We start from the raw sequence: 56,129 nt of genomic DNA, 5'->3' as shown, positions 1-56,129 counted from the left end.
CAAGTCCTAGAGGATGACCATCCGAACTGGACAAGGTCGCTTCTGCCCACAGCACGTCAACGCGTCCCGGACCGCCGAGCAAGCCCCGATGCCCGGCAATCTCCTCCGTATTCGCTGCCAGCTGCGCTGAATAGAAGATGCCGCGTCTCAAATAATCTTCAGCAAAGGTGGATGCCGACCACGCATTTTGCAGATTATGGTTGTGCGCATCGGCAAGCGGTGGGATCATATACTGCCCCTGCAAATTCACTCGCACATCAATTCTCGGCGGACGTTTGCGCGTGAGCTTTCCGTCGACGCTATACCAGCTGTCCTCGACAAAACGCTGGCCGTCGAACCACCTCCCTCCTTCAAGCGAAAGGGTGGGTTTGGGCAGAGTGACGGCAATACGGGGGCCGCCGGTAATTTCTCCCTCTTCGGCGGCAAGTGGGGCGGACGCAAGCAACATGGCAAGGGCCGGAACAATAAAGCGCAACATGACCACTCCTTCGTGAGTTGCCCGGCGCTAGGCTCTCTGCTGCTCCCTGCCAGCTTCCGCGACGTGAGATGGGGCGCAGGCGACGCGAACCGGTCAGCGTGCGCAGAGCGCTTCTTCCAGGGCGCCTCGAAAAGATCGGCTGAAGCGAACTCGCTTGCCGCCAACCAGTTCGAGTTCCCCATCGCCATTACGCTTCGTTTCCATCGCGGTGACGAGGTTGGCGCGAACAACGACAGAGCGATGGACGCGTACGAAGCCCGGCCCAAGCCGTGCAAGGAGTGTAGCGATCGATTCACGGATAAGGTGCACTTCGCCAGCGGCGTGAACGCACTGGTAATGGCCGGCACTCTCTACCGCCGCGATCAGTTCGGTTGCGATGAAGCGCGTGGAAGACCCGTCGCGAATTTCGATCGGCGCGGGCGCTGAGCCATGCCGGGCCTGGCGCACACGACCCAAGGCCCGGGCAAGATCGGAGGCTACAATGGGCTTGAGCAGATAATCGAACGCGCCTTGCCGGAAGGCTTCTACCGCCGCTCCCGGATCGGCCGTGATATAGACCAGCGCGGGGGCTTGCACGTGTGCGCTCAGCTCGCTGCCAAGTTGCGTCCCCGCACCATCAGGGAGGCAAACATCGAGGAAGACCAGGTCGAAGGTTCTCGACGCGATGCTCTTTCTGGCCTCCGCCAAAGTTGCAGCTTCGACCACGGGACCGATATCAGCATGTGCTTTTAGCAGCCGAAGCAAAGCTCCACGAGCCAGCGGATTATCCTCGACGGCCAGCACCGTCAGGTCAGGCAAATGGCACCTCTAGAACCACGTGGAAGCGAGCGCCCTCAGGTTTCGCAGTGAGGCGGAAGCGGTCCTGATACAGGATCGACAGGCGCTGCCTGACCTGCTCAAGACCGGAGCCTAGGCCGATCGAGGCGTGCGGAACGAGAGACAACGGATTGATGATCTTGATCCGTGTCACATCTTGCGCAGCCGTCACCCATAGCTCGATCTGCCGCGTGCCGTCAGGCAGCGGCGCGCCATGTGTCAGTGCGTTTTCAACCAACGGAACAAGGATGCGCGACGGCACCTGCCGCTGCCACAGTCCGTCGGCGACCTCGCGCCGGTAATCGAGTTTGCCGTCCAATTGGCGATAGAGCAGCACGTGCTCTTCTACGGCGCCCAATTCGTCGGCAAGAGTGTGCAACTCCTCTTCTGCCGACAAACCGCTACGCAGGACGTTCGCCAGCGCCGATAGTGCTGCCTCTGCGCGGTCGGCGGAGGCATGGGCCATTTGGGCAATCGATCCCAACGCGTTCATCAGGAAGTGGGGGTTTAGTTCGGCCCGCAAGGCTCGCAATTCTGCGCGCGTTGACCGGACCTCCTGATCGCGCGCTCGCTCCGCCCATACCAGCGTCTGGCCGACGGCGATGACTGCCACGTAGGTTGGCACGGCGAACAAGGATGTGACCAGGATACGTCTCGCCAACGCCTCGACTGACTGCGGCCCTCCGAGAAGCGCCGGCAAGATGATCGCCCCCAGCGCTTGCATCACTGGCACCAGGCTCGAAAGTAGCGCGACGACACCCAAACCGATGGTCAGCAGTGCTGTGACCGAGGAAGCATTGCGCCCCGTTCCGAGCGGATGTCTCCGGCAAATCGCGAATAGCACTGGGGTCGCCAGAGCCCAAGGGAGGAAGGTTGCAAAGCAGAATGCCGTCGCGAGGAAAAAGTCCATGGGCGATGGGCGGGGGCTCGAAGCAAGTGCTGCGGCAGGGCCCCAGGCAAGCGCTATACATGACCATGCAAAAGCTATCCAAATGCGCGGCATTCGGTAGTCGGTTTTCGTCAGCGCTTCCATGCATGCCCGATACGCTGAGCGAAGCTCCAGCGGCAATAGAACGCGGTTCGCGAAATGCAGATGGCCGAGATCGGGGCGCGAAGGGATCAATCCCCAGATCGCACTGGACACGTACACAAAACCGATTCACAAGGGCCTCGCGATCCCGCGAAACCCGCAGAAATCCGTGGGTTGAGGGGGCAGATATTTCGGGTTCGAATCCTGTCTGGCAACCCGACTTAAAGTGAGTGGCAAGGAGGCGCAGCGGGCGGCGTCCTGCAATCGTCACATCGACACCCCAGCGCAAGTCGGACTGCCGAGCGCCAACGCTGACAGATCGTCGTTGCGGGTCCAAGAAACTCCTTTGCGGATTGCAAAACCCACCGCCTGGTGGCCGATGCTTTGTCCCGGTTTGCCATAGCAGGTGCCGCCGCGGCGGCTTTGTGGGCGCGCCGACATCACGACATCATAGCGGGCTGGATCGAAGACTCGCTCGGCTGCAACCTTGCTCTCGACCTCCTGGAGCGCAATCACATCGGCAGCAAGCGCATCGGCGTGACGGCGCAGCTCGGCATAGTCCACATCGGTGCGGGGACAACAGCCTTGGCCGTTGCGTTCGGCGAGATGCTCGAGGTTCCAGCTGACGATCTTGAGCGGTGCCGACGCACGGCGGGATACATCCGCCTGCCGCTCGTCGGCGCAGCCGTTGACCAAAGTGAGCAGAGTGAACGCGAGGATCGAAGTCCGGAACATAGCCCATTTCTATCGGACTTCGTCGTTACCGTAATTAGGTTCAGGCAGCGGGGCAGGGCGGAGGCGTTGCACGCTGTCCGATGACCCTGTCCCGAAAAATGCCTCCAGTGAGAATGAGAGGAATCTGACAAAGTCGAAGCTGACGGAAGCTGGAGGTTTTGCATGAAGAAATTGAAGTTCACGGGCGAGCAGATCGCGTTTGCGCTGCGCCAGGCCGAGGTTTGAACACCGGTCGCCGAGGTCAGCCGCAAGATGGGTGTGTCGGAGGCGACGTACTACCGCTGGAAGCGGCTGTATGGTGGCCTGGGGCCGTCGGAGCTGCGCAAGATGCGCCAGCTCGGGGAAGAGAACCACAAGCTGAAGCGGCTTGTGGCGGACCTGTCGCTCGACAAGGCCATGCTCCAGGAAGTGCTGGCAAAAAGCCTAGCGCCTGGTCGGCTGCGCGAGATCGTCCACTGGGTGCAGGATTGTTATCGAGTGAGTGAACGGCGCAGCTGTTCCGTGCTCCGGTTCGATCGCAAGACGCACCGCTACTGGTCGGTCCGAGGCGATCAGGCGCCACTGAGGAGCAGGATCAAGGAGATTGCCGAGACGCGGCGCGCTATGGCTACCGGCGCATTCACGTGCTGCTGCGCCGCGAAGGTTGGGCGGTCAATGTGAAACGTGTTCGGCGGTTGTACCGGATGGAGGGTCTGAATTTGCGGGCAAAACGCCCGCGGCGCCATGTCATGGCATATCGAACTTGTCATTCAAAAGCCACCCGATGGTGAAACGTATGCAGAACGATTTGCTATTCGGTCGGTTTGGCAATTGATTATTCCCGTTAACGCTCCAAGTTTCCGCTTTACGGGGACGGGTGAGAAAACGCAGACGATGCACGTCGTTTACGAATGCGCGCGTGGCCGGCGCGCGCGAGCAGTTCGGCAGGACGCCCGAAGCATCCCGCCGAACCTTGGTGTCAGGCCGCGATCAGCATCGTCGTATCGCGGGGTGCCCGCAGGCCACGCGACCGCGCAGCGCGCGCGATCCGCTTCTCGGCACGCTGCACGCCCGCGAGCAGCTGCTGCGCAGGCCGGTGCGAGCGATGCTCGAGCCGGGTTCCGTCGGCAGACAGCGCGAAGTGCCCGCCGAACGTCGTCGGCGCGAGGATGATGATCGGCCCGTCGTTGGCCGGTGCCCAGAGCTTGCAGTCGACGAGCAAAGTCAGGTCGTCGCCGCGCGCGAGCACCGCTGGGTCGGTGGATGGCATCATCAACCAGACCCGGTCGAGCTTCGGTGTGTCGCCATCGACGTCGTAGATCAGCGACACGATCGTGCGACCGTGTTCGCGCACCGCCTGCTTCATCAGCATGAGGCCGCGTGCCGTCATCGGCGACGTCGACTGGATGCTGAAATCACGGGCGCCATCGCGGAGCCCATCGTCCGGATTGATATGTTGCGTCGCTGCAACGTGATAGGAAAAAAGTTTCGAGAGCGCGTTTCCGTAAGCCATATCTTAACCTCGCTTGCAGATAGCGAGCGGTGACAAGGGATTTTTCCCCTCTCACCTGCTATCCACTCAACTGCACCCGATGGTGCTCTGCCAGCGCTGCCGCGCACCCTGATCGTCTGCCCCGCCGGGCAGCGGCCATGGTCAAGTTCCTGCGCCCGCGGGCGCCACACGAGGTGGCAACTGTCGTGCGATCGGCCACGAGGGGATCTTCACTGGCTTGCGCTCGAGCAGTTGCACCAGCCAGGGCTGGCGGCTCGCAACCTTGCGCGCCATGCGCATCACAGCGGTGGCGCCAACGACCAGCAGCTTCCGCAGATACCTATCGCCTTGCTTGCTGATCCCACCGAGCCGCTTTTTGCCGCCTGAGCTATTGGTGCGCGGGTTATGACCCAACTACGCCGCGAACTGGCGACTGGATCGGAACAGCGATACATCCGGCAGAGCTGCGCCGATCGCTGATGCCGTGATGGGGCCGATGCCAGGCGAGGATCTGGGGCTCAAGCCAATCGATCTCGCCTGCCAGCGATCGAAGCTGCGCGCCTAAGGTGTGACGTGCCGACCGCGCATGTTATCAACCACTTTACTGGGCATGGCTGTAGCCATTTCGAACCTGCTCTTGATCGCGTTGCCGTCAATTGCGCCGCGCGCAACGACAGCTTCGCGCCCCATTGCAGTCGTTCACCTTGATTTGGCGCGAACCTGAAACCTGCCGTTCATTCATCCGGCTTTGAGCAGTGGCCGGAGCTGCCGACATTGGAGGCTTTCATGCGTGTTCGCGTACGTGGGATTGCGATTGCGTCGGCCTGGCTCGCCGTTGCTTCCCGGCTTGCCTTCTCGGCGATGCCGTCAGCGCGTTGGTCGTGATCAGGCCCGCGCGTTTTCCACCGCGACCGCGACGGTCAGCAACGCGACGAAGATGCCCGCGTTCAGCTTCGGTTCCCAATATTCCATTGCAAAGATGGTGAGGGCAAGCCACGCCCCGGCCCCAGCCACCGAGAGTAGCACGATGGCGGGGTCGCGCAGCAGATCGGGCCGTCGCCGCACCGCCCACAGGCACATCAACCCGAACAGCACCTGTCCGAGCGCGAAGACCGAGTGTAACCCGTAGTAAAGCGTGGTCTGCGGCCCCGGCACATGGTTGCCGCGCAGGTATTGGCCCACGACATCGATCGCGAAATGCAGCGTGCCGGTAAGCGTTAGCCAACCGAATGCGGCAAGGGTCAGATACCTGGCCATGATCGCCTCTTCGCTCGATCGCTTAGAACCGTACGCCGGTCGCGGTTTCCGACAATGCCCACAGGTGCTCGGCGGCCGCGCGGTCCAGTGCTTGCGGGGGGATCTTGGCTTCGGCAGGGTAGCCGCGCGTCTCGCCAAGCCGGTCGGGGCCGTAATAGCCTCCCGCGCGCGCATCGGGCGCTGTCGCTGCAAACAGCAGCGGCAGTGCACCTCGCGCTGCGGGCTGGAACAAGAACGGCAGCAGCGACCGGACGCGACTATGCACGCTGCCACGACCCGGTCCGTTGTGAAGGAGCTCGGTGCGTGAGACCCCGGGATGCGCGGCGATGCTGCTAATGTTCCACCCGGCCACTGCGCTGCGCCGCTCAAGCTCAAACGCGAACATGAGACAAGCGATCTTAGAGCGGGCATAGACCGGCATCGCCGCGTAGCCGTCACTCGCGTTCCAATCGTCCCAATCGATCGTTCCCGATCGCGCCGCGACGCTTGACACGGAAACGACGCGGGCACCCGCCGACGCGCGCAGCAACGGCAGCAGGTGCCCGGTCAGCGCAAAATGCCCAAGATAATTGGTGCCGAACTGCAGCTCGAACCCGTCCGCCGTCTGCTGGCGTTCGGGCGGCACCATCACGCCCGCATTGTTGACGAGCAAGTCGACCCGCTGCTGGTCCTCGCGCACCCGATCGGCGAAGCGTGCGACTGAGGCGAGCGAGGCAAGGTCCAGTGCCTCGAAGCGGACTTGCGCTGCGGGCACGTCCGATCTGATGCGGGAAACGGCCTCCGCACCCTTGCGCGGATCGCGTCCCGCGATCACGACCTCGGCGCCTGCACGGCTCAGCGCCAGCGCCACCTCGAAGCCGAGTCCGCCTGTGCCGGTCACCACCGCTGCTCGCTCCTCCTGACGGGGCATGTCGCTGATTGTCCACTTTCGCATCATCACCGATCCTGCTATCTGCACTCGGTGCAATTATTAACTTGCACTCAGTGCAATAATCAAGCGTGAAGTGATGAGAACGGTTGAGAAGGTTGCCCGGCCCTTGGCGGGACTCCGCGAGCGGAAGCGGCAGGAGACGCTGCGGCGGATCACCGAGGCCGGCATCGGCTTGTTCATCCACAAGGGCATCGACGCGACGACGCTGGACGAGATCGCCGCGATGGCGGGCATCTCGCGTCGCACATTCTTTCATTACTTCAAGTCGAAGGACGACATCCTCCTCTCGCTTCAGAAGGGCATGGGCGAGATGATCGCAGCGCGGGTCCGGCAAGCGGGGGATGCCGTCTCACCAATCGATGCGATCCGCGACGCGGTGATCGCGGTCTGCGCCGAGGTGCCCGCCGGCGACATGATCGCGATCGATCGGCTCATGCGGTCGAGTCCGGCAGTGCAGGCGCGCAAGCAGGCGAGCTATGTCGAGCATGAACGGACGTTGTACGCCGCGCTGCGTGAACGATGGCCCGACCCCGCGCGCGAGATGGCGCTCCGGCTCGTCGCCATGCTCGCGATTGGAGCCATCCGCCTCGCTACGGAAGCCCTCGGCGTTGAGGGCGAACAGCGCACGCTGATCGAGCTCCTCGAAACCGGGTTTGATGCGCTGACCGATGAGCTGTCAGGCGCGCGGACCGACAATCGCACAACCTCGTTGCTTGCGTGAGCTTTCCTGAAACATCAAAGTTCGCAAGACCGGCCCATGAGGGGCCGTCAGTGAATGTACGATCGGGAATCGCTTCAGCTGCTCAAAACGTGCCACAAGATGCAGGAAGCGCTTCGAGATTCTGTGGGACGAAATGTGGGACGTAATCTGACCATATCGTCCGAGATGGCGATATTCCGCCATTTCTCACTTGACGATGGTGACCCCTACGGAAGCCGATATGCGTCGATATCTATTTGATATTATTAAACAAACGTCAGAATTGCAAATCTGGTACCATCATTCATACCATCAAGTTTCTCGGACTTCGTGCCCTAGCTTGGGACAACGTGCCAGTCGCGGTGGGCCGGGGAGGGGCTTAGGCTGCGGCAAATGGGCGACTCAGCCCGGCCAGCGGGGATGCTCGTCGTCGATCACATAATTGAGGCGGGTTTCACCTTCGGGATCTCCCTCCGCTAGATGAGGATCTTCGGCTGGCTCGCCGTGACTGTGCTTCACGATCTCTGGATCCTGCGCCGGCCAGACGAGAGCAGCAAATCCCGTTCCCAACAGCGCTAGGAATGCGGTCGCACCAAAAGCCACGCCCATCCTGTCTTCGCGCCCAGCTGACCGGCCACCGGGTATGCGACCAGACAGGATATGTGGCTGAGCGCGAATTGCGCCCATCCCGGGGGGGCACAGGCAAGCAGCCCCAGCACCGCGACCGGCCCGGTCGGTCGCGAGAAGGGTGCCCGGAAGCGCGAATGGATCGCCATGTCAGCCCGAAGTTAGCGCCGAGAACTTGCGGCTGGCCGCGCTCCAGTCGATCACCTTCATATAGGCATCGACATAGGCGGCGGCCTTGGCGCCATAGTCGATCGCATATGCATGCTCGTACATGTCGAGCGCGAGGATCGGCGTCCCACCCGCCAGCGTCATGGTGTGATCAGCCGCCCATTGGTTCACCAGGCACTTGTCGCGGTGGCTCCAGGTTAGCAGCACCCAGCCCGAACCGCCGCCCAGCGCCTTGCCCATGCCCGCAAATTCGGCAGCCCAGCGATCGAAGCTCCCGAAATTCTGCTCGATCGTCTGCGACAGCGGCTCGATTGGGTCAGAGGGGGTCCCGAACCCGGAAAAATAGAGCTCGTGAAGGATCATCGAATTCCATGCGATGAGCTCCTCGCGCTTGAGCCCGTTGATCGTGAATCCCGGCGCGGACGCGGGGTCGATGCTCGCGAACTGGGTCGCAATCGCACCCAGCCGCTTCACCGCGCCGACATAATTATTGTCGTGATGGCTGACGAGCAGCTTTTCGGACAGGCCCGCGATCGAGGCGGGATTGAACGGCAACGGCTGGGGCGTGAAACTCCGGGCGGCGGCAGGCGACGGTGCGGCCGATGCTTGGCCGGTGAGGCCGCTCATCGCACCGACGCCGAGGGTTGCGCCGGTGGCGAGCAAAGTGCGGCGGTCAATTCTGGAGTCGGGCATGTGATGCTCCCTGCAAGCTGGTGGTTCATTGGATGAGGCCGGTGAAATAGAGCAGCACGCCGGCGGCGGACGTCGCGAAAAGCGTCGGGATCGTCCCGGCCTTGAAGTGCAGCATCGCCAGGATCGCCGCCGCAGAGAGCAAAAGCGCCCAGAGATCGACGCTCGCGAGTACCGGCATGTCGAACCGGACTGGGCCTGCCTTGAACGGCTGCACGGCACGGAAAATGGTGTGGATCGCGAACCAGATTGCAAGGTTGAGGATCACGCCTACCACCGCCGCGGTAATCGCCGACAAAGCGCCTGCGACCGCGGCGTTGCCGCGCAGCCGCTCAACGAAGGGCGCGCCCACGAATATCCACAGGAAGCACGGGATGAAGGTGACCCAGGTCGCGAGCAGGCCGCCAAGCGTGCCTGCGATCATCGGATGCAGCATGCCAGGGTCGCGATAGGCACCCATGAAACCGACGAACTGGAGCACCATGATCAGCGGGCCCGGCGTGGTCTCGGCCATGCCGAGCCCGTCGAGCATCTCGCCAGGCTGCAGCCAGCGATAGGATTGCACCGCTTCCTGCGCGACATAAGCGAGCACCGCATAGGCGCCCCCAAACGTCACCGTGGCCATGGTCGAGAAGAAGGTCGCGATATGGCTGAAGACATTGTCGGGTCCCAGCCAGAGCAGCAGCACCGCGACCGGGATCAGCCACAGCGCCAGCCACACCGCCGCGGTTCGGAATGCCTGGCGCGGCGTCACGCGAGCATGGTCCGGCAGCTCCTCGCCCAGCAGGGTATCGACATCTTCGACGAGTTCGCCCTTCGACGCGCCATGTCCGCCGCCGACCATGAACACCGTCAGTCCGGCACGCCCGCCGAAATAGCCGATCAAGCCTGCGGCAAGCACGATGATCGGGAAGGGCATGCCGAGGAAGAAGATCAGCACGAACGCGGCCGCCGCCATTGCCAGCATCACGTTGTTCGTGAGCGCGCGCGAGCTGATCCGCACGACGGCTTGCAGCACGATCGCGAGCACCGCCGCCTTGAGGCCGAAGAACAGGGCCGCGACGATACCGAGCTTTCCGTAGAGTACGTAGATCCAGCTCAGCACCATGATCGAGAAGAGGCCCGGTAAGACAAACAAACCGCCCGCGATGATCCCGCCGCGGGTCCTGTGCATCAGCCAGCCTATATAGGTGGCGAGTTGCTGCGCCTCCGGACCGGGGAGCAGCATGCAATAGTTGAGTGCGTGCAGGAACCGCTGCTCGCCGATCCAGCGTTTCTCTTCGACCAATATCCGGTGCATCACCGCGATCTGGCCGGCGGGGCCACCGAACGAGAGCGCCGCGATCCGCAGCCACACCCAGAACGCTTCGCCGATCGAAACCGGGCCAGGCCGGATCGTCCTGGGAATCGCCCCCAGAGCAGCCGTGCTCATGCCTCCACCTTGGGGCGCGAGGACTTGGGCTGATGCGATACCCAGTCATGCGTCTCCCTGGTCGCATCGCGGCACCAGCGGTAGAGCGCGTCATAGACCAGCATTCCGGCGTCGAGCTGTTCGAGGTCGTCGATGAACATACGCGACAGGCCCAGCGACACCGCAACAAGCCCCGCCGCCTCGGGGATCAGATCTGGCCGCGCGGTATCCGCGCCGCGGACGATTACGGCGAGATGTGCCAGCGCGGGCAAGCCTGACAGCCCAAAGCCATCGACCATTACGTCGAAGGTGCAGCGCTCTCCATCGTGGCTCCAGAAGACGCCGTCATGTTCGACGTCAAATGGTGCCGCGGCGAACCGATCAGCGACACCGGCGACCTCGGGCGGGCTGACGAACAGGAAAACTGCGTCCGGATCGACGAACCGGCGGATCAGCCAGGGACATGCGATGCGATCGACCTTCGGCCGGGCCCGCGTAACCCAAACCGTCCGTCCCTGGGGGTCGCGCGGCGGCAAGACTGCTTCGGGCACCATCGGCAGCCCCGCCGCGGCCCAGGCAAGCGCTCCACCCTCCAGCGATTCGGCTTCAACCCCTTCGTGCCGCAGCCAGGCGGCAACGCCTTCGCTGAGTTTCTGGCCCTTCTGGCAAACGACGACTGCGCGGCGTCCCTTTAGTCCTGGAGCCCAGTCGGCGACATTTTCATGACTCCGCCGAACCGCCCCGGGCACGAGGCGGGGATCGGCGGCGAAGTCCTCCGGTGTCTGGACGTCGATGACCAGCGGCGCGCTGGGCATTCCGATCAGTCGGGCGAGCTTGCCGGGTGATATGGTGTTTATCGCAGGCATGACGCGTCCCTTAAGATATGCAGGACGCGATACTTCAGCCTTTCGCCTCATGGGGTGATCGCGATCCCCATGTGCCCCATTTGGCAGCTGAGATTGGACTATGTCAACGCGAGACTTGTTCGAAGATCATCAGTGCTTTTGGTCAGCCGTTGGTGGACCTTGGCGGGCTGCGTTGACGTCGTTTGCCGGGGCGCGCGCGGGGCTGTGTGTGTTTCGATGTTGGGCTCAACACCCTCGTCGCGGCGATCAGTGACCGTCCGCTTGCAGATGTTGCCGAGATCGGCGGCACGTTCCGGGACGGTGCCAAGGGTGGCTTCCGCCAGTTTGGTGTAGCTGCGATCGAACGTCCCCAGTCGGCTCCTCCCGCATATATCATTGTAGATTGTCTGGGCAACGATGGGCTGCCGGCTCGTCGCGCCGCTGCGGCCATTCCGGATCATCGCGAGGTGCCGCTCAGCACGATCGTCGAATTGACTAGGTCCTGAGTTAAAGCGTCTATCCGGTATCCCCCCTAGGTCGCGCTCCCGAGTGGCCAGCATGGGAGGCGGCGACCACTAGGCGGCAAGTGCCAGTGGGAACCCGATCGATGAAGGCCGAAGACCATCGCCACCGCCGCCTGATGGCTTTGCCACCGCTATGGCGGGGCGGTTTCAGGCCGTTCTTCTTGGGGGGAGCCATCTGGTCGCTCGTCGTTGTCGCGTTATGGCTCGCCGCGCTGGCGGGGGTGGTGACATTGCCCACCGCATTCGACGCGCTCGCCTGGCACCGGCACGAGATGCTGTTCGGCTATCTCGGCGCGGTCATTGCCGGCTTCTTGCTGACGGCGATCCCCAACTGGACCGGCCGACTGCCGATGGCGGGCGGGCGACTCGCGCTGTTTGCAGGGCTTTGGCTCGCGGCACGCGTCGCGGTGCTGTTCTCCGGCGTGCTGGGCACGTTGCTCGCGGCGGTACTAGATATCGGCTTCCTCGCCACGCTCGCTTTCGTCGCCGCGCGCGAAGTGATCGCGGCGAAGAACCGCAACCTGCCAGTCGTCATCGTGATCGCGGTGCTCACCTGCGCGAGCGCACTCGACCATGGCGCGGCACTGGGCGTCGATGTGCCAGCGGGACTCGGGTGGCGGCTCGGGTTTGGCACGGTCCTGATGCTCATCGCCCTGATCGGGGGACGGATCGTCCCCTCCTTCACCCGCAACTGGCTCGCGAAACAGGGGGTGACGCAGCGGTTGCCGACCCAGCCGGGCCGGTTCGATATTGCCACCCTGGCCGTACTGGCGCTGGCGCTGGTCGCGTGGACGCTTACGCCGGAGGGCGCGTGGACAGCGACGCTGCTGATCGCCGCCGGGGCGCTGCAGGCGATCCGGCTCGCGCGCTGGTCTGGCCTGCGCACGCGGCATGACCCCTTGGTGCTGATGCTTCATATTTCCTACGCTTGGCTACCGATCGGCCTGGTTCTGCTCGGCCTCGCTGGCTATCTGCCGGGAATGCCCGCATCGACCGGGCTGCATGCGCTGGGGACCGGGGCGATGGCGTCGATGACGCTGGCGGTGATGACCCGCGCTACGCTCGGCCATACCGGCCGGACGCTGCATGCGGATGGCTGGACGCGGGCTATCTACACGCTGGTAACGGTCGGCGCGGCGTTGCGCGTCGCTGCCGCTGCGCTTCCGTTCGATTATCTCCAGACCGTGATGGTCAGCGGCCTGTTGTGGAGCGGGGCGTTCATCCTGTTCCTGTGGACCTATGGCCCGTATCTGCTCGACGCGCGGCCGGATGGCCGCCCCTGAGCGCCTGCGGCGACGCGCCGGCCCACCTCCGGTAGCGCCCTTAGGGACGTGACCGAATTGGCGGCAAGGGTGCGAGTTGGCATCCTACCTGCGTCGCTTCTCACATTGAAGGTTCAGGCCATGTTGCAGACGAACGCCACGATCACCGAGCGTGACATTGCCCTGTTATGGCCAACGGGGATGCCCGGCGGACCCGACGCGTTCTGCGACAGGCTCGTTTCGCCCCGATGCCCGCCCGCCCGCATCGCCATGCCGTGGCGTCTGCTGTGGCGATGGCTTGCCGTTCGGACAGGGCGTGCCCGTGGGCCGGTCGGCAGCTCCGGTCACCCGGCAATGTCATGAGTGCGATCGTCTTTGAGACGACCCCCAACCCCGACGCGCTGCGGATCGTGTCGGATCGCCCTTTGCCGTCCGGCCCCCCGCGCCAGTTCATGCTGGGCGAGCGCGCCGCCGATCCGCTCGCCGCCGCATTGCTGGCGATCGAAGGTATCGTACGGGTGATGATCGGTCTGGACTTTGTCACCGTGGTGCGGGCGCGATCCGGCGCGCGACTGGGAAGCGTTGCGCCTGCAAATTGCGTTCGCGCTGCTCGAAATGCCGGCGATCGATCTCGAACCGACTGTCGTCGCGATCGCGGCGGTCCGTCCGGAGCGCAGCGAGATCGAACAGCGCATTGAAGACGTGCTCGACCGCTGGGTGCGGCCCGGCCTAGGCACCGATGGCGGTGACGCGATGCTCATCCGCTTCGACGCCGACTCCGGCACGGCGTGGATCCGGATGACGGGCGCATGTGGTGGCTGCCCCTCCGGACCGATCACGTTGAAGCGCGGGATCGAACAGACCGTGCGGCGCTGGGTGCCGGAGGTGGTGCGCGTTGCCGCCGCCGAAGATCCGTCCGCGACGCTGCACGATCCGCGCGCGCGTTTCTGCGACTGGGTCGCGCGCAAATGGAGCACGCATTAGGCGCGCCCGCGCTCGGCTCAGCCCAGCTGTGCGATCATCGCCATGCGGACCAGTTCGGATAGGGTCCGGGCGCGCATCTTGGTCATCACATTGGCGCGATAGACCTCGACCGTCCGGGCGCTGATATCGAGGTCAAAGGCAATAACCTTGTTCGCCTTGCCAAGGATCAGACCGTCCATCACCTCGCGTTCGCGTCCGGACAGGGTCGCCAGCCGCTGCTGGATTGCGTCGCGTTCGATCTCGACCTCGCCGCGGCTCTGCTGCTTGGCCAGCGCCGAACGCACCGCGAGCAGGATCGCCTCGTCGCTGAACGGCTTTTCGATAAAGTCGGCCACTCCCTGGCGCAGCGCAGCAATCGCCATCGGAACATCGGCATGGCCGGTGATGACGATCACCGGGTCGCCGACGCCAAGATCCTTGAGCCGGGCGACGAGTTCCATCCCGCTGACCTGCGGCATCCGCACATCGGTGATGATACAGCCGCGGGCCATCGTCGGGACCGCCTTCAGGAACTCGACCGCCGATTCATAGGTGCGGGTCGTCAGGTCCGAACATTCGAGCAGGAAGGAGAGCGAGCTGCGCACGCCTTCGTCATCATCGACGATATGAACCACCGGCTCAGCTGGCATTCTCAAGTTCCTCCTTACTGACGCTGGGAATGGTGAAGCGGAAGGTGGCGCCACCGTCCGGTGTGTCACCGACCGAAATGTTCCCGCCATGTGCCTCCACGATCGTGCGGCAGATTGACAGGCCGACCCCCATCCCGGTCCGCTTGGTCGTGACAAAGGGCTGGAACAATTGCCCGGCAATGTCCGGATGGATGCCGGGGCCGGTATCCGCGACGATGACCTCGGCCATACCGTCGCCCGCCGGGCGGACACGGATCGACAGTGCGCGTCGCTCGCTCTCGGTCATCGCGTCGACGGCGTTGCGGACGAGGTTGAGGATCACCTGCTGGATCTGCACCTTGTCGACCAGCACCAAGTCGATCACGGGGTCGATGTCGATCCGCACCCGCACGTCATGCTCCTTGGCGCCGACCAGCGCCAGCGCGCTCGCCTCTTCCAGCAGCTTGGGCAGGCTTTCCAGCCGCCGCTCGGTTTCGCCGCGCGACACGAAATCGCGCAGGCGGCGGATGATCTCGCCAGCGCGCAGCGCTTCCTTGGCGGCGCGATCGACCGCGTCGGCGACCCGTTCGTGCGGAACCGGGTCGCGGCCCAGCAACGTCTTGCTGCCCATCAGATAATTGCCGATCGCGCTGAGCGGCTGGTTGAGTTCATGCGCCAGCGCCGACGCCATTTCGCCCAGCGCGGTGAGGCGGGAGACATGGACCAGCTCGCTCTGCAATTCCTGAAGCCGTGTCTCGGTCTTTTGCCGTTCGGTGAGGTCGCGGACAAAGCCGGTGAAGAATCGCCCTTCCGCCAGCGCCATTTCGCCAACCGCCAGCTCCATCGGAAAGGTCGATCCGTCCTTGCGCTCGCCCACCACAACGCGGCCGACGCCGATGATCCGCCGCTCTCCGGTGCGGTAATAGCGCTGGAGATATCCGTCATGCGCCTCACGATAGGGGGAGGGCATCAGCATGGAGACGTTGCGCCCCGTCACTTCGTCGGCGCGCCAGCCGAATTGGCGCTCGGCGGTGTCGCTGAAATCGCGGATCAGCCCGGCTTCGTCGATCACGATCATTGCGTCCGGCACGGTCTTGAGGATCGAGGTGAGATGCGCTTCCCGCGCCGACAGCTGGCGGGTGATTTCCGCCGCGCGTTCGCGCGCACGATGCAGCCACGCGCCGCCCGCCGCGATCGCGGTGCCGATCGCCAGGAACACGCTGGCGGCGATCCAGTCCCCGGTGAGAACCTGACCGGTCATGCTGTCGGCCAGCACGCCCGCTCCCGCGCCCAGCGCGGTCGTGAGCAGCGCGGGGCGCAGGCCGCCCAGTGCGGCGATCACCACTCCGGGGACGAAGAAGATATAGGTTGCCCGCTCCTGCAACAGCGGATCGAGCGCGAGGCGGAGCGCAAAGGCGACTGCGATCACCACAAGGGCAGCCACCAGCGACGAGACCGGGTCGAGCCGGTCGAGCAGCGGGCGCGGCACCGCGCCGTCCTTCAGCGTCGGCGGGAACGCGGCTCCGGCGCCGCTGTCACCTCCGGTGCGTCCCTTAGGATGAAAACCCAATTCCCGCTCCCGCAGTCGCAGCCTAGAATCCGCCATGCACTTGCTGTGGATCAAATATCCAGGCGGAAAGGATAATTCAAAATGATTGCCCCGTATATCGACCTCACCGTTCACCACGCCCCGCGCGGGCTGTCCGACCGGGTTGCCCTCGGCTTTACCAAGAGCCTGCGCTGGATCGCCGACACGTTTTTCGCGGAGCGCTACGGGCATCGTGCGGTCGTGCTGGAGACGGTTGCCGCGGTGCCGGGAATGGTCGGCGCGACGCTTAATCACCTCAAAAGCCTGCGCCGCATGTGTGACGATCGCGGCTGGATCAAGACGCTGATGGACGAGGCGGAGAATGAGCGGATGCACCTCATGACCTTCGTCGCGGTGTGCAAGCCGACCTGGTATGAGCGCGCGGTGATCCTCGGCGCGCAATGGGTGTTCTACCTCGCCTTTTTCGCGCTCTACCTGATCAGCGCAAAGACCGCGCACCGCGTCGTCGGTTATTTCGAGGAAGAGGCGGTCATCAGCTACACTCATTATCTGGCCGAGATCGACGAGGGGCGCTCGCAGAATGTTCCCGCGCCGGAAATCGCGAAGCGCTATTGGGGGCTGGCCGAAGACGCGACGCTGCGCGACGTGGTGCTCGTCGTGCGGGCGGACGAGGCGCATCATCGCGACGTCAACCATGGCTATGCCAACGAACTGGCCGGACTGCCGCCTTGTGCGGTGGCGCCTTGTCCGCCGCATCAGGCGCTTGAGCCCGTCTGGAAACAGGCCGCCTGACCTCATGCGGGGCGGCACAACGCCGCCCCCAAAGGACCGTCGCCCAAAGGACTGTTGCTATGTCCCGTCCCAGCATCCTTCTTGTCGATGACGACCCCGCAGTGCGATCATCGATCAGCTTCGCGCTCGAAATCGAAGGGTTCGACGTCGCTGCGTTCGAAAGCGCGGAGGAGGTTGTCGGGCGGGAAATGTCGCGACGATACGCATGTGTCGTGATCGACCAGCGGCTCCCGGGGATGGACGGGCTCTCGCTGCTCGCCTGGCTGCACGCGTCGGGGGAACAGGCGCCGGCGATCATCATCACCAGCAACCCGACCCCGCGCCTGCTTGAGCGGGTAGGGGCGGTGGGTGCCCGGTTGGTCGAAAAGCCATTGCTCTGCGACGAACTCGCCACGGTCGCGCGGGAATTGATCAAGCAAGTGGCACGCCCGCTCCACGCCTGAACGCTATCGGCGAACGCATCGAAGAGGGGAAATCGCATGTATTTCAGCAATCTGGCTACCGCTGACCCGCATATCGCGCTGGGGCATCCCTGTCATGGTTGCACGGTCCGCGACACCGCCCTGTGCAACACGCTGACTCAGGTCGAGCTGGCTGAATATCGCCGCAACGGGGTCACCCGCAAATTGTCGCCGGGCCAGGCGCTGTGCTGGGAGGGCGATGCGGTGACGCATGTCTACACCCTGACCAATGGCGCGCTGCGCCTGTCGCGGCACTTGCCCGACGGTCGGCGACAGGTGACCGGCTTTGCCTTTCCGGGGGACTTCATCGGTCTCACCCTGGAGGAGGAGCATCCCTTTACCGCCGAGGCAATCGGCAGCGCCGAACTGTGTCAGTTCAGTCGCACGCGGTTCGACGCGTTCGTCAGCGCGCATCCGCAGATGCAAAAGGGGCTCTATGCCGCCGCCGCGCGCGAGTTGACGGTGGTGCGCGAGCAAGTGGTCCTGTTGGGCCGAAAGACGGCGAGCGAACGTCTCGCAAGTTTCCTGCTCGACATGGCGAACCATTCAGAACAATTTCCGAGTGAACCGCGACGCGTCGCGCTGCCGATGTCGCGTATGGACATGGCCGATTATCTTGGGTTGCGGATCGAAACGGTCAGTCGCGAGCTGGGCGCATTGAAGGCGGCCGGGCTGATCCGCATGCTGGGGGTGCATGAACTCTATATTTTGGACCCGGTGGCGCTGCGCGACAGTGCCTGTCGCTGGGAAATGAGCGACGTCAAATTCGCGCCGGCGCGGGCATAATTGAGCTGGCGCAAGCGGCCGAGCGCGTAAGCACGTACCCCGGCAATTGGGTTGTACCCAAACCCTCCACGACTTGGCGGCAGCGGTGATCCCCTGCCGCCGATTTTTTTTAAGCGATCTTAGTCGCCGCCTCACAAAAAAGGCCGGTCAGTTCCGCATTTGAGTCAGGTCAAGTCGGCCCACCGCCCGCGCGCCAGACTGTCATCTCAGCATTGCAGTGAGGACGCGCATGGACTTTGAGAACGCACTGGCCGAAGAAATCTGGACCGCAAAATACCGGTTTTCGCCCGCGCCGGGGGAGGGTGACTCCACGATCGACGCGACCATCGCCCGCGTCGCGGCCGCCGTTGCCGAGGTGGAGGTGGAGGCGCTGCGCCCGGTCTGGCGCGCGCGGTTCGAGGACGCGTTGCGGGATTTCCGCTTCATCCCCGCTGGCCGGATACTGGCGGGGGCCGGGACCGAGCGTTCGGTCACCTTGTTCAACTGTTTCGTCATGGGGACGATCCCCGACAGTCTTGAAGGCATATTCGCGCATCTGCGCGAAGCCGCGATGACGATGCAGCAGGGTGGTGGCGTCGGCATGGATTTCTCGACGATCCGCCCATCGGGCAGCGCGGTACGCGGCGTCGGTGCAGAGGCATCCGGCCCGCTCAGCTTCATGGATTGCTGGAACGCGATGTGTCGCACCGTCGAGTCGGCAGGGCAGCGGCGCGGCGCGATGATGGGCTGTCTGCGCATCGACCATCCCGATATCGAGGCGTTCATGGACGCCAAGCGGGATCCGGCGCGCCTGCGCAATTTCAACGTGTCGGTGCTGGTGCCCGATTCCTTCATGCAGGTGCTGGCCGCGGATGGCGACTGGCCGCTGGTCTTTGGCGGGCAATGCTATCGCACGGTCAAGGCGCGGGCGCTGTGGGAGCGGTTGATGCGCGCGACCTATGACACCGCTGAGCCGGGCGTGATCTTTGTCGATCGCGTGAACGCCGCCAACAATCTGGCGCATTGCGAGAGCATCGCGGCGAGCAATCCGTGCGGCGAGCAGATGCTGCCCCCCTATGGGGCTTGCCTGTTGGGCTCGATCAACCTCGCCCGGCTGGTCGAGCGGCCTTTTGCCGACGGTGCCGAACTTGATGAGGAGGCGCTGGCGGACCTCACCCGTACCGCCGTCCGCTTCCTCGACAATGTGATCGATCTGTCGCGCTATCCCTTGTTCGAACAGGAATCCGAAGCGCGCGCCAAGCGCCGGATCGGGCTGGGCATCACCGGCCTTGCCGATGCGTTGCTGTTCTGCGGCGCTACCTATGGCAGCAGTGCGGCGGTCGCGCTGACCCGGCGCTGGCTGGGGGTGATCAAGCGCGAAGCCTATCGCGCCTCGGCGATGCTGGCAGAGGAGAAGGGCAGCTTCCCGACCTATGACGAAGTGATGCTCGAGCGGCCGAACATTGCATCGCTCGATGCCGAAACCCGGGCGCTGATCGAAGCCTATGGCCTGCGCAATGGTTGCCTGACCTCGATCGCGCCGACCGGCACCACCTCGCTGCTGGCGGGCAATGTCTCCTCCGGGATCGAGCCGGTCTTTGCCTATGCCTATACCCGCCGGATCCGTCAGCCCGACGGGAGCACGCGCGAGCAGGCGGTCGAGGATTACGCGATGCAGGTCTGGCGTCGCGAGAAGGGCGATCTGCCGCCGCCCGAAGCGCTGTTCGTCAGCGCCCAGACGCTGACGCCATCCGACCATCTGACGATGCAGGCCGCGGCCCAGGCGTTGATCGACAGTTCAATCTCCAAAACGGTCAATTGCCCGGAGGATATCAACTTCGACGCCTTTGCCGACATCTATATCGAGGGCTATCATCTCGGCTGCAAAGGGCTGACCACCTATCGCCCCAACCCGGTGACCGGATCGATCCTCAGCACCACGCCCACCCCCAAGGTCGACGCGGTGGTCGCGACCGACCAGGCGCTCGCGCCCCGCGCCGAAGCGCTCGACGGCACCACCTACAAACTGCGCTGGCCCGACGGGCCGCACGCGGTTTATGTGACGATCAACGATGTCGAGAGCGGCGAAGGGCGACGACCGTTCGAGATTTTCGTCAATTCGAAGAATAATGAGCATTATGCCTGGACGTTGGCGCTGACGCGGATGATTTCGGCGGTGTTCCGCCGGGCCGCCGACGTGTCCTTCGTCGCCGAGGAATTGAAGGCGGTGTTTGATCCGCGCGGCGGCGGGTGGATCCATGGCCGCTATGTCCCGTCGCTGCCGGCTGCGATCGGCGGGGTGATCGAACGGCATATCGCCGGTCTTGAGCCGGGGGAGGGCGCTGCGCCCGCAGCGCCGTCGGCCGACCATCAGGCAGCGGCCGACCCGGGCGTGCAGGCGGTGCCGCGCTCTTGTCCGCACTGCGGTGCGGCGGCGCTGATCAAGTCGGAGGGTTGCGCCAGCTGTCTTGAATGCGGCTATTCGCGCTGCAGTTGAACGGCGCGGGCGGGCGGATCAGACGGCGCGTGAATGGCGCGCCGGGCTGCCGTCGAGATAGGCATCGAACGCGGCGGCAACCGCCCGCACCAGCGGTCGTGCCCCCGGCGCGACGGCGATCACGCCGTCGCGCACGGTAATCAGCCCGTCCTCCTCCAGCGCGCCGAGCCCTCTGGCGCTGGCGATCAACGCCGTGGGATCCGCATCGTGCTGTGCGCAGATTTCGGGGAGATCGACGCTATAGTCGCACATCAGCCGTTCGATGATCTCGGCGCGCAGCCGGTCCTGTTCGCTGAAGCGACAGGACCGCGCGATCGCCGTCCCCACCCGATCGACGGCGTCGCGATAGGCGTCAATCCGGACGGCATTCTGCACATAGCCCATGGGCAACCGCCCGATCGATGAAGCGCCAAACCCGATCAGCGTATCGCAGGCGTCGGTCGTATAGCCTTGAAAATTGCGGTGCAGCGTGCCCGATCGGGCGGCAATGGCGAGCGGGTCGTCGCGGCGTGCATAATGGTCGATCCCGATCCGGACATAGCCAGCGTCCTGCAGCAACGCGGCTATTGCCTCCGCCTGCGCATGGCGCTCGGCACCACGGGGCAGGGTCGCGGCGTGGATCTTGCGCTGGTGGCTTTTGAAGTCGGGAACATGGGCATAGCCAAAGACGGCAAAGCGGTCGGGCAATAGCGTCAGCGCCTGGGCCACCGTGTCGCGACACGACTCCAGCGTCTGGTAGGGCAAGCCATAGATCAGGTCGAAATTTACCGCCGCAATGCCGACGGCGCGCAGTCCTTCGGTGGCCGCCGCCGTTTCGGCGAGGCTTTGCACGCGGTTGATCGCGCGCTGAACTTTCGGATCAAAGCTCTGGACGCCAAGACTGGCGCGAGTCACCCCGCCTTCTGCCAGTGCCGCGGTCATCGCCGGGGCCAGCGTGCGCGGGTCAATCTCGATCGCGACCTCGCTCATATCATCAAAGCGAAAGCGCTGGTGCAGCCGGTCCATCAGCGCCACGAACTGCCCCGGCTGCATGAGGCTGGGCGTTCCGCCGCCGAAATGGACATGGCGTGCGGGCTGCGCATGCCCGATCTGTTCAGCCACCCAGTCGATCTCGCGCGACAGCGCGTCGAGGTAGCGGGTGACCGGCGCTTCGCGAGCGGTAATCGCGGTGTGGCATCCACAGTACCAGCACATCGACCGGCAGAAGGGGACGTGCAGATACAGCGACACCGGCGCCTCCGGGGGCAGCGCGGCAAGCCAGGCAGCATAGTCGGCGCCATCCATCCCGGCCGCAAAATGCGGTGCGGTCGGGTAGCTCGTATAGCGGGGCAGCGGTCGGTCGGCGTAGCGGGCGAGCAGGTCGGGGGTCACTCGGCGTGGCTCCTTGGAGTAGGGCTTGACCGGCTCTACCTCCTGTGCCGGAAGACTTCGCCTCGGGAACGCACCGGATGGCGATCGGGGGAACCGGGCGGCCGCTGCATCGCATTTGATCTCCATCAATTGAGTGCTGCTGAACACAGGCATGATCGCAGCCAGCCGACGAAGAAAAGGCGCGCGATGGTACATGCCGATCCGTGTTCGACCGTCCTGCGCGCGCTGCTGGGCATCGACGCGGCGGGCGAGTTCGCGCGTCAGATCGATCAGATCGGTCGCCGGGTCCGGGTCCGTCGGGGCGAAACGCTCGAAACCGATTCGACCATCGCGACACTCGCCTTCGTGGCCGATGGCGCGACCAAGCTCGGGGCGCTCGCATCACGCGGGCGGCAGCAGATCGTCGCCTTTCACTTTGCCGGGGACATCATCTCGATCCCGGCCGAAGGGCTGCATCGCCATGTGCTCACGGCGTTGCGCGATTGCAGCCTGGCGCTGTTTCCAGCGCAAGGCTTCTATGATCGCGCAGCGGTCAGCCCACGCGTGCTGCGACTCCTGCTCGAACGCTCGCAAACCGCCCTGTTCCGCTGTCGGGACAAGGCGGTGAATCTGGGGCAGAAGACCGCGCGCGAACGCGTCGCCGGATTTCTGCTGGCGATGGCCGAGCGACTCGACTGCCGCGATCATGTGCCGGGATGCATGGACCTGCCGATGTCGCGGCGGGACATTGCCGACAGCCTCGGCCTCACGATCGAAACCGTGAGCCGTCAGATCGGTGAGCTGAAGGATGCCGGGATCATCGAAACCCGCGGCCGATCGTGCGTGATCCTGCACGATGCGGCGGAACTGGCGCGTCAGGCGGGCAATGTCGAGCCACGCGCACCTGCATCCGACGCGTTCATCACGCGCGACCCTAGATCAGGCCATGCGCTCCAGCCATCGCGCCAAGGAGTGTGATCAGCGCCGCGACCGACAGGATGCGATGCAGCCGCACCATCCGCCGCCAGTCAGCGGCGGGGGCGGGCGAATGCGCCATGCGCCGGTGCAGCGTCAGCGGTTCGATCACGAACAGCATTAGCGCAAACACCAGCCACAACGCCAGCATCGCATGCATCCACCACATTCCCGGATCGGTAAAACGCGACCACAGATCCGCCTGCCACGTCATCCAGAAGCCGGATCCGCCGGCAATCGCCACCCACCAGCGCGCCTGCGCCGAAAATCCCTGTTCGATCCGGTGAAATGCCACGAGCCGCCGTTGGGGCGGCTCCGCCCGGGTGACCGCCGGCATGATGACAAAGGTCACGAACCAGACTCCGCCGATCCATCCGACGACGGACACGACGTGCAGGACGCGGGCGAGGGTGAACCAGTCGATCTCCATCGACATGACCGTGCACCAGATGTGCCGGGAAAAGTTGCGCCAGATCAAATGCCGGTCGTGGCGATGGGCTAGCAATCGCGCATGGACAATCGCCTGCCCCTGATCCCGCTCGCGCTGCTGCCGCTGATTGCCATGCCGGTAGCGGCACAGGCGCAGGAGTCATCCGCACCTTCGATCGATCCCTATGTGGAGCTGCGCTACCGGGTCGAGCTGGTCGATCAGGCTGGCCTGCCCGAAACGGCCGCCGCTTCGACCCTGCGGCTGCGGGCCGGCGCGCGGCTCGATGCCTGGAAGGGGCTGAGCCTGCACGTCGAGGGCGAAACCGTCGCCCGGCCAGGGCCTGAATGGTTCAACGACACGGTGAACGGCAAGACCAGCTATCCGGTGGTGGCGGACCCCGGATTGGTCCATCTCAACCAGGCCTATGTCCACTGGCGCCCCGATGCCGCAATTGAGCTGTCGGTGGGGCGGCGCAACGTCAATCTTGGCAACCAGCGCTGGATCGGCTCGGTCGACTGGCGTCAGAACGACCAGACCCTTGACCTGGCACGGGTGACGCTGCGTCCACGGGCCGGACTCACCCTCGACGCGCTGCACAGCTGGCGGGTGGATCGGGTGTTCGGGCCCGACTCGCCGCAGGGCGTGGTGCGCGATGCCAGGATCCATGCCGCGCAGATCTCCTATCAGGCAAAGCCGGTCGGTGAGCTGTCGGCCTATGGCTATTGGCTCGATTTGCCGCTGCTGGGGACGCAGTCGCGGACTCTGGGTGCACGCATTTCGGGCGCACGTCCGGTGGGGAGTGGATTCAGCCTGACCTATGTCGTCGATTATGCGCGGCAGACGGATTGGGGGCGCGGTCCGGTCCGGTTCGATCTTGGCTATCTGCTCGTCGAACCGGGCATAGCGCGTGGTGGCTGGACGGCAAAGGCCGGTCTGGAACGGCTCGACGGCAATGGGGTGGTGGCGGTGCAGACGCCGCTCGCCACGCTGCACGCGTTTAACGGCTGGGCCGACAAATTCCTGACCACTCCGGCGACCGGGCTGCGCGACCTCTATGGCGAGCTGGGCTATCGTTTCGGTGCCGGGTCGCCGCTCAAGGGGCTGGCGTTGCGCGCGATCTATCACGACTTCCGCGCCACCGCGATCGACCGGCGCTATGGCGGCGAGCTCGACTTGCTGGGGCACTATCCGATCCGCCCCGACTTGTCGGTGACCGCCAAATTCGCCCGCTATCGCGCCGACCGGTTCGCGACCGACACGACCAAGGCGTGGTTTTCGGTGCAGCTGGGCTTCTGAACGCGCTGGTGCCGCCGGTCAGCGGTCGGGCGGCACCAGATCGGGCCGGGCAAAGGCGGCAAGCGCCGCGCGATCGGTGATCTGGACACGGGCGCCGGATATCTCGATCCCATGGCTACGCAGTGTGCCGAAGGCGCGCGACAGATTCTCCGGCGTCATGCCGAGCAGCGACGCGACCATCCGCTTCTCCCCCCCCAGTTCGAACGCGTTCGCGCCGCCGCGCTGGGCGCTATAGTCGAGCAGATGGTTGGCCAGCCGCTCCGTCGACTGGCGCATCTTGAGGTCGGTGAGCGCGCGGACGAAATCGCGATATCCCAGCGCCAGCTCATGCATCGTCGCCTGCATCAGCGCGGTGTCCTTGCGGATCACCTCGCGCATCAAGGCTGCGGGCACGAGCAGGACGCGCGACGCGACCAGCGTGCGCGCAGACATCAGATAGGGCAGGTCGGTGACCACCGCCGCGAGGATGAAGCTGTTGACCGGCTCGACAATCCGCATCGTCGTGTCGCGCCCTGACGCGGTCACATAGAGTTCGGCAAGACCATCGACGAGCACATGCAGGAAATCGGCGCGCTGGCCGGTTTCGAACAGCATCAGCTGTGGCGGAAACACCTGGAGGAACGATCCCGAAAGCACGCGCTCGCGCATCCCCTCTTCCATGTCGCCGAACAGGGGCAGACGGGCAATTTCGGGCTTTTCGCCGATTCGCATCAATTCACTTCATCTCCGGTCAGTCCGGAGCCTAGCGGTAAAATTGATCCTGATCAATCAGGGGGTTGATCCGCGTCGGCATCTTGCGCGGCATAGGTCAGGCGGGCCGACTTTTCGTCGCGCCCAATCTCCCTTTTTGATCCTGATCAACCGGGAGGGGCGCGACAGCCTCCACCGCAGACCCCTGAACTTGATTTGTGACGGGAGCTCGACATGGGGGCCGGACAGCCAGCAACAGAAGGACAACAGGGGCTCGCCCTTGGGCTGAGTACCTTTGCCTTCACAATCTGTTTTGCCGTGTGGACGATCTTTGCGATCATCGGCATCGAGATCAAGGCAGAGCTCGGCCTCAACGATACCCAGTTCGGTCTGCTGGTCGGCACGCCGATCCTGACCGGGTCGCTGGTCCGCCTCATGCTGGGCATCTGGACCGACCAGTTCGGCGGGCGGATCGTGTTTCCGCTGACCATGCTCGGCTCGGCGGCGGCGACCTTCCTGCTGTCCTACAGCGGCAATTACTATCTCATGCTGCTCGCTGCGCTCGGCCTGGGCCTGGCGGGTGGCGGCTTTGCGGTTGGCGTCGCCTATGTCTCTAAATTCTATCCGATCGAGCGGCAGGGCGCTGCGCTCGGCTTTTTCGGCATGGGCAATGTCGGCGCGGCGGTGACCAAATTCCTCGCCCCGTGGGTGATGGTCGCGGTCGGCTGGCAGGGGGTGGCGCAGATATGGGCCGGGACGCTCGCGGTCGTCGCGGTGCTGTTCTACCTGTTCGCGCGCGACGACCCCGACTATGCCGCACGCAAGGCAGCGGGGATCGGCGCGCGCAGCCTCAAGGATCAGCTCGCCCCGTTGCGCAACGAACAGGTGTGGCGCTTCTCGCTCTATTATTTCTTCGTGTTCGGCGCCTTTGTCGCGCTCGCGCTGTGGCTGCCGCAATATATGGTCGGCCTCTATGGCGTGGACGTGAAGGTCGCGGGCATGCTCGCGGCGACCTTCTCGCTCTCGGCCAGCCTGTTCCGCGCCTATGGCGGGATGCTGTCGGACAAATATGGCGCGCGCCGGATCATGTACGCGACCTTCGGCGTGTCGCTGATCTGCCTGTTCATGCTGTCCTATCCGGCGACCGACTATGTGATCCACGGCATTGATGGCGACATCACCTTCACCACCTCGATGGGTCTGGTACCGTTCGTCGTTACCGTGTTCGTGCTCGGCTTCTTCATGTCGCTCGGCAAGGCGGCGGTGTTCAAACACATCCCGGTCTACTACCCGAATCATGTCGGCGCGGTCGGCGGCATGGTGGGCATGGTCGGCGGGCTTGGCGGGTTCGTGCTGCCGATCGTGTTCGGTGCAGTCAGCGACCTGACCGGCATCTGGACCAGCTGCTTCATGGTCCTGTTTGCCCTGGTCGGCGTTGCGCTCGCCTGGATGCACATCGCCATCCGCCAGATGGAACAGAAGGCCAGCGGAATCGACGCGCGCTCGCTGCCGCAATTCCCCGAAATGGCGGACCTGCATGACGCGGACCGCCACGCCGCTGCCCAGCCCAGCCGGGTGCTGACGCAATGGACGCCCGAGGATCCCGATTTCTGGCGCACCCAGGGCGAACGCATCGCGCGGCGCAACCTGACCCTCTCGATTCCGGCGCTGCTGCTCGCCTTTGCGGTGTGGATGGTGTGGTCGGTCGTTGTCGCAAAGCTGCCGGTGATCGGCTTTGCCTATACCACCGACCAGCTCTTCTGGCTGGCGGCGCTGCCCGGCCTGTCCGGTGCGACGTTCCGCATCTTCTACAGCTTCATGGTCCCGATCTTTGGCGGGCGGTTGTGGACGACGCTCAGCACCGCGTCACTGCTGATCCCGGCCTTTGGCATCGGCTATGCCGTCCAGAACCCGGATACGCCCTATTTCATCTTCCTGGTGCTGGCGCTGCTGTGCGGCTTTGGCGGCGGCAATTTTGCCTCGTCGATGTCGAACATCAGCTTCTTCTTTCCCAAGGCGCAGAAGGGCAACGCCCTCGCGCTCAACGCGGGGCTCGGCAATCTGGGCGTCTCCGTGATGCAGTTCGCCGTGCCCCTCATCATCACCGCAGGCGTGTTCGGCGCGCTGGGCGGGGCGGGCCAGGAGACGGCTACCGGCGGCCAGCTGTGGCTGCAGAATGCCGGCTTCATCTGGGTGCCGTTCATCATCGCCAGCACGCTGCTGGCCTGGTTCGGAATGAACGACATTGCCGATGCCAAGGCGAGCTTTGCCGAGCAGGCGGTGATCTTCCAGCGCAAGCATAACTGGCTGATGTGCTGGCTCTATACCGGCACCTTTGGCAGCTTCATCGGCTTCTCCGCCGGGCTGCCGTTGCTCGCCAAGCAGCAATTTCCGCAGGTCGACGTGCTCCAGTTCGTCTTTCTCGGCCCACTGGTCGGCGCGCTCAGCCGTGCAGGCACCGGCTGGGTATCGGATCGCTGGGGCGGGGCGCGGGTTACCTTCTGGGTGTTCGTGCTGATGATCCTCGGCGTGCTCGGGGTGATGGCGGCGATCGACGCGGGCAGCTGGTGGGGCTTCCTCGCCGGGTTCATCTTCATGTTCTTCATGACCGGGGTCGGCAACGCCTCCACCTTCCAGATGATCCCCAACATCATGCGCCGTGAAGTCCCGCGCCTGATGCCGCACCTGCCCGCCGAAGCCCAACTGCGCCAGGCGGAGAAGGAATCGGCGGCGATCGTCGGCTTCACCTCGGCGATCGCGGCCTATGGCGCCTTCTTCATCCCGAAGAGCTTCGGCAGCGCGATCGCCGCGACCGGCTCGCCGATGGCGGCCCTGTGGGGTTTCCTGATCTTCTACGCCAGCTGCGCCGCGCTGACCTGGTTCGCCTACACAAGGCGTGGCGGCCTTCTTCATGACATCGAACGCGGGATTGCCCGCCCGACTTCCATCACTCCCGCATTTACCAAAGGAGCCGCTGCATGAGCCAGCTTCTCGACCGCCTGACCTTCTTTCGCCAGAAGAAACAGGCATTTGCCGACGGCCACGGCGTAACGACCAACCAGAATCGTGACTGGGAGGACGGCTATCGCAAGCGTTGGCAGCACGACAAGATCGTGCGGAGCACCCATGGCGTGAACTGCACCGGTTCGTGCAGCTGGAAGATCTACGTCAAGGGCGGGATCATTACCTGGGAAACCCAGCAGACCGATTACCCGCGCACCCGGCCCGATCTGCCGAACCACGAACCGCGCGGCTGTCCGCGCGGGGCGAGCTATTCCTGGTACATCTATTCGGCCCAGCGGCTGAAATACCCGATGGTGCGCTCGCGGCTGCTGAAGCTGTGGCGCGCAGCGCGGCTCCGGCACAGCCCGGTGGCGGCCTGGGCTTCGATCGTCGAGGATCCGGTCAAGCGCAAAAGCTACACCGGCATTCGCGGTCATGGCGGGTTCGTGCGTTCGACTTGGGACGAGGTCAACGAGATCATCGCCGCCGCCAACGCCTATACCGTCAAAACGCATGGGCCTGACCGGGTCATCGGCTTTTCGCCGATCCCGGCGATGTCGATGGTCAGCTATGCCGCCGGCTCGCGCTACCTCTCGCTGCTCGGCGGGACGATCATGAGCTTCTATGACTGGTATTGCGACCTGCCGCCGTCCTCGCCGCAGACCTGGGGTGAGCAGACCGACGTCCCGGAGAGCGCGGACTGGTATAATGCCGGGTTCCTGATGATGTGGGGCTCGAACGTGCCCCAGACCCGCACGCCCGACGCGCATTTCATGACCGAGGCGCGCTATCGCGGTACCAAGGTTGCCGTGGTCAGCCCCGACTATGCCGAGGCGACCAAGTTCGCCGACCTGTGGCTGAACCCGAAACAGGGCACCGATGCGGCGCTTGCCATGGCGATGGGCCATGTCATCCTGCGCGAATATCATCTCGACCGGCAGGCCGAATATTTCGAGGATTACTGCCGCAAATATTCCGACATGCCGATGCTGGTGCGCCTCGTTGAAAAGGATGGCGCGTGGGTCCCGGAAAATCTGTTGCGTGCCGCCGACTTCCTGGATGACCTGGCCGAGGCGAACAACCCGGATTGGAAGACGGTCGCGATCGACGACATCGCCGATGAGGTCGTCGTCCCGTCCGGTTCGGCCGGGTTCCGCTGGGGCGAAGAAGGCAAATGGAATCTCGAGGAACGCGACGGACGCGGCAATGCGACCAAGCTGCGTCTCACCAACATTCTCGAACGCCATCACGATGAAGTGATCGACGTCGCCTTTCCCTATTTCGGGAATCGCGAACATGATCATTTTCAGGGCACCGATCATCCGAGCGTCCTGCGTCGCCGGGTGCCGGTGCGTCAGATGCAGCTCAAGGGCGGCAAGGCCTATGTCGCGACAGTGTTCGACCTGTTCTGCGCCAATTACGGCCTCGACCGCGGACTGGGCGGCGAACATGTCGCGCGCGATTATGGGGAGATGGTCCCTTATACCCCAGCCTGGGCGGAGCGGATCACCGGCGTCCCGGCCGATCATATCATCACCGTCGCACGCGAATTTGCGAGCAATGCCGAAGCGACCAAGGGCAAGTCGATGGTGATCCTGGGGGCCGGTCTCAACCACTGGTACCATATGGATATGAACTATCGCGGGATCATCAACTTGCTGGTGATGTGCGGCTGTGTCGGCCAGTCGGGCGGCGGCTGGTCGCATTATGTAGGCCAGGAAAAGCTGCGCCCGCAGACCGGCTGGACCGCGCTTGCCTTCGCCCTCGACTGGAACCGCCCGCCGCGGCACATGAACTCCACCAGCTTCTTCTACGCCCATACCGATCAGTGGCGCTACGAGACGCTGGGCGTGGACGAGATCCTGTCGCCGACCGCTCCCGATGGCGACTGGGACGCCAGCCTGATCGACTATAATGCGCGGGCCGAACGCATGGGCTGGCTGCCGTCGGCGCCGCAGCTCAAGACCAACCCGCTTGAGGTGGGGAAGGCGGTCAAGGCCAGCGGCAAGGATGCGAAGGACTATGTCGCAGATGCGCTCAAGTCCGGCGAGCTGGAACTGTCCTGCTTCGACCCGGACGATCCCGCCAACTGGCCACGCAACATGTTCGTGTGGCGCTCGAACCTGCTCGGCTCGTCGGGCAAGGGCCACGAATATTTCCTCAAGCACCTGCTCGGCACCGCGCATGGCGTTCAGGGGAAGGATCTGGGCGAAACCGGCGCGCAGAAGCCCAAGGAGGTCAAATGGCATGACGAGGCGCCCAAGGGGAAGCTCGACCTGCTGGTGACGCTCGACTTCCGCATGTCCACCACCTGCGTCTATTCCGACATCGTCCTGCCGACCGCGAGCTGGTACGAGAAGGACGATCTGAACACGTCGGACATGCACCCGTTCATCCACCCGCTCTCGGCGGCGGTCGATCCGGTGTGGGAATCGCGCAGCGACTGGGACATCTACAAGGGGCTCGCCAAGAAATTCTCGGAGATCGCGCCCGAAGTGCTCGGTGTCGAGCAGGATGTGGTGCTGACCCCGATCCAGCATGACAGCCCGAACGAGATTGCCCAACCATATGACGTTGCAGACTGGGGGCTGGGGCAGGTCGAGCCGATTCCGGGCAAGACAATGGCGACCGTGGCCGTGGTCGAGCGCGACTATCCCAATCTCTACAAACGCTTCACTGCGCTGGGGCCGCTGATGGAATCGCTCGGCAATGGCGGCAAGGGGATCGGCTGGAACACCGACCATGAAGTCGCCAATCTCCGCGCGCTCAACGGGCCGGTGCTCGAAGCAGGGCCCGCCACGGGGATGCCGCAGATCGAAACCGCGATCGACGCGGCCGAGGTGATCCTGATGCTCGCGCCCGAAACCAATGGCGAGGTCGCGGTCAAGGCATGGGCCGCACTTTCCAGGAAGACCGGTCGCGACCACACCCATCTCGCGCTGCCGAAGGAAGAGGAGAAAATCCGGTTCCGCGACATCCAGGCCCAGCCGCGCAAGATCATCTCCTCACCGACCTGGTCGGGGCTGGAGAGCGAGCATGTCTGCTACAATGCCGGCTATACCAACGTCCACGAGCTGATCCCGTGGCGCACGCTGACCGGGCGGCAGCAGCTCTATCAGGACCACAAATGGATGCGCGCCTTTGGCGAGGGCTTTTGCGTCTATCGCCCGCCGATCGATACCAAGGCGGTCAAGCCGATGCTCGACATCGCGAAGGACGCGCCGCACGTCATCCTCAACTTCATCACCCCGCACCAGAAATGGGGCATCCATTCGACCTATACCGACAATCTGCTGATGCTGACGCTGTCGCGCGGCGGACCGATCGTGTGGATGAGCGAGGTGGATGCGGCCAAGGCGGGGCTGGTCGACAATGACTGGGTCGAAACCTTCAACAGCAATGGCGCGCTGGTCGCCCGCGTGGTCGTGTCGCAGCGGATGAAGGAAGGCACCCTGTTCATGTATCATGCGCAGGAGAAGATCACCAACGTGCCCGGATCGCCGCTGACCGGTCAGCGCGGCGGTATCCACAATTCGGTGACCCGCGCGGTGCTGAAGCCGACGCACATGATCGGCGGCTATGTCCAACTTGCCTATGGCTTCAACTATTATGGGACCGTCGGTTCCAACCGCGACGAATATGTCATCGTCCGAAAATTGCACAAAGTCGACTGGCTCGAAGGCGCGCTGGCCGACGGGGAGACAGCAGCATGAAAATCCGCGCGCAGATCGGCAAGGTCCTGAACCTCGACAAGTGCATTGGCTGTCACACCTGCTCGGTAACGTGCAAGAATGTGTGGACCAGCCGCGAGGGCATGGAATACGCCTGGTTCAACAATGTCGAGACCAAGCCGGGCATCGGCTATCCCAAGGATTGGGAGAATCAGAAGCGCTGGAACGGCGGTTGGGTGCGCACGGCCGGCGGGTCGATCCGGCCCAAAATGGGCGGCAAGTGGCGGCTGCTGGCGAAGATCTTCGCTAACCCGGACCTGCCCGAAATCGACGATTATTACGAACCCTTCACCTTCGACTACGCCCATCTTCAGCAGGCGGGCGAGAGTAAGGCATTTCCGACTGCCCGCCCACGCAGCCTGATTTCGGGCGAACGGATGGAGAAGATCGAATGGGGCCCGAACTGGGAGGAGATCCTGGGCGGCGAATTCTCCAAGCGCTCGCAGGACTATAATTTCGAAGGGGTCCAGAAGGAGATTTACGGCCAGTTCGAAAATACCTTCATGATGTATCTGCCGCGGCTGTGCGAACATTGCCTCAACCCGACCTGCGTTGCGGCATGCCCGTCGGGCGCGATCTACAAGCGTGATGAGGACGGCATCGTCCTGATCGACCAGGAGGCGTGCCGCGGCTGGCGCATGTGCGTGTCGGGCTGTCCGTACAAGAAGATCTATTACAACTGGAAAACCGGCAAATCGGAAAAGTGCATCTTCTGCTATCCGCGCATCGAGGCGGGGCAGCCGACGGTGTGCAGCGAAACCTGTGTCGGGCGCATCCGCTATCTCGGCGTGATGCTCTATGACGCCGACCGCATCGAGGAGGCGGCCAGCGCGGAGAATGTCGAGGATCTGTATCAGGCGCAGCTCGACATCTTTCTCGACCCCAATGACCCGGCGGTGATCGCGCAGGCGCGCAAGGACGGCGTGCCCGAAGCGTGGCTGGAGGCCGCGCGGCATTCGCCGGTGTGGAAGATGGCGATGGAGTGGAAGGTCGCCTTCCCGCTCCACCCTGAATATCGCACGCTGCCGATGGTCTGGTACGTGCCGCCACTCTCGCCGATCAACGCGGCGGCGAGCGCTGGGCAGATTTCGGTGAACAACAATATGCCCGATGTGCGATCGTTGCGTATCCCGCTCAAATATCTCGCCAACCTGCTTACCGCAGGCGCCGAGGAGCCGGTGGCGCTGTGCCTTGAGCGGATGCTGGCGATGCGCGGCTATATGCGCGCCAAGACGGTCGAGGGGGTGCGCAACGAAGCTATCGCCGAGGCGGTCGGGCTCACCGGTGCCCAGATCGAGGAGATGTACAAGGTGATGGCGCTGGCGGACTATGAAGACCGTTTTGTCATTCCGACCGGCCATCGCGAGGATGCCGAGGACATGTTCGAGGAAAAGGGCAGCTGCGGCTTTTCGTTCGGCAATGGCTGTTCGGGCGGCAGCAGCTCGGCCAATCTGTTCGGCGCGCCGGCGCGCAAGAAGCTCCAGACCCCGACGGAGGTGTTCTGATGCGCGCGCTCCATCTGATCTCGCTGCTGCTGCAATATCCCTCGCTCGAACTACAGGCGGTGGCGGGCGAGTTGCGCGCGCGGCTGGCGGCGGACCCGGCGGTACCGGCGGCGGCGCTGGCCCGGCTCGATCCGCTGCTGAACCGCCTCGCCACCGACGACATCTATGCGGTGCAGGAAGTCTATGTCGAGTTGTTCGACCGGGGCCGGGCGCACAGCCTGCACCTGTTCGAACATGTTCATGGCGAAAGCCGCGACCGTGGGCAGGCGATGGTCGATCTGCGCGCGCGTTATCTCGACGCCGGGCTTGAGCCGGAGGGGAATGAGCTGCCCGATTATCTGCCGCTGTTCCTCGACTATTGCTCGACCCTGCCCGACGCGGTGGCGCGCGAAACGCTCGCCGAACCCGGCGTCGTGCTGATCGCGCTTGCCGCCCGGCTTGAGGCGCGCGGTTCCGATTATGCCCCGGTATTCGCGCTGCTGTGCGACATTGCGGGGATCGAGATGGACGCGGAGGCGCGCAACGCGCTGCCGCCGGTCGAGGATCCGCAGGACCTCGAAACCCTCGATGCGCAGTGGGAGGAGGAGGAAATTCGCTTCACCGCCGACGCCGCGCCCGACCCCAACGCCGCCTGCCCGCAGGTCAGCGCGATCCTTGACCGGATGCGCGCCCCCCTTGCTGCCCACCCGGCACCCAGGAGCTGAGCCATGGACACCTTTCTCAACCACCTTCTGTTCGGCATCTACCCCTATATCGCGCTGTCGGTGCTGGCGATCGGATCGATCATGCGGTTCGACCGCGAGCCCTATAGCTGGCGGACCGGCTCCAGCCAGTTGCTCCGGCGCAAGCAGCTCATGATCGGATCGGTATTGTTCCATGTCGGCGTGCTGTTCGTATTGTTCGGCCATATCGTCGGCCTGCTCGTGCCGATCTGGGTATTCGACAGCTTCTATGTTCGCCACGAATGGAAACAGGCGCTGGCAGTGTTCGGCGGCGGGACGGCGGGCATTATCTCGTTCATCGGTGCGTCGATGCTGCTGCATCGCCGGCTGTTCGACGCGCGCATCCGCAAACATTCGACCTTTGCCGATACCGGAATCCTGGCGCTGCTGTGGCTCCAGCTTGCGCTCGGCCTGGCGACCGTGCCGATTTCGCTCGGCCATATGAATGGCGAGCAGATGGTGCGGTTCATGAGCTGGGCGAATGGGATTTTCACCTTCAACCCGACCGCCTCGCTGTTTCTCGATGGATCGCACTGGATCTTCCGCGTCCATATCTTTCTGGGCCTGACGATCTTCCTGCTGTTTCCGTTCACCCGGCTGGTCCACATGTTGAGCGCGCCGGTGCGCTATCTGTGGCGCGGCGGCTACCAGATCGTCCGTTCGCGCAGGAACCTCAGCCATGGATGAGGTGCTGGAACGCCGCCCGGTGCGGGTCGCGGGGGTGGAAATTCCCGAAGCCGCGATCGCGGCGGAGGCGCAGAACCATCCCGCGCCCGACGCCGAAACCGCGTGGCGCGAGGCGGCCGAGGCGCTCGCAATCCGCCAGCTGCTGCTGGTCGAGGCCGACCGGCTGGGCATTGCTGCGACCGAGCGCAGCGATGCACAGGGGCGGGCGTTGGCCGAGGATGATGCGCGGATCGACGCCTTGCTGGAGCAGGAGGTTGCGGTTCCGGTCGCGACCGAGCCGGAGGCGCGCCGCTTCTATGACCGGCATCGCGACCGTTTCACCAGCGATACGCTGGTCGAGGCTGAACATATCCTGTTTTCGGCCAGTCCGGACGACAGCTTTGCCTATAGCCTTGCGGTTGGCGATGCGCGGATGGCGATCCGCAAGATCCAGGCCGAGCCCGGCTGTTTCGGCGAGCTCGCCCGCAGCCGCTCCGCCTGTCCGTCCAAGGAGCATGGCGGCAATCTGGGGCAGATCGGCAAGGGGCAGACCGTTGCTGAATTCGAAGCCGCGTTGCTCGCGCTGGGCGAGGGGGAATTGTGTCCCGAACCGGTCCGCACACGCTTTGGCGTCCATGTAGTCCGTGCCGGACGGCGGGTCGAGGGGCGCCAATTGCCGTTCGAGGCGGTCGAGGCGTCGATCCGCGCCTATCTGGAGGAAGCAAGCTACCGCAAGGCGATGGCCCAATATCTGTCGATCCTGGCCAGCCAGGTGACGGTCGAGGGCGTCGCACTGCCGATCGCGGACGGGCCGCTGGTCCAGTGACTGACCTTCGCGCCCGGCAGCCCGACCTGTTGTCGCTCGCCCCGCCGCTGCGCGACGGAATCGGTCGGCGTTTCGAATATCTGCGCCTATCGCTTACCGATGTCTGCAATTTCAGCTGCACCTATTGTCTGCCCGACGGCTATCGTCGGCCGTGCAACCGCCCGGTGGAACTGTCGCCAGACGAGATCGGACGGGCGGTCACAGCATTTGCGGCGCTGGGCTTGTGGAAAGTGCGGCTGACCGGGGGCGAGCCGACGCTGCGCCGTGATTTCGATGCGGTGGCGCGGACGGTGGCGGCAGTGCCCGGAATCCGTCGGGTGGCAATGACCACGAACGGCTATCGGCTGGCTGAGCGCGCGCAGGCGTGGCGCGATTGCGGGATCAGCGCGATCAACATCAGCGTTGATTCGCTCGATCCGGCTCGGTTTGCCGCGATCACCGGCCATGACCGGCTTGCCGACATCCTGCGCGGTGTGGACGCGGCGCAGGCGGCGGGGTTCGAAAGCATCAAGCTCAACGCCGTGCTGATGCGCGGCATCAACGACGATGAGCTGGAGGCGATGGTCGATTTCGTCGCCAGCCGCGATCTGTCGCTGCGCTTCATCGAAGTGATGCGGACCAACGACAATGCCGCATTCTTCGCCGCGCGCCATGTCGCGGGCCAGACGGTGATCGATCGGCTCGAAGTTTCGGGCTGGACGCGACTGCCCCGCCAGCCCGGCGCGGGGCCCGCGATCGAATTGGGGCATCCCTCCGCCAAGGGTCGGATCGGAATCATTGCGCCCTATTCGCAGGATTTCTGCGCGAGCTGCAACCGGCTACGGCTGTCGTCCGACGGACGGCTCCATCTGTGCCTGTTCGGCGATGGCGGCATCGACCTGCGGCCGCAGCTGACCGGGGACGATCCGGCGGCGCTGCTCGCGCGGATACGGGGGCTGGTTGCCACCAAGGCTCCGGCGCATCGGCTGCACGCCGGCGATAGCGGTGCTACTCCTCATCTTGCATCGATCGGAGGCTGACCGATGACTACCACGACGGGTGACGCCCGGATTACTGTCGAATTGTGCGGCCGCCTTGCCGATCCCTGCGGCCGATCGGTCAGCATCGGCATTCCCGCCCCGGGGCTGTCGGTGCCCGAACTGGTCGCACGGCTGGTTCAGGGCTTTCCGGCGCTGTTGCCGGCGCTTGAACGGGGGCGCATCCGCGCCTGCATCAACGAAACGATCGTTCCAGATCAGACGATCGTGCGACCTGGCGACCTGGTCGCGCTGTTTCCGCCGGTGTCGGGGGGCTGATCATGGCAGTCGAACTTGCCGAGGCCGCGTTTGATCCTGCGGCGCGGCTCGCGGCCTTCGGTTGCGCGGCGGCAGAGGAGGGCGCGGTGGTCAGTTTCACCGGCCATGCCCGCGCGAGCGGCCACGAGGGCGCGGTGACTTCGCTGGTGCTGGAGGCATATCGCGGCGTCACCCTCGCTTCGATGCGGGAAATTGCGCGCGATGCACATGCTCGGTTCGCGGTCACGCGCAGCGATGTGGTGCATCGCCACGGGCGGATCGCGCCGGGCGAGGCGATCGTGTTTGTCGCGGTCGCGGCCCGCCATCGCCGGGCGGCGTTCGAAGCTGCTGACTATATGATGGACCGCCTCAAGACCGAGGCGGTGTTTTGGAAGCGGGAGGAAGGGGCAATCGATCGCTGGATCGAGCCGACCGAGCGCGACATGGATGATGTCCGGCGCTGGGCGCCGATCGAGGAGTGAATTGTGCCCGGAATTGACGAGAGCCTGACCTTCTATACACTGGGCATAGCCGTGCTGACCATTTCCGACACGCGCACGCTCGACACCGACACGTCGGGCGCAACGCTGGTCGAGCGGCTGCAACGGGCCGGGCATGCACTGATCGACCGGGCGATCGTGCGCGACGATATCGCGGCGATCCGCGCGCAGTTGCAGCGCTGGCTGGCGCAGCCGGAGATCGAGATTATCCTGACCACCGGCGGCACGGGCTTTTCGCCGCGCGATAATACGCCCGAGGCGGTCAAGCCGTTGTTGCGGCGCGAGATGGACGGGTTTTCCGCTGCGTTTCATGCCAAGAGCCTGACCACGGTCGGGGTGGCGACGATGCAGTCGCGCGCCTTTGCGGGGCAGGCGGGCGACGCCTTCATCTTCTGTGTGCCCGGATCGACCGGTGCGTGCCGCGATGCCTGGGATGGGCTGCTCGAACTGGAATTCGACAGCCGGCACCGGCCCTGCTCGATCGCCGGCGCCTTGCCCCGGCTACGCGATGTCTGCGCATGATCACCCTTGATGCCGCGCTCGCGCTGCTGGCGGACGCGGTGACGCCGCTGGCGCGCGAAGAGGTGGCGATCCACGCCGCGGCCGGGCGCGTGCTCGCCGCACCGGTGATCGCGCGCAGTGCATCGCCCCGCAGCGCCGTGGCGGCGATGGATGGCTATGCCGTGAGCGCCGCGACCACGGTGCCCGATGCGCCGCTGCGCCTTATCGGCGAAAGCCGGGCGGGCGCGCGGTTCGCCGGCTGTGTCGGTGCCGGGGAAGCGGTGCGGATCTTCACCGGCGCACCCATGCCCGACGGCGCCGACCGCTGTATCATGCAGGAATATGCGACCCGTGACGGCGACCTGGTGCGCTTCGCCCCCGGCTATGGCCCGGGGTGGCATGTGCGCGCTGCCGGCAGCGACTTTGAAGCGGAGAGCGAACTGCTCGCGGCGGGCACGCGCCTTGGGCCGCGCGCTATGGTCGCTGCGGCGGCGGCCGATCGGGCGATGCTGAGTGTCCATGCCCGGCCTCGGGTCGCGATCCTTGGCACCGGGGACGAGCTCGCGCCGCCCGGCAGCGCCTGGCAGCGGAGTGACGCAATCCCGGACAGCGTCACCCATGGGATTGCCGCGATGGTCGAACAGGCGGGCGGGGAAGTCGTGACGCGGTCGACCGGGGGCGATGACCTCAACATGCTGGAGGCACTGGCCGCTACGCTAGTCGCCGGCGCCGATGTGGTGGTGGTGACCGGCGGGGCATCGGTTGGCGAGCGGGATTTCGCGCGGCCGATGTTCGCCCCGCATGGTCTGGACCTGCTGTTTGCAAAGGTCGCGATCAAGCCGGGCAAGCCGGTGTGGATCGGTCGCGCCCGCGGGACATGGGTCGTCGGTCTGCCGGGTAACCCCGGATCGGCGATGGTGACCGCGCGGCTGTTCCTGCTCCCCCTGCTGGCGGCGCTGCAGGGGCAGGCGGTGGCGCAGCTGCTGCGCTGGCGCCACCTTCCGCTCGCCGCCCCGCTCGGTGCGACCGGATCGCGCGAGACGCTGGTGCGGGCCTGCTGGGACGATGCCGGTCTCCGCCCGATCGCGATGCAGGACAGCGGCGCGCAGCACGCGCTGGTCGAGGCCGGATGGTTGATCCGGTGCCCGGCTGGCCAGCCGGCCTTGCCATGCGGACAGGCTGTCGCGGCGCTTTCGTTTACGCCGGACGCGTGAGGCGTCGCTCGGCGTCGGCAAGCGCGTCGCGGTCGTTCAAATTCGCAAATGGATCGTCGTCGGGCGCATTGGGCCATTGCAAAGGGATGAGGTCGCGGGTGCTGGCAAAGCGATACAGCGACGTGCCGCCCGCCTGCACATAGGCGTCCAACGCAGGCTGGTCCACGCGCCATAATGCGGCAAGTGGCTGATAGTGCTCATTGATCACAGGCATTGCGACATCATGCCCGGCGATCGCGGCGGTCAAGGTGGCAACCAGATCGCCGGGCAGGAAGGGCTGGTCGCACCCGATAAGCAGGAGATGCTGTCGGCCCTGCGCGCGCGCGAAGCGGAAGCCGCTGTCGAGCGCGCTGATCGGGCCGATGCCGGGTCGGGCATCACAAAGCAGTGGAAGATCGCTTGCCGGAAGCTGGTCGGGCTTGCGCACCGCCAGCGCGATGCAATCGGACTGGGCCTGCGCAATCGCGATCGCCCGGTCGAGCAAGCTGTGCCCGGCGAGTGGGCGGAGGGGCTTGCCTCCGCCCATTCGTCGACCGGCCCCGCCAGCGGCGATGACGATAGCGGGGGCAATCATGGTCATGGTTTGTTTTGACTCACTGCCTCTACAGCATAGCCATGGCCGGCGGCGTTGAAAACCGGACCGGTGCATCGTGTGCGGTGCGGTGCCGTCAGTGTTGCGCGAGCAACGTCCCGACGCCGCGTCGGATCATCGGCAGGCGACCGGCTGCGCGGAGCAGGGCGGGCCGCGCCAGCCGCGCAATCGCGTCGTCGCGGGTGTAGAGACCCACAATGGCATTGGTCGCATCGAAGACCGGACGGCAGGCGAGCCTGTGAAGCCGCTCGAAGCGCTGTAGGGCGTGCGCGTCTCCGGGATCGCGGCTGTGTCCATGCGCTTGAAGCAGCTCGCGCGCCAAACCATGCTGCCCTAGCAGGCCGAGGTTGAAGCCATGCGCCGTCACCGGGTGCATTCCCACCGCCGCATCGCCAATCAGGGCAGCGCGTGGTGCCACAAAGCGCTTCGCCCAGGTGACCGTGAGCGGATAAACGTGCCGCGTGCTGACAAGGCGCATTTGGCCCAGCCGGAACGCGAACCTGCGGCTGATGTCTTCACCAAACGCAGCTTCGCTAAGGCCGGCCAAGTGCTCTGCCTCGGCGGACGGAAGCGTGATGACAGCGGACGATGTTCGCCCGTGCAGCGGAAGCAGTGCCAAGGCCTGGCGGTAATCGAACCATTCGGTCGCGACACGCGCGTGGTTCGCCTCATGTTCGACACGACAGACGAGCATCGAGCGTCCCGTGCGCTGCATCGTCGCGCCGATGCCGAGCATCCCGCGAATCGTCGAGAAGCGCGAGTCCGCAGCGATGAGCATTCTCGAGTGGAGCACGCTTCCGTTGCTCAGGACAACTTCGACGCGATCATGTTGGGACCGAACGCCAGTCACCTCGATGCCGGTAAGGAAGCGAATGTCAGAGCGAGAAGCCGTCGTCCTAAAAAGTTCGCGTCGAATGCATTGGTTTGGCACCAGCCAGCCGAGCAAGCCTTCGATCCGCGAACTTGGCTCGAAGCACAGCGTAAATTGAGACCTGCCATTTAGAACCTTTGCGGCGCGCAGCGGGGCGGCCTCGTCGCCCATGCGCGGGGTCCATGCCGAAAGCCCATCGAGAATGCGGATCGAGCGATGGGTCAGAGCGATCTCTCGACCGTCAAATGGAGGTTCGGCCAACTGCTCCAGAGTTTGACGTTCGACGACGGTGATCGCCAGGCCATGGCCTGATAAGGAGGTGGCCAAGCTCAGGCCAGCCGGTCCGCCGCCGACAATGACAATGTCGCTATCCATTGACTGCTCCAACATCCATGGACCGGTAGGGTATTTGAGGCGAACCGCTGTGATATAACGCAAATCCAGTCTACGATGTGGGGTGCGAAGCGATGGTCCGCTCGCTCATGTCGGGCCTGCTCGGTTCGAACAATCCTGAAGGGCGAGCCAACCTTCCCGGATCATCAGAAAGGGCTTGCGGCGACCAGGCCCAGTGCCATGCACAGATTTTTGTGATGGACGTTGGGTCGCGCAAGGTTGCTAGAGCATCGACGAACCCCGAATTCTGACAGTTCGTATTAGTCCGCACAGCCATCGCATCTGTCGTAGAAGATTGGATTGCGCATCCATTCATTTACCGCGGACTCGCGCCAGCCGGTGCATCGCGTGCTGATCCGGATGTTCTGCGGGAACGTGCCGTTCTGCATCTTGCGGTACATCGTCGAGCGGCTGAGTCCGGTGCGTTCGAGCACGCTCTTCAGACGGAGGATGCGGTCGGGGATCTCGGGCATGGCTTGGTCCTGTCTGCGTCGGTCTGGCTTCCCGCGAACAGGATTAGAATCGAGCTTGCCGTGCAAGGGGGATGGGGCTGAGCGTCACCAGGACAGTGCTGTGTCGTACAAAGACATACTCACGCGTAGGTTCGATTTTCGTGGCTCGAATCCCATGGCGTCTCACGCTTCGCGTGACCGCGCTCTACGCCGCTTGCGCGTCGCCGAGTCGCTCTGCGGCGTCTCGGCCTTTCCAGGTGACGATCGCGTGACGCGGGCCGGTCGCTGCCCGGAAACGGAACGCGATTGATGATGTGCGTGCGCTGGCGGACTTCTGCGAAGCCGCCAGGGTCGGCGGTGCCTTTTGCTTTGCGCGTGGCACACTCGATCCGACCGGAGGGCGCGGCGGCGGCTGGCGCACAGCTGCGCGCGCACGCCGCCGCGACGGCCGGTCGGCTTCGAGAGTGCGTGTTTGTGCAGCTCTGTTCGAGCTGAGCAGCGCTGCGCGCTGAATTGCTGTGGTCACCGCGCCTGGGCGCGGTGGCGTTGGCCTCCGGCACTCGATCTGGCGGAGGTGGGCGTCGCTACCCTTTGAACCCGCCGCGGCGTGCCGCAACCCCGGCTATGCCGGGGTCCTCCATTGCATTTCGGCCCTTCGGGTGCGGCCCGCCTCAGTCGGCGGGATCGCCGGTCCGCTCCTGCCGCCCACCCCCGCCATTCCGGCGCCGGTTGCGGTGGTTTTGAAGGAGCGAGGAGTGATGAGGACCGGAAACGAGCGTGCGAACCTTTATGCCGAGGTGACGGCGCGGGTGATTGCCGAGTTGGAGGCAGGGCGGCTGCCATGGGTGCAGCCTTGGGATGCAGCGTCGTGCGGATGCACCATGCCCGCCAACGCCGTGACCGGGCGGCGCTATTCGGGGATCAATGTGCTGATCCTGTGGGCGGCGGTGCTCGAAGGGAAGTACGCGTCGCAGCGCTGGCTGACCTTCAAGCAGGCGCAGGCGGCGGGCGGGAGTGTTCGCAAGGGCGAGCGGGGCACGACCGTCTGTTATGCGGATCGATTTACGCCAAAGGATGAGGCGGAACGCGCGCGCGATGAGGATCGCGAGGCGCGGCAGCTGGCGTTCCTCAAGCGGTTCACCGTGTTCAATGTCGCGCAGTGTGAAGGCTTGCCCGAGCGATTGATTGAGTTGCCCGAGCTTCCGGCGGAGGCGGATATCCTGCCGCAGGTTCACAGCCTGATCGAGGCGAGCGGCGCGGACTTCCGGGTTGGCGGGGGCGAGGCCTATTATTCGCCGGGTGGCGACTATGTCGCGGTGCCGCCGCAGGCAGCGTTTGGCGAGCCGATCAACTGGTATCGCACCGCGCTGCACGAGCTTGGCCATTGGACTGGTCATTCGACCCGGTTGGATCGCAACCAGCGCGGTGGGTTCGGCAGTGCTGATTATGCCCACGAGGAACTGGTCGCGGAGATGGCGAGTGCGTTTGCGTGTGCGTCGCTGGCGATCGCGCCGACCGTTCGGCATGCTGATTACATCGGATCGTGGCTTGCGGTGCTGCGCGACGACGAGCGGGCTATCTTCCGCGCGGCGAGTGCCGCGAGCAAGGCGGCGGACTATCTGCTCGCCTTTGCGCCTTCCGGGGAGGCGCTGTCATGAGCGACAACCTTACCGACGCCGAAATCATCGAGCGGCTCGAGGCCGGGTTGCTGCGGATGCCCAAACTGCGGCGCGAAATCTTCCTCGCGATCCGGTTGGACGACGCGTCGTACGTCGAAATCGCCGAGCGCACAGGCCTAAGTGTCGAGCAGGTCGAGCGGCATTTTGCAGAGTGCCTTTTCGCGCTCCGCCAATCGCTTGACCGGCAGCCGCAGACACCGAGAGGGAGGCGCATCCTCCGCCGGTTTGTCGCGAAGCTGCGGCAATGAACATTGCAGCCTCGCCGGTTGGTCGGCGAGGCTGTCCCAAGCATCTTCATGCCGTTAGGATGCCCCCATGCAAACCAGCCTCGACCATCTTCCATCGACCAAGCAGCGCGAGCTGGAGCGCATTGTGCAGATTCTGTTTTCGGAGTTCGAGGACGCGACCGCGCTTGCCACCCAGAAGTGGAAGAAGCAGGGACGCATCCTCAAGGTGATCCTCTACGGCTCCTACGCGCGCACCGACTGGGTCGAGGACCCGGTCGGGGGCTATTATTCCGATTACGATTCTGGTCGTTGTCAGTGACGGCAGGCTCACCGACCCGGTGGAATATTGGGCCAAGGCGGACGACCATTTCGTCCGCGAGGTGACCATCTCCAAGCGGATCAGCGCGCCGGTCGCGTTCATCGTTCACAGCCTTGCGGATGTGAACGATCAGCTGATGCGCGGGCGCCCGTTTTTCATCGATGCCATCGAGCAGGGTGTCGTGCTTTACGAGGCCGACGGCCAACCGTTCGCGACCCCGCAGCCGCTCACAGAAGAGGCCGCACGCGCAGAGGCGAAGAAGAATTTCGACTACTGGTCTGAGCAGGCCGAAAGCGCTCGGCTGGGTGCAAGGTTTTACATCGATAGCGGCAAGCCCCGCGACGCAGCGTTCTTGCTCCACCAGAGCGCCGAGCGCCTGTATCATTGCGTGCTGCTGACCCTAACGCTGTACAGCCCCAAATCGCACAAGCTGAACTTCCTGCGCGCGCAGGCGGAGCCGCTGGTTCATGAGCTGATCGGCGTCTGGCCGCGCGATACCAAGTTCGCGCGGCGCTGCTTCGAACTGCTGCAGCAGGCCTACGTCAATGCGCGCTACTCGCCGCACTACAGAATCACGCCGGAGGAGCTGGCGTGGCTCATGGAGCGGATCGAAGTCCTGCAGAATGTGGTTCGCGAGGTCTGCGAACGGCGGCTCGCGCCGCGCGACTGATCGCGCGTCGTTCGCGTCTTCGAAATCAGGACCCCGCGCGCCGCAGCGCGTCCGCGAGCATCGCGGCGAACGCTTCTTCGGCCTGGGTGCGGGCGCTCTGGTCCTTCGCTGTCAGATCGCGGCGAACCCATTCTGGCGCGCGCTTGAGGAAGGCGAGGATCGTCGCTTCGAGGTCTTCGGTCATCGCCGAGCTATGCGCGGGGTTCGCGCTCGGGAGCAAGTGCCTCAAACGCGCGCGCGCCCCGTCGCCACCAAAGCAGCAGCGCTTTGTCCCGATCCTCGCCGCGCAACCTGGCTGCGGCATCGACCAATATGCCGAAGATCACCGCGCGATCGTCGTCAGTGAGATCGATCAGCCCGGCCTTGGCGACGAGCCCGCCAAGTTCGATCAGCTGGCGCGTACGCTCGCGGCGCTTCACCACCCAGTCCCGCTTATCGTCACGCGCGATTTTGGCGTTCAGCCGGTGGCGCGCCACCGTCGCCCGCCTCAGCGCTGCGCGGGTTGGGCTTGGCGCTGCGAACCAATCTCCTGCCGGCCCTTGAGGAGAAGATCGACGAAATTGCTGCGGATGCCGACCTGGATGAGGAACCCGACAGCCACTTCAAGAAATTGCTCGGTGCTCTCGATTGCATCAAGGAAATGGGCGTCGAGCTGGATGACGATGCGGTCAGCTTGATTGACGACGCGCGAGACCAGGTAAAACGGGCGATAGACGGGCTCGAAGAGCGCAAGCAGGAGCGCGACGAGGAGACCGAAGACGATACGGACTGGACCCATATCGTTACGCATAAGAAAGAGGAGTTATCACCGCCGGAACCTGCGGCTACGAAGCGCTCGGTCTTTGACGATGTCGACAAGTGACGATCACCAGATGGGGCGATCGGATACAGGCGTCAACATCCGCAACCTCCGCGGCACCGGCGCAGCGGCCGCACGCAGCCCGAATGACTGCTATTGTCGGGCCAAGACGTTCGTGCAGCCAGAAACGAATTTCTCGATCTGATCGGCAGCCGTCGTGCGTCAGCACCCAACACCCGCGGCAGCTTTCGCAAGGTGGCCGCCTGAAACCTGCCAGTCTGCAACCGGCCCACTAGCCGCCGTCCGCCCAACCTTTAGCAATCTATCCACAGATACCGTCGATAGGGGTGTAGCTATATCGAACCTGTTGATGGTCGGCCCACCTGGCGCGGGCAAGTCGCTGATGGCGAGTTGCCTGCCCGGTATCTTGCCGCCGCTCGACGCCGCCGAGGCGCTGGAAGTTTCGATGGTCGCCAGCGTCGCGGGGACGCTGGAAGGCGGGCGGCTGACGCGCACGCGGCCGTTCCGCAGCCCGCATCATTCAGCCTCGATGGCTGCGCTCACCGGCGGGGGACTCAAGGTCAAGCCGGGAGAGGTCAGCCTCGCACATCTTGGCGTGCTGTTCCTCGACGAACTCCCCGAGTTCCAGCGCGCGGTGCTCGATTCACTACGCCAGCCGCTCGAGGCCGGGACGGTCAGCGTTGCGCGCGCCAACGCGCACGTCACCTTCCCGGCGCGGGTGCAGCTGGTCGCGGCGATGAACCCGTGCCGCTGCGGGCATCTGGGCGATCCGGCGCTCGCCTGCGCCCGCGCGCCGCGCTGTGCCGCCGATTATCAGGCCAAGGTGTCGGGGCCTTTGCTCGACCGCATCGACCTGCATGTCGAGGTTCAGCCGGTCACCGCCGCCGACCTCGTCCTGCCCCCGCCAGCCGAAGGATCGGCCGAAGTCGGAGCGCGCGTCGCAGCGGCACGCGCGGTGCAGCGCGCTCGCTATGGCAGTGACGGCCCGCGCACCAATGCCGAGGCTGATGGCCCGGTGCTGGACAGCGCGGCCACTCCCGACGAGCCGGGCCGCAAGCTGCTGGCGCAGGCGGCGGAGGCGATGCGGATGAGTGCTCGCGGCTATACCCGCGTGCTGCGGGTTGCGCGCACGATCGCCGATCTGGCGGGCGCCGAGACGGTGGGCCGCATCCATATCGCCGAGGCGCTGAGCTATCGACGGCAGGCACCGCGGAGTTAGGCTGAGATAGCGTTGCGATGCCCTTCAGAAGGCGTCCCATGTATCCGCGTCCATCGCGACGGCAGCCGACCCGTTCGTCACCGGCAGCGCCTTGACCGGCGAGCGATAGGCTTTGGCGCTGGATTCAGCCTTGGGCTTGGCCGCCGGCTTTGGCTTTGCAGCAGCCTTGGCGGGCGCTTTTGCCTTGGGCGCAGGGGCTGGTGTCTCAGGTGTGGCTGGCGATGGGCGGGGCGCGGTCGTCCGCGTCGTGGCGTTGGCGCCGATATTAAAGCGCGCCGATTGTTCGGTCAGCGTCGTCACTTCGGTCGACAGGTTGCGTGCGGCGGCGGAGGTCTGTTCGACCATCGCCGCATTTTGCTGGGTCGAATGGTCCATCGCCTGGATCGCGGTCGAAATCTGGGTGATCGCTACCGACTGCGCCTGATTGTCCGCCGCCATCTGGCCGAGCAACGCGTGCACTTCGCTGACATCGCCCGAGATATTGACCAGTGCGCCATCGACCTTCCGCACCGCTTCGACGGCAGAGCCGATGTCGGTGCGCGTGACGGTCAGCTGTTCGCGCGCGCGTCCGGCTTCTTCCTCGGCGCGCATCGCGAGCGCCGAGACGAGGTCGGCGACGACCGCGAAGCCGCGTCCGGCCTCGCCGGCGCGCCCGGCTTCAACGGCGGCGTTCATCGCGAGCACTCGCGTCTGGAACGCGATCTTGTCGAGCCCTTCGATCACGTCGTCGATGCCCTTGGCACTGTCGGCGACGCGGGTCATGGCCTGCGTGGCTTCCTCAGCGACCGCGCGGCCCGATGCGACGACGGCGATTGCGCCGTCAGCCCGCGCGACGGTGCGCGTCGCGGCTTCGGCGGTTTGGCGCAGGCGATCGTTCATCTGGGTGACGGCGGCCGAGGTTTCCTCCAGACTCGCGGCATTGCCCTCGGTCCGGCGGGCGAGGTCGTCGGAGGCATGGGCGATCTCACTCGACCCGCTATGGATCGCGCGCGCGCCTGAAACGACGGTTCCGATCAGGTCGCGCAGGTTGGCGAGCGCGCCGTTGAAGTCCGTTTTCAGCGTGGCGAACGGACCGTCGAGGTCTGCGGTCACCTCAGCGGTCAGGTCGCCGCGAGAGAGGGCGCCGAGCCCGGTCCCGATGCTGCTGACGATCAATTGCATCTGAGCGTTGCGCTCGGCGGCGGCGGTCGCAAGCTGCTGCTGCAGGCTGGTAGTCGCGGCGGTCAGTTCGCCCAGCTCGCTCACGTTCCCTGCGGGTGGGATGACAACATCGCCCGCGCCTGCGCCCAGACTACGCAGCGCGTCGGTGAGGCCCAGCAAGGGTGTGACGAGGTGGCGGCGGGCGAGCCGCGACAGCTGAACCGCCACGCCGATCCCAAGCAGCAGTGTGATGCCGAGCAGCACCATGGCGATGATGCCGACCCGGCGGCTGCTGTCACCGACCTCCGCAACATGCGCCTCAATCGCTCCCGATGCGCTTTCCATTGCGGTTTCGAGCGCGCCGAAGCGGGTGAAGAAGTCGGGCAGCGCGGCGAGTGCGCCGGCCTGATCGCGTTCGGCCAGCGTCACGATCTTCTTGGCGGCCTCGCCATAGGCGGCGAGGGGTGGCGCGAGGGTTTCGGTGAGTTTGGTGATCTCCGCGGAGCCTTGATAGGCGCGCTCCTCGGCGATTGATTCGGCAAAGGTCTTGAGGTGATCTTCGAGGTCAGCGGCGGCTTCGGCACGTTTGATGCCCGTCGCCGGATCGGCGGAGGCGAGCGCGGCGAGCACGTCGCTGCGCACCGCGTCGTGCATCATGTCGGCCTCAAGATGCGATCGCAGCAACGATGCGGCTTCCTGCTGCCGGGTAAGGGCATCGCTCAACATCCAGGTCGCGGTCAGTCCTGCGCCGCCGCAGAGCAACATGAGCCCCAGGATGAGCGCGGATGCCCGCCGTGCGGCAAGGTCCAGAGAAATCATCGCAACATCACCTCAAAGTGGCAGTCACGATCATTATAGTTAACTTGCGAACCGAATCGGTCGTCATCTTCTAAAATATGCATGAACTGGGCTGAGGAGCCGATCATGCGAACTAGATTGTTCAAAGTAATCGCATTTTGCATTGCGATTCATGCACATCCTGCACTTTCCGAAGACGCTTTCCAGATTTCGGCGGTCGAAACGGTCGACGTCGTTGCGGTATCGGAACGTGGTGCCGACGATATTTTTCTGTTGGATAATCTGGATGTTGTCGCCGATCTTGATCTCGATGCGCTGCTTGGCTGGAGCGGTGGGCAGGCGCATGTTCATGTGCTGAACAATCTCGGCGGCGTGCCCAATGATCGTGCCGCGACACTTCAGGGCGTGAACAATATCGAGGTGGCGAGTCAGCGGCTGCGGTTGTTCGAGGCGTGGGTCGAACAGCAGTTGGGCGCGCGCACGAGCGTTCGCCTGGGTCTGTACGACCTCAACAGCGAATTCTATTCGAACGACGCGGCGGGATTGCTGATCGCGCCCGCATTCGGTGTGGGATCGGAAATCGCTGCGACCGGCGCCAATGGGCCGTCGATCTTTCCCTCAACCGCGCTCGCGGTGCGGATCGAGCGGCAGCTCGACACGCGGGGCAGTTATGCGCGGTTTGCGGTCCTCAATGCCGCTGCCGGGACGCTGGGCGATCCTCAGGGCGTCAACCTCGACTTTGACTTTGGCGCGCTGCTGATCGGCGAAGTCGGGATCGCCAACGAACGCGGCAAATTGGGCGTGGGTGGCTGGGGTTATACCGACCGGCATGACGATATTCACGCAACCGATGGAGCGGGCGACCCGGTTCAGCGGACGGCGTGGGGCGTCTATGCGATTGGCGAGGTGCAGGTGCGCGATCGTGAGGGCGTGCCGGGCATCGCCGCCTTTGCGCGCGTCGGCATCTCCGATGGCCGGACCACGCCGTTTCGCGGCGGCTGGCAGGCGGGGATGCTGATGACCCGCCTGTTTGCGGGCCGGGAAGACGCGCAGCTCTCGTTCGGCGTCAATCAGGCCTATCTTGCGCACGGCTATCGCCGTGTGCTCGCTGCGGACGGGATCGAGAGCGTGGCTGCTGAAACCGCGTTCGAGCTGACCTATTCTGATCGCCTCGCGCCCTGGCTCAGCATCCAGCCGGACCTTCAGCTGGTCGTCAATCCCGCCGGGGAGCGGGGGCGCGGCGCGGTGCTGGTCGCTGGCCTGCGGACGACGTTCGAGTTCTGAAGGGCGGCGCTACTGTAATTATACTTGGCTTTAGCTGCTGAAGGGAAGTTGTACCGGTAGTATCGCGGTAAACCGCCAGTCTCTTACCCTCGATTGCCGCGCCTCGCCGCCGATTCGTCGCCGCGTCGTCTATAAAGAGGTTCGGATTTCAGGTTGAGGATATCACGCATGAAGACAGGGTACACCGCCATGTTGAGCGGCGCGGCGTTCGCGCTGCTGGTCGGCGGGGCAGGGACTGCGCAGGCTGGATCGGGCAAGGATGCCGATGCGACCGGCTTCTCCATCGAAGGCAGCGTCCGTGCGCGCGCCGAGGTGGTGGAGGGACAGGTCCGTCCCAATGCGCCCGACAGCGACGCGATGCTCTCGTTCCGCACGCTGATCACGGCCAGCTATGACTTTGGCGGCGTTCACATCACCGGCGAAATCGACGATGCGCGCAGCTATTTCCAGCATGGCCAGTCGACCGCGGGGACCAGCGAGTCCAACGCGCTTGAGCCGCTTCAGGCGTATCTCGGCATCGACCTCGGCACGGTCGCGGACCAGAAGGGCAAGGGCGTGCTGCGTCTTGGCCGCTTCACCGCCTCGTCCGGGTCGGGCCGTCTGCTCGACCGGCCCGACTGGTCCAATTCGCCCAACAGTTTCCTCGGCGCCAATCTCGACTGGAGCAGCAAGCGTGGCGACCGGCTTCAGCTGATCGCGGTGCGTCCGTTCGACAAGCTGCCGTCGGACCGCGCCTCGATCGAGGATAACCAGGTCGAGCTGGATCGCGCCAATGCCGGGGTGCATTTCTGGGGCGGATCGTTCACCCGCGCCAAGGCACTGGCGGGCGCCAATGCCGAGGTCTTTGCCTATGGGCTGGACGAGCGCGACCGCGCTGGACGGGCGACCCGCAACCGCGACCTGTTTACCTTTGGCGGCCGGGTGAACCGCGCCGCGGGCAAGGGCAAGCTCGATTTCGAACTTGAAGGCGCGCTTCAGCGCGGCACGACGCGCGGATCGACCTCGGCGAGCGACGTGCTCGATCGCAAGGTGCGTGCGGGCATGGCCAATGTCGAGATCGGCTACACCTTTGCCTCGGGCTGGACCCCGCGCGTGACTGCGTTCGTCGGCTATGCCAGCGGCGACACCAGCGCGACCGATTATCGTCGCTTCGATCCGCTGTTCGGCGGGCGCCGTGGCGATTACGGCCCATTGAGCCTCTATGGCCCGGCCAGCTGGTCCAACATCGTCAGCCCCGGCATCGCGCTCGAAGCGAAGCCGAGCAAGGCGTGGGACTTCTCGGTCAAGGCGCGCAAGTTCATGCTGGCGTCGGCCACCGACAGCTTTGCCGCAACTTCGGTCCGTGACGCGAGCGGCGCGTCGGGCCGCGATGCCGGTACGCAGATCGAGGGGCGCGTGCGCAACTGGCTGGTACCCAAGCGGCTGCGGGTCGAGGCGGGCGCGGCGTGGCTCGCCAAGGGGCGGTTCCTGACCGACGCCCCCAATGCCCCGGCGACTGGCGACATGCGCTTTGGCTATCTGACGCTGTCGACTTTCTTCTGACCGGGCGGGGGAGGGCGCGTCAGCGACCCTCCCGCCTGACCCCGACCCAACAAAAAAGCCGCCGCCCGATCTGTCGGGCGGCGGCCTTTTTTGTGTCAGCGGGGCGCTGAACGCGGGCGATTACTCGCCCTTGTTCAGATACTCGCCGGCTGCTTCGTCGCTGCCGTCACCCGACACTTCGACCTTCTCCAGCGCGTCGCTGGTGACCATCGCGTCGATCGGATCCTGCGCCAGCTCGGCCGCGCGTTCCTCGGCTGCCGAGTTCGGCGCGATCAGCACTTCCTGCAGCCGGCGCTGCTGGACGCGGAGCGCGGCGTCGCGGCTGTTGGCCGCGATGCGCATCCGGTTCATGCCCGCGCCGGTACCGGCGGGGATGAGACGGCCGACGATCACGTTCTCCTTGAGGCCGATCAGCGTGTCCTGCTTGCCCTGGACCGCCGCCTCGGTGAGGACGCGGGTGGTCTCCTGGAACGACGCCGCCGAGATGAAGCTGCGGGTCTGCAGCGACGCCTTGGTGATGCCGAGCAGGATCGGCTTGCCCTGTGCAGGAGCCTGGCCCTTTTCAAGCTTTGCGTTGGTGTCGTCCATCTCGTCGCGGTCGACCTGTTCGCCCACGAGGAGCGTGGTGTCGCCGGATTCGATGATCTCGACCTTCTGCAGCATCTGGCGAACGATCACTTCGATGTGCTTGTCGTTGATCTTCACGCCCTGAAGTCGATAGACTTCCTGGATCTCCGCAACGAGATATTCCGCCAGCGGCTCGATGCCGAGCACTTCGAGAATGTCGTGCGGATCGGGCGAGCCGCCGATCAGGTTGTCGCCACGCTTGACGTAGTCGCCTTCCTGAACGTCGATCACCTTCGACTTGGGCACCAGATACTCGACGACCTCGCCGCCATCCTCGGGCTGAATGCCGATCTTGCGCTTCGCCTTATAGTCCTTGCCGAACACCACGCGGCCCGAGACCTTGGCGATGATCGCATTTTCCTTGGGCTTGCGCGCTTCGAACAGCTCGGCGACGCGCGGCAGACCGCCGGTGATGTCGCGGGTCTTGGCAGACTCGCGGCTCACACGGGCCAGAACGTCGCCGCCCTGAACCGTCGCACCATCCTCGACGCTCAGCATCGCGCCCGGTGCCAGCATGTAGCGGGCCGCCTCGGCCGCACCGTCGCCGGTGAGGGTCAGGCGCGGACGAAGATCTTCCTTCTTCGCCGATGCACCGCGGTTTTCGACCACGACGCGCTGGGCAATGCCGGTCGCTTCGTCGACCTGCTCGGCAAGCGTCTTGCCCTCGATCAGGTCCTGATACTTCACGACGCCGCCGGTTTCCGTGATCACCGGCATGGTGAACGGATCCCACTCCGCCATGCGCTCGCCCTTGCTGACGATGTGGCCATCGTCGAACATGACGTACGCACCGTACGGGATGCGGTGGACCGCCAGCTCGCGGTTATCCTCGTCCAGGATCGCGATCTCGCCCGACCGGGCCAGAACCACGCGGCGGCCACGCTGATCGGTGATCAGGCGCAGGTCGCGGAATTCGGCGCGGCCATCGACCGGTGCCTCGAGGTTCGACTGCTCGTTGAGCTGCGCCGCGCCGCCGATGTGGAAGGTACGCATGGTCAGCTGCGTGCCCGGCTCACCGATCGACTGCGCCGCGATGACGCCGACCGCTTCACCGATGTTCACCGGCGTACCGCGGGCGAGGTCACGCCCGTAGCACTTGGCGCACACGCCGATCTTCGCTTCGCAGACCAGCGGGCTGCGGATCTTCATGCCCTGGACGCCCAGCGCCTCGATCTGCGCGATCATCGGCTCGTCGAGCAGCGTGCCGCTCGGGATCTGCACCTTGCCGGTCTTGGGATCGACCACGTCTTCTGCGGTCGTGCGACCCAGAATACGCTCACCCAGCGAGGCAATGACGCTGCCGCCCTGAACGATCGCCTTCATCTCCAGCGCGCGCTCGGTTCCGCAATCCACTTCCATGACGACGCAGTCCTGCGACACGTCGACCAGGCGGCGGGTAAGGTAGCCCGAGTTTGCCGTCTTCAACGCCGTATCCGCGAGGCCCTTGCGGGCGCCGTGGGTCGAGTTGAAGTATTCAAGGACGGTCAGACCTTCCTTGAAGTTCGAGATGATCGGCGTTTCGATGATCTCGCCCGATGGCTTGGCCATCAGGCCGCGCATGCCGGCCAGCTGCTTGATCTGCGCCGCCGAACCACGCGCACCGGAATGCGCCATCATGTAGATCGCGTTGGCGGGCAGCTCACGGCCGGTCTCCGGGTCGATCTTCACCGACTTGATCTCGTCCATCATGGCCGCCGCCACCACGTCGCCGCAACGGCTCCAGGCGTCGATCACCTTGTTGTACTTCTCCTGCTGCGTGATCAGGCCGTCCTGATACTGCTGCTCGAAGTCCTTCACGAGCGCGCGGGTCTCATCAACCGTTGCTTCCTTGCTCGCCGGGATGATCATGTCGTCCTTGCCGAACGAGATGCCTGCCTTGAACGCGTGACGGAAGCCGAGCGACATGATCGCGTCGGCGAACAGCACGGTCTCCTTCTGGCCGGTGTGACGATAGACCTCGTCGATCACGTCGCCCACGTCCTTCTTGGTCAGCAGGCGGTTGACGACGTCGAACGGCACCTTGTGCGACTTGGGCAGGCACTCGCCGAGCAGCATGCGGCCCGGAGTGGTCTCGAACCGCTTCATCACGGTGCTGCCGTCTTCCAGCGTCTGCGGCACGCGGCTGGTGATCTTGGTGTGCAGCGTCACCGCACCCGCGAACAGCGCCTGGTGCACTTCGGCCATGTCGCCCAGCACCATGCCTTCGCCCGGCTCGTTCTGCTTCTCCATCGAGAGATAGTAGAGACCGAGCACCATGTCCTGCGACGGCACGATGATCGGCTTGCCGTTGGCGGGCGACAGGATGTTGTTGGTCGACATCATCAGGACGCGCGCTTCCAGCTGGGCCTCAAGGCTCAGCGGGACGTGCACGGCCATCTGGTCACCGTCGAAGTCGGCGTTGAAGGCCGAGCAGACCAGCGGGTGAAGCTGGATCGCCTTGCCCTCGATCAGCACCGGCTCGAACGCCTGGATGCCCAGACGGTGAAGCGTCGGCGCGCGGTTCAGCAGAACCGGGTGCTCGCGGATCACCTCGTCCAGGATGTCCCAGACTTCCTTGCGCTCCTTCTCGACCCACTTCTTCGCCTGCTTGAGCGTCATGCTCAGGCCCTTGGCGTCGAGGCGGGCGTAGATGAACGGCTTGAACAGCTCGAGCGCCATCTTCTTGGGCAGGCCGCACTGGTGCAGCTTCAGCTCAGGACCGGTCACGATGACCGAACGGCCCGAATAGTCGACGCGCTTGCCGAGCAGGTTCTGACGGAAGCGGCCCTGCTTGCCCTTGAGCATGTCGGACAGCGACTTCAGCGGACGCTTGTTGGCGCCCGTGATCGTGCGACCGCGGCGACCGTTATCGAACAGCGCGTCGACGGCTTCCTGCAGCATGCGCTTTTCGTTGCGGACGATGATGTCCGGCGCGCGCAGCTCCATCAGGCGCTTCAGGCGGTTGTTGCGGTTGATCACGCGGCGATACAGATCGTTAAGGTCCGACGTCGCGAAGCGACCACCGTCCAGCGGCACCAGCGGGCGCAGCTCGGGCGGGATGACCGGAACGACGTCGAGGATCATCCACTCGGGACGGTTGCCCGATTCCAGGAAGCTCTCGACGACCTTCAGCCGCTTGATGATCTTCTTGGGCTTCAGCTCGGACTTGGTAACCGCCAGCTCTTCGAGCAGCGTGCGCTTCTCGCCCTCAAGGTCGAGGTCCATGAGCATAATCTTGACCGCTTCCGCGCCGATGCCGGCGGAGAAGGCGTCCTCGCCATATTCGTCCTGCGCGTCGAGCAGCTCGTCCTCGGTCAGCAGCTGGAACTTCTCCAGCGGCGTCAGGCCCGGCTCGGTGACGATGTAGGATTCGAAATACAGCACGCGCTCAAGCTGCTTGAGCTGCATGTCGAGCAGCAGGCCGATGCGCGAGGGCAGGCTCTTGAGGAACCAGATGTGCGCGACCGGCGCGGCCAGCTCGATATGGCCCATGCGCTCACGGCGGACCTTCGAGACCGTGACCTCGACGCCGCACTTTTCGCAGACGATGCCCTTGTACTTCATGCGCTTGTACTTGCCGCACAGGCACTCGTAGTCCTTGATCGGACCGAAGATGCGCGCGCAGAACAGGCCGTCACGCTCGGGCTTGAACGTGCGATAGTTGATGGTTTCGGGCTTCTTGATCTCGCCGAACGACCACGAACGGATGCGGTCCGGGGACGCAATGCCGATCTGGATCTGGTCGAAGGTCTCCGGCTTGGCCACCGGGTTCGCGAAGTTGGTCAGTTCGTTCATTTTCTATCCCTCGGTAGAGGCAAATTTAGTTGCTGGATTGGGCTTTGAAAGCTGCAACCAGCACCACAACCGCTGCGATCAAGAGCATGCCGACAATGGCCAGCAGAACAGGCTCAGCGGTCGGTTGGAACGAGCCAAACGCATCGCTTTTCAAAAGCACGATCATCGCGAAAATCATCGCTGTCAGATTTGGCATGAGCCACTGCCAGCGAGGAAGCGTGATTGGCTTTTGAAGGTCAATGCGCATGGCCTATTCCTACTCCGCCGCGATCGCGTGGCCGTCCTCGCCGAAGCCAAGATCCTCATTGGTCTTGAGTTCGACATTGAGGCCGAGCGAGCGCATTTCCTTGACGAGCACGTTGAAGCTCTCGGGGATGCCGGCCTCGAACGTGTCGTCACCCTTGACGATCGCCTCATAGACCTTGGTGCGGCCGACCA

At 64.7% G+C, this 56,129-nt stretch carries 52 protein-coding genes and 4 pseudogenes (2 of these 56 running past the window's edge); 31 read left to right on the top strand and 25 right to left on the bottom strand.

The window, feature by feature from the left end:
• The 4 genes from K9B35_RS14890 to K9B35_RS14875 all read right to left on the bottom strand — a co-directional run.
• A protein-coding gene (locus K9B35_RS14890) for an amidohydrolase family protein (protein WP_224922769.1) crosses the window boundary here: on the bottom strand, nucleotides 1–478 show its start. 812 nt of this gene lie to the left of the window's left edge; the window shows 478 of its 1,290 coding nt (coding positions 1–478); it begins with the start codon at nucleotides 476–478; the stop codon falls past the left edge of the window.
• A gap of 93 nt (nucleotides 479–571) precedes the next feature.
• The gene (locus K9B35_RS14885; protein WP_224922768.1) at nucleotides 572–1,276 is read right to left on the bottom strand and encodes a LytR/AlgR family response regulator transcription factor; all 705 of its coding nucleotides are present in this window, start codon (nucleotides 1,274–1,276) and stop codon (nucleotides 572–574) included.
• On the bottom strand, nucleotides 1,269–2,204 hold the full coding sequence (locus tag K9B35_RS14880) for a sensor histidine kinase (protein WP_224922767.1): 936 nt from the start codon (nucleotides 2,202–2,204) through the stop codon (nucleotides 1,269–1,271). The genes K9B35_RS14885 and K9B35_RS14880 overlap by 8 nt, the downstream gene beginning before the upstream one ends.
• Before the next feature lie 387 nt (nucleotides 2,205–2,591).
• Entirely contained in the window at nucleotides 2,592–3,059 is a 468-nt protein-coding gene (locus K9B35_RS14875) for a hypothetical protein (protein WP_224922765.1), read from the bottom strand.
• Between the two features lie 162 nt (nucleotides 3,060–3,221).
• On the opposite strand from K9B35_RS14875, the pseudogene K9B35_RS14870 reads away from it, so the two are divergent.
• Nucleotides 3,222–3,793 (top strand): annotated as a pseudogene (locus tag K9B35_RS14870) (transposase); the annotation flags it as partial.
• A 224-nt stretch (nucleotides 3,794–4,017) separates the two neighbouring features.
• Here K9B35_RS14870 and K9B35_RS14865 read toward each other — a convergent pair.
• From K9B35_RS14865 to K9B35_RS14850, 4 genes and pseudogenes are all read right to left on the bottom strand, one after another.
• Entirely contained in the window at nucleotides 4,018–4,428 is a 411-nt protein-coding gene (locus K9B35_RS14865; RefSeq protein ID WP_224922764.1) for a hypothetical protein, read from the bottom strand.
• 264 nt (nucleotides 4,429–4,692) lie between these two features.
• Nucleotides 4,693–5,034: pseudogene (locus tag K9B35_RS14860) on the bottom strand (transposase); the annotation flags it as partial.
• Between the two features lie 381 nt (nucleotides 5,035–5,415).
• Nucleotides 5,416–5,787, bottom strand: a complete 372-nt coding sequence (locus K9B35_RS14855) for a hypothetical protein (protein WP_224922762.1) — start codon at nucleotides 5,785–5,787, stop codon at nucleotides 5,416–5,418.
• Nucleotides 5,788–5,809: 22 nt separating this feature from the next.
• Nucleotides 5,810–6,721, bottom strand: a complete 912-nt coding sequence (locus tag K9B35_RS14850; RefSeq protein WP_224922760.1) for an SDR family oxidoreductase — start codon at nucleotides 6,719–6,721, stop codon at nucleotides 5,810–5,812.
• A gap of 103 nt (nucleotides 6,722–6,824) precedes the next feature.
• Here K9B35_RS14850 and K9B35_RS14845 point away from each other — a divergent pair, with 103 nt between their 5' ends.
• Nucleotides 6,825–7,439: a TetR/AcrR family transcriptional regulator gene (locus K9B35_RS14845; RefSeq protein WP_224922758.1), complete on the top strand. Its 615-nt coding sequence runs from the start codon at nucleotides 6,825–6,827 to the stop codon at nucleotides 7,437–7,439.
• A gap of 756 nt (nucleotides 7,440–8,195) precedes the next feature.
• Here K9B35_RS14845 and K9B35_RS14840 read toward each other — a convergent pair.
• The 3 genes from K9B35_RS14840 to K9B35_RS14830 are packed head-to-tail and all read right to left on the bottom strand — an operon-like array spanning nucleotide 8,196 to nucleotide 11,180.
• Entirely contained in the window at nucleotides 8,196–8,906 is a 711-nt protein-coding gene (locus tag K9B35_RS14840; RefSeq protein ID WP_224922757.1) for a superoxide dismutase, read from the bottom strand.
• Between the two features lie 25 nt (nucleotides 8,907–8,931).
• Complete coding sequence (gene chrA / locus K9B35_RS14835; protein ID WP_224922755.1) at nucleotides 8,932–10,335, bottom strand: chromate efflux transporter; 1,404 nt, start codon at nucleotides 10,333–10,335, stop codon at nucleotides 8,932–8,934.
• Entirely contained in the window at nucleotides 10,332–11,180 is an 849-nt protein-coding gene (locus K9B35_RS14830; protein ID WP_224922752.1) for a chromate resistance protein ChrB domain-containing protein, read from the bottom strand. The genes chrA and K9B35_RS14830 overlap by 4 nt, the downstream gene beginning before the upstream one ends.
• A 206-nt stretch (nucleotides 11,181–11,386) precedes the next feature.
• Here K9B35_RS14830 and K9B35_RS14825 point away from each other — a divergent pair, with 206 nt between their 5' ends.
• The 4 genes and pseudogenes from K9B35_RS14825 (at nucleotide 11,387) to K9B35_RS14810 (ending at nucleotide 13,929) form a co-directional block, all read left to right on the top strand.
• Nucleotides 11,387–11,665 carry a hypothetical protein gene (locus tag K9B35_RS14825; RefSeq protein ID WP_224922751.1) on the top strand — a complete coding sequence of 93 codons (279 nt, stop codon included), beginning with the start codon at nucleotides 11,387–11,389 and terminating at the stop codon, nucleotides 11,663–11,665.
• A gap of 101 nt (nucleotides 11,666–11,766) precedes the next feature.
• A complete protein-coding gene (locus K9B35_RS14820) occupies nucleotides 11,767–12,966 on the top strand; it encodes an NnrS family protein (RefSeq protein WP_224922750.1) in 1,200 nt (399 codons plus the stop codon).
• A gap of 167 nt (nucleotides 12,967–13,133) precedes the next feature.
• A pseudogene (locus tag K9B35_RS20370) lies at nucleotides 13,134–13,442 on the top strand (hypothetical protein); the annotation flags it as partial.
• A gap of 40 nt (nucleotides 13,443–13,482) precedes the next feature.
• Nucleotides 13,483–13,929: a NifU family protein gene (locus K9B35_RS14810; RefSeq protein WP_224922748.1), complete on the top strand. Its 447-nt coding sequence runs from the start codon at nucleotides 13,483–13,485 to the stop codon at nucleotides 13,927–13,929.
• Nucleotides 13,930–13,946: 17 nt separating this feature from the next.
• Here K9B35_RS14810 and fixJ read toward each other — a convergent pair whose 3' ends face one another.
• Together fixJ and K9B35_RS14800 are read right to left on the bottom strand one after the other, a co-directional pair.
• Nucleotides 13,947–14,558, bottom strand: a complete 612-nt coding sequence (gene fixJ / locus K9B35_RS14805) for a response regulator FixJ (protein ID WP_224922746.1) — start codon at nucleotides 14,556–14,558, stop codon at nucleotides 13,947–13,949.
• Nucleotides 14,548–16,107 carry a PAS domain S-box protein gene (locus tag K9B35_RS14800; protein WP_224922744.1) on the bottom strand — a complete coding sequence of 520 codons (1,560 nt, stop codon included), beginning with the start codon at nucleotides 16,105–16,107 and terminating at the stop codon, nucleotides 14,548–14,550. Before K9B35_RS14800 ends, fixJ begins: the two co-directional genes overlap by 11 nt.
• An 81-nt stretch (nucleotides 16,108–16,188) precedes the next feature.
• Here K9B35_RS14800 and K9B35_RS14795 point away from each other — a divergent pair, with 81 nt between their 5' ends.
• The 4 genes from K9B35_RS14795 (at nucleotide 16,189) to K9B35_RS14780 (ending at nucleotide 20,601) form a co-directional block, all read left to right on the top strand.
• Nucleotides 16,189–16,878: an alternative oxidase gene (locus tag K9B35_RS14795; protein WP_224922743.1), complete on the top strand. Its 690-nt coding sequence runs from the start codon at nucleotides 16,189–16,191 to the stop codon at nucleotides 16,876–16,878.
• Between the two features lie 59 nt (nucleotides 16,879–16,937).
• Nucleotides 16,938–17,321: a response regulator gene (locus tag K9B35_RS14790; protein ID WP_224922741.1), complete on the top strand. Its 384-nt coding sequence runs from the start codon at nucleotides 16,938–16,940 to the stop codon at nucleotides 17,319–17,321.
• A 36-nt stretch (nucleotides 17,322–17,357) separates the two neighbouring features.
• Nucleotides 17,358–18,125, top strand: coding sequence for a Crp/Fnr family transcriptional regulator (locus tag K9B35_RS14785; protein ID WP_224922739.1), 768 nt, complete (start codon nucleotides 17,358–17,360; stop codon nucleotides 18,123–18,125).
• A gap of 229 nt (nucleotides 18,126–18,354) precedes the next feature.
• Nucleotides 18,355–20,601, top strand: coding sequence for an adenosylcobalamin-dependent ribonucleoside-diphosphate reductase (locus K9B35_RS14780; RefSeq protein ID WP_224922737.1), 2,247 nt, complete (start codon nucleotides 18,355–18,357; stop codon nucleotides 20,599–20,601).
• An 18-nt stretch (nucleotides 20,602–20,619) separates the two neighbouring features.
• Here the strand turns inward: K9B35_RS14780 and hemN are convergent, their stop codons facing one another.
• The gene (hemN, locus tag K9B35_RS14775) at nucleotides 20,620–21,972 is read right to left on the bottom strand and encodes an oxygen-independent coproporphyrinogen III oxidase (protein ID WP_224922735.1); all 1,353 of its coding nucleotides are present in this window, start codon (nucleotides 21,970–21,972) and stop codon (nucleotides 20,620–20,622) included.
• Between the two features lie 186 nt (nucleotides 21,973–22,158).
• On the opposite strand from hemN, the gene K9B35_RS14770 reads away from it, so the two are divergent.
• Entirely contained in the window at nucleotides 22,159–22,929 is a 771-nt protein-coding gene (locus K9B35_RS14770) for a helix-turn-helix domain-containing protein (protein ID WP_224922734.1), read from the top strand.
• Here the strand turns inward: K9B35_RS14770 and K9B35_RS14765 are convergent.
• Complete coding sequence (locus K9B35_RS14765; RefSeq protein ID WP_263622634.1) at nucleotides 22,886–23,356, bottom strand: hypothetical protein; 471 nt, start codon at nucleotides 23,354–23,356, stop codon at nucleotides 22,886–22,888. The genes K9B35_RS14770 and K9B35_RS14765 overlap by 44 nt on opposite strands.
• Nucleotides 23,357–23,437: 81 nt before the next feature.
• Here K9B35_RS14765 and K9B35_RS14760 point away from each other — a divergent pair, with 81 nt between their 5' ends.
• A complete protein-coding gene (locus K9B35_RS14760) occupies nucleotides 23,438–24,652 on the top strand; it encodes a hypothetical protein (RefSeq protein ID WP_224922732.1) in 1,215 nt (404 codons plus the stop codon).
• Nucleotides 24,653–24,670: 18 nt separating this feature from the next.
• On the opposite strand, the gene K9B35_RS14755 is transcribed toward K9B35_RS14760, so the two are convergent.
• Entirely contained in the window at nucleotides 24,671–25,363 is a 693-nt protein-coding gene (locus K9B35_RS14755; RefSeq protein ID WP_224922730.1) for a helix-turn-helix domain-containing protein, read from the bottom strand.
• A gap of 213 nt (nucleotides 25,364–25,576) precedes the next feature.
• On the opposite strand from K9B35_RS14755, the gene K9B35_RS14750 reads away from it, so the two are divergent.
• From K9B35_RS14750 to K9B35_RS14700, 11 genes are read left to right on the top strand one after another with little or no spacing between them, the layout of a single operon-like run.
• Nucleotides 25,577–28,324 carry an MFS transporter gene (locus K9B35_RS14750; protein ID WP_318245978.1) on the top strand — a complete coding sequence of 916 codons (2,748 nt, stop codon included), beginning with the start codon at nucleotides 25,577–25,579 and terminating at the stop codon, nucleotides 28,322–28,324.
• Complete coding sequence (locus K9B35_RS14745; RefSeq protein ID WP_224922728.1) at nucleotides 28,321–32,058, top strand: nitrate reductase subunit alpha; 3,738 nt, start codon at nucleotides 28,321–28,323, stop codon at nucleotides 32,056–32,058. The genes K9B35_RS14750 and K9B35_RS14745 overlap by 4 nt, the downstream gene beginning before the upstream one ends.
• On the top strand, nucleotides 32,055–33,581 hold the full coding sequence (gene narH / locus K9B35_RS14740; RefSeq protein WP_224922726.1) for a nitrate reductase subunit beta: 1,527 nt from the start codon (nucleotides 32,055–32,057) through the stop codon (nucleotides 33,579–33,581). Before K9B35_RS14745 ends, narH begins: the two co-directional genes overlap by 4 nt.
• Nucleotides 33,581–34,285 carry a nitrate reductase molybdenum cofactor assembly chaperone gene (narJ, locus tag K9B35_RS14735; protein ID WP_224922724.1) on the top strand — a complete coding sequence of 235 codons (705 nt, stop codon included), beginning with the start codon at nucleotides 33,581–33,583 and terminating at the stop codon, nucleotides 34,283–34,285. The genes narH and narJ overlap by 1 nt, the downstream gene beginning before the upstream one ends.
• 3 nt (nucleotides 34,286–34,288) lie before the next feature.
• Nucleotides 34,289–34,990 (top strand): respiratory nitrate reductase subunit gamma, encoded by a 702-nt coding sequence (gene narI, locus K9B35_RS14730; RefSeq protein ID WP_224922722.1) that lies wholly within the window; start codon nucleotides 34,289–34,291, stop codon nucleotides 34,988–34,990.
• Nucleotides 34,983–35,795 (top strand): peptidylprolyl isomerase, encoded by an 813-nt coding sequence (locus tag K9B35_RS14725; protein WP_224922720.1) that lies wholly within the window; start codon nucleotides 34,983–34,985, stop codon nucleotides 35,793–35,795. The genes narI and K9B35_RS14725 overlap by 8 nt, the downstream gene beginning before the upstream one ends.
• A complete protein-coding gene (gene moaA / locus K9B35_RS14720; protein WP_224922719.1) occupies nucleotides 35,792–36,814 on the top strand; it encodes a GTP 3',8-cyclase MoaA in 1,023 nt (340 codons plus the stop codon). The genes K9B35_RS14725 and moaA overlap by 4 nt, the downstream gene beginning before the upstream one ends.
• 3 nt (nucleotides 36,815–36,817) lie before the next feature.
• Complete coding sequence (locus tag K9B35_RS14715; protein WP_224922717.1) at nucleotides 36,818–37,090, top strand: MoaD/ThiS family protein; 273 nt, start codon at nucleotides 36,818–36,820, stop codon at nucleotides 37,088–37,090.
• Between the two features lie 2 nt (nucleotides 37,091–37,092).
• Complete coding sequence (locus tag K9B35_RS14710) at nucleotides 37,093–37,551, top strand: molybdenum cofactor biosynthesis protein MoaE (protein WP_224922716.1); 459 nt, start codon at nucleotides 37,093–37,095, stop codon at nucleotides 37,549–37,551.
• Between the two features lie 3 nt (nucleotides 37,552–37,554).
• On the top strand, nucleotides 37,555–38,091 hold the full coding sequence (locus K9B35_RS14705) for a molybdopterin-binding protein (protein WP_224922715.1): 537 nt from the start codon (nucleotides 37,555–37,557) through the stop codon (nucleotides 38,089–38,091).
• Nucleotides 38,088–39,284, top strand: coding sequence for a molybdopterin molybdotransferase MoeA (locus K9B35_RS14700; RefSeq protein WP_224922714.1), 1,197 nt, complete (start codon nucleotides 38,088–38,090; stop codon nucleotides 39,282–39,284). Before K9B35_RS14705 ends, K9B35_RS14700 begins: the two co-directional genes overlap by 4 nt.
• On the opposite strand, the gene K9B35_RS14695 is transcribed toward K9B35_RS14700, so the two are convergent.
• The 3 genes from K9B35_RS14695 to K9B35_RS14685 form a co-directional block, all read right to left on the bottom strand.
• Nucleotides 39,268–39,864: a molybdenum cofactor guanylyltransferase gene (locus tag K9B35_RS14695; protein WP_224922712.1), complete on the bottom strand. Its 597-nt coding sequence runs from the start codon at nucleotides 39,862–39,864 to the stop codon at nucleotides 39,268–39,270. The two genes, K9B35_RS14700 and K9B35_RS14695, sit on opposite strands and share 17 nt — an antisense overlap.
• Nucleotides 39,865–39,952: 88 nt before the next feature.
• A complete protein-coding gene (gene ubiM, locus K9B35_RS14690) occupies nucleotides 39,953–41,122 on the bottom strand; it encodes a 5-demethoxyubiquinol-8 5-hydroxylase UbiM (protein ID WP_224922711.1) in 1,170 nt (389 codons plus the stop codon).
• Nucleotides 41,123–41,400: 278 nt separating this feature from the next.
• The gene (locus K9B35_RS14685) at nucleotides 41,401–41,613 is read right to left on the bottom strand and encodes a helix-turn-helix transcriptional regulator (protein ID WP_224922709.1); all 213 of its coding nucleotides are present in this window, start codon (nucleotides 41,611–41,613) and stop codon (nucleotides 41,401–41,403) included.
• A 737-nt stretch (nucleotides 41,614–42,350) separates the two neighbouring features.
• Between K9B35_RS14685 and K9B35_RS14680 the strand changes: the two genes are divergently transcribed.
• The 4 genes from K9B35_RS14680 to K9B35_RS14670 all read left to right on the top strand — a co-directional run bounded on the left by K9B35_RS14680 (nucleotide 42,351) and on the right by K9B35_RS14670 (nucleotide 44,487).
• Complete coding sequence (locus tag K9B35_RS14680; RefSeq protein ID WP_224922707.1) at nucleotides 42,351–43,250, top strand: ArdC family protein; 900 nt, start codon at nucleotides 42,351–42,353, stop codon at nucleotides 43,248–43,250.
• Complete coding sequence (locus tag K9B35_RS14675; protein ID WP_224922705.1) at nucleotides 43,247–43,519, top strand: RNA polymerase sigma factor; 273 nt, start codon at nucleotides 43,247–43,249, stop codon at nucleotides 43,517–43,519. The genes K9B35_RS14680 and K9B35_RS14675 overlap by 4 nt, the downstream gene beginning before the upstream one ends.
• A 67-nt stretch (nucleotides 43,520–43,586) precedes the next feature.
• Nucleotides 43,587–43,817, top strand: coding sequence for a nucleotidyltransferase domain-containing protein (locus tag K9B35_RS20290; protein ID WP_318245977.1), 231 nt, complete (start codon nucleotides 43,587–43,589; stop codon nucleotides 43,815–43,817).
• A gap of 19 nt (nucleotides 43,818–43,836) precedes the next feature.
• Complete coding sequence (locus tag K9B35_RS14670) at nucleotides 43,837–44,487, top strand: HEPN domain-containing protein (RefSeq protein WP_318245976.1); 651 nt, start codon at nucleotides 43,837–43,839, stop codon at nucleotides 44,485–44,487.
• 25 nt (nucleotides 44,488–44,512) lie between these two features.
• Here the strand turns inward: K9B35_RS14670 and K9B35_RS14665 are convergent, their stop codons facing one another.
• Both K9B35_RS14665 and K9B35_RS14660 read right to left on the bottom strand, forming a co-directional pair.
• Entirely contained in the window at nucleotides 44,513–44,671 is a 159-nt protein-coding gene (locus tag K9B35_RS14665; RefSeq protein ID WP_186456755.1) for a DUF6771 family protein, read from the bottom strand.
• A 7-nt stretch (nucleotides 44,672–44,678) separates the two neighbouring features.
• Nucleotides 44,679–44,963 (bottom strand): conjugal transfer protein TraD, encoded by a 285-nt coding sequence (locus K9B35_RS14660; protein ID WP_224922704.1) that lies wholly within the window; start codon nucleotides 44,961–44,963, stop codon nucleotides 44,679–44,681.
• A 32-nt stretch (nucleotides 44,964–44,995) separates the two neighbouring features.
• Between K9B35_RS14660 and K9B35_RS14655 the strand changes: the two genes are divergently transcribed.
• Complete coding sequence (locus K9B35_RS14655; RefSeq protein WP_224922702.1) at nucleotides 44,996–45,349, top strand: hypothetical protein; 354 nt, start codon at nucleotides 44,996–44,998, stop codon at nucleotides 45,347–45,349.
• 298 nt (nucleotides 45,350–45,647) lie between these two features.
• Nucleotides 45,648–46,526: pseudogene (locus K9B35_RS14650) on the top strand (YifB family Mg chelatase-like AAA ATPase); the annotation flags it as partial.
• Between the two features lie 24 nt (nucleotides 46,527–46,550).
• Here K9B35_RS14650 and K9B35_RS14645 read toward each other — a convergent pair.
• On the bottom strand, nucleotides 46,551–48,485 hold the full coding sequence (locus K9B35_RS14645) for a methyl-accepting chemotaxis protein (RefSeq protein WP_224922700.1): 1,935 nt from the start codon (nucleotides 48,483–48,485) through the stop codon (nucleotides 46,551–46,553).
• Nucleotides 48,486–48,566: 81 nt separating this feature from the next.
• Between K9B35_RS14645 and K9B35_RS14640 the strand changes: the two genes are divergently transcribed.
• Together K9B35_RS14640 and K9B35_RS14635 are read left to right on the top strand one after the other, a co-directional pair.
• Nucleotides 48,567–49,748: a carbohydrate porin gene (locus K9B35_RS14640; RefSeq protein WP_224922698.1), complete on the top strand. Its 1,182-nt coding sequence runs from the start codon at nucleotides 48,567–48,569 to the stop codon at nucleotides 49,746–49,748.
• 168 nt (nucleotides 49,749–49,916) lie between these two features.
• Nucleotides 49,917–51,290 (top strand): alginate export family protein, encoded by a 1,374-nt coding sequence (locus K9B35_RS14635; RefSeq protein ID WP_224922697.1) that lies wholly within the window; start codon nucleotides 49,917–49,919, stop codon nucleotides 51,288–51,290.
• 120 nt (nucleotides 51,291–51,410) lie between these two features.
• Here the strand turns inward: K9B35_RS14635 and rpoC are convergent, their stop codons facing one another.
• The 3 genes in view from rpoC to rpoB are tightly spaced (at most 25 nt apart) and all read right to left on the bottom strand, a layout consistent with a single transcriptional unit that may run on beyond the window.
• Nucleotides 51,411–55,691, bottom strand: coding sequence for a DNA-directed RNA polymerase subunit beta' (gene rpoC / locus K9B35_RS14630; protein WP_224922695.1), 4,281 nt, complete (start codon nucleotides 55,689–55,691; stop codon nucleotides 51,411–51,413).
• A gap of 25 nt (nucleotides 55,692–55,716) precedes the next feature.
• Complete coding sequence (locus K9B35_RS14625; protein WP_224922694.1) at nucleotides 55,717–55,938, bottom strand: hypothetical protein; 222 nt, start codon at nucleotides 55,936–55,938, stop codon at nucleotides 55,717–55,719.
• A 9-nt stretch (nucleotides 55,939–55,947) separates the two neighbouring features.
• Nucleotides 55,948–56,129 carry the final stretch of a DNA-directed RNA polymerase subunit beta gene (gene rpoB, locus K9B35_RS14620; protein ID WP_224922692.1) on the bottom strand. It continues 4,003 nt past the right edge of the window, so only the last 182 of its 4,185 coding nucleotides appear in the window; the start codon falls outside the window, past its right edge; it ends in the stop codon at nucleotides 55,948–55,950.

It is taken from the genome of Sphingomonas sp. R647 (genome assembly GCF_020177055.1).
Classification (GTDB): Bacteria; Pseudomonadota; Alphaproteobacteria; order Sphingomonadales; family Sphingomonadaceae; genus Sphingomonas.
This window is presented reverse-complemented; position numbering and strand designations above follow the sequence as displayed.

Excerpts from the sequence above, each read along its gene's own strand:
- K9B35_RS14880 (WP_224922767.1), bottom strand. The coding sequence starts at position 2,204 with ATGGACTTTTTCCTCGCGACGGCATTCTGCTTTGCAACCTTCCTCCCT.
- K9B35_RS14875 (WP_224922765.1), bottom strand. The coding sequence starts at position 3,059 with ATGTTCCGGACTTCGATCCTCGCGTTCACTCTGCTCACTTTGGTCAAC.
- K9B35_RS14865 (WP_224922764.1), bottom strand. The coding sequence starts at position 4,428 with ATGACGGCACGCGGCCTCATGCTGATGAAGCAGGCGGTGCGCGAACAC.
- K9B35_RS14855 (WP_224922762.1), bottom strand. The coding sequence starts at position 5,787 with ATGGCCAGGTATCTGACCCTTGCCGCATTCGGTTGGCTAACGCTTACC.
- K9B35_RS14850 (WP_224922760.1), bottom strand. The coding sequence starts at position 6,721 with ATGCGAAAGTGGACAATCAGCGACATGCCCCGTCAGGAGGAGCGAGCA.
- K9B35_RS14840 (WP_224922757.1), bottom strand. The coding sequence starts at position 8,906 with ATGCCCGACTCCAGAATTGACCGCCGCACTTTGCTCGCCACCGGCGCA.
- chrA (WP_224922755.1), bottom strand. The coding sequence starts at position 10,335 with ATGAGCACGGCTGCTCTGGGGGCGATTCCCAGGACGATCCGGCCTGGC.
- K9B35_RS14830 (WP_224922752.1), bottom strand. The coding sequence starts at position 11,180 with ATGCCTGCGATAAACACCATATCACCCGGCAAGCTCGCCCGACTGATC.
- K9B35_RS14820 (WP_224922750.1), top strand. The coding sequence starts at position 11,767 with ATGAAGGCCGAAGACCATCGCCACCGCCGCCTGATGGCTTTGCCACCG.
- fixJ (WP_224922746.1), bottom strand. The coding sequence starts at position 14,558 with ATGCCAGCTGAGCCGGTGGTTCATATCGTCGATGATGACGAAGGCGTG.
- K9B35_RS14795 (WP_224922743.1), top strand. The coding sequence starts at position 16,189 with ATGATTGCCCCGTATATCGACCTCACCGTTCACCACGCCCCGCGCGGG.
- K9B35_RS14790 (WP_224922741.1), top strand. The coding sequence starts at position 16,938 with ATGTCCCGTCCCAGCATCCTTCTTGTCGATGACGACCCCGCAGTGCGA.
- K9B35_RS14785 (WP_224922739.1), top strand. The coding sequence starts at position 17,358 with ATGTATTTCAGCAATCTGGCTACCGCTGACCCGCATATCGCGCTGGGG.
- K9B35_RS14780 (WP_224922737.1), top strand. The coding sequence starts at position 18,355 with ATGGACTTTGAGAACGCACTGGCCGAAGAAATCTGGACCGCAAAATAC.
- K9B35_RS14770 (WP_224922734.1), top strand. The coding sequence starts at position 22,159 with ATGGTACATGCCGATCCGTGTTCGACCGTCCTGCGCGCGCTGCTGGGC.
- K9B35_RS14765 (WP_263622634.1), bottom strand. The coding sequence starts at position 23,356 with ATGGAGATCGACTGGTTCACCCTCGCCCGCGTCCTGCACGTCGTGTCC.
- K9B35_RS14760 (WP_224922732.1), top strand. The coding sequence starts at position 23,438 with ATGGACAATCGCCTGCCCCTGATCCCGCTCGCGCTGCTGCCGCTGATT.
- K9B35_RS14755 (WP_224922730.1), bottom strand. The coding sequence starts at position 25,363 with ATGCGAATCGGCGAAAAGCCCGAAATTGCCCGTCTGCCCCTGTTCGGC.
- K9B35_RS14750 (WP_318245978.1), top strand. The coding sequence starts at position 25,577 with ATGGGGGCCGGACAGCCAGCAACAGAAGGACAACAGGGGCTCGCCCTT.
- K9B35_RS14745 (WP_224922728.1), top strand. The coding sequence starts at position 28,321 with ATGAGCCAGCTTCTCGACCGCCTGACCTTCTTTCGCCAGAAGAAACAG.
- narH (WP_224922726.1), top strand. The coding sequence starts at position 32,055 with ATGAAAATCCGCGCGCAGATCGGCAAGGTCCTGAACCTCGACAAGTGC.
- narJ (WP_224922724.1), top strand. The coding sequence starts at position 33,581 with ATGCGCGCGCTCCATCTGATCTCGCTGCTGCTGCAATATCCCTCGCTC.
- narI (WP_224922722.1), top strand. The coding sequence starts at position 34,289 with ATGGACACCTTTCTCAACCACCTTCTGTTCGGCATCTACCCCTATATC.
- K9B35_RS14725 (WP_224922720.1), top strand. The coding sequence starts at position 34,983 with ATGGATGAGGTGCTGGAACGCCGCCCGGTGCGGGTCGCGGGGGTGGAA.
- K9B35_RS14715 (WP_224922717.1), top strand. The coding sequence starts at position 36,818 with ATGACTACCACGACGGGTGACGCCCGGATTACTGTCGAATTGTGCGGC.
- K9B35_RS14710 (WP_224922716.1), top strand. The coding sequence starts at position 37,093 with ATGGCAGTCGAACTTGCCGAGGCCGCGTTTGATCCTGCGGCGCGGCTC.
- K9B35_RS14700 (WP_224922714.1), top strand. The coding sequence starts at position 38,088 with ATGATCACCCTTGATGCCGCGCTCGCGCTGCTGGCGGACGCGGTGACG.
- K9B35_RS14695 (WP_224922712.1), bottom strand. The coding sequence starts at position 39,864 with ATGACCATGATTGCCCCCGCTATCGTCATCGCCGCTGGCGGGGCCGGT.
- ubiM (WP_224922711.1), bottom strand. The coding sequence starts at position 41,122 with ATGGATAGCGACATTGTCATTGTCGGCGGCGGACCGGCTGGCCTGAGC.
- K9B35_RS14685 (WP_224922709.1), bottom strand. The coding sequence starts at position 41,613 with ATGCCCGAGATCCCCGACCGCATCCTCCGTCTGAAGAGCGTGCTCGAA.
- K9B35_RS14680 (WP_224922707.1), top strand. The coding sequence starts at position 42,351 with ATGAGGACCGGAAACGAGCGTGCGAACCTTTATGCCGAGGTGACGGCG.
- K9B35_RS14675 (WP_224922705.1), top strand. The coding sequence starts at position 43,247 with ATGAGCGACAACCTTACCGACGCCGAAATCATCGAGCGGCTCGAGGCC.
- K9B35_RS20290 (WP_318245977.1), top strand. The coding sequence starts at position 43,587 with ATGCAAACCAGCCTCGACCATCTTCCATCGACCAAGCAGCGCGAGCTG.
- K9B35_RS14665 (WP_186456755.1), bottom strand. The coding sequence starts at position 44,671 with ATGACCGAAGACCTCGAAGCGACGATCCTCGCCTTCCTCAAGCGCGCG.
- K9B35_RS14645 (WP_224922700.1), bottom strand. The coding sequence starts at position 48,485 with ATGATTTCTCTGGACCTTGCCGCACGGCGGGCATCCGCGCTCATCCTG.
- K9B35_RS14640 (WP_224922698.1), top strand. The coding sequence starts at position 48,567 with ATGAACTGGGCTGAGGAGCCGATCATGCGAACTAGATTGTTCAAAGTA.
- K9B35_RS14635 (WP_224922697.1), top strand. The coding sequence starts at position 49,917 with ATGAAGACAGGGTACACCGCCATGTTGAGCGGCGCGGCGTTCGCGCTG.
- rpoC (WP_224922695.1), bottom strand. The coding sequence starts at position 55,691 with ATGAACGAACTGACCAACTTCGCGAACCCGGTGGCCAAGCCGGAGACC.
- K9B35_RS14625 (WP_224922694.1), bottom strand. The coding sequence starts at position 55,938 with ATGCGCATTGACCTTCAAAAGCCAATCACGCTTCCTCGCTGGCAGTGG.